This is a genomic window from Nocardioides korecus (assembly GCF_054778395.1).
The window spans coordinates 1-57,192 of sequence record NZ_BAAGZO010000010.1 but is presented as its reverse complement, the minus strand read 5'-3'; the positions used below and the strand labels follow the sequence as shown (position 1 = coordinate 57,192).

Annotated in this window: 53 protein-coding genes, 1 pseudogene and 1 riboswitch (1 of these 55 only partly in view); of the genes and pseudogenes, 19 read left to right on the top strand and 35 right to left on the bottom strand. The window is 70.2% G+C overall.

What is annotated here, in order from left to right; genetic code table 11:
- A protein-coding gene (icmF, locus tag ACYVDA_RS18215) for a fused isobutyryl-CoA mutase/GTPase IcmF (protein WP_460819898.1) crosses the window boundary here: on the top strand, positions 1-1,958 show its 3' portion. 1,270 nt of this gene lie to the left of the window's left edge; only the last 1,958 of its 3,228 coding nucleotides appear in the window; the start codon falls outside the window, past its left edge; its stop codon occupies positions 1,956-1,958.
- A gap of 4 nt (positions 1,959-1,962) precedes the next feature.
- The gene (locus ACYVDA_RS18210) at positions 1,963-2,724 is read left to right on the top strand and encodes a helical backbone metal receptor (protein WP_460819897.1); all 762 of its coding nucleotides are present in this window, start codon (positions 1,963-1,965) and stop codon (positions 2,722-2,724) included.
- Here the strand turns inward: ACYVDA_RS18210 and ACYVDA_RS18205 are convergent.
- The 10 genes from ACYVDA_RS18205 to ACYVDA_RS18160 all read right to left on the bottom strand — a co-directional run bounded on the left by ACYVDA_RS18205 (position 2,721) and on the right by ACYVDA_RS18160 (position 13,808).
- The gene (locus tag ACYVDA_RS18205; protein ID WP_460819896.1) at positions 2,721-3,638 is read right to left on the bottom strand and encodes an MBL fold metallo-hydrolase; all 918 of its coding nucleotides are present in this window, start codon (positions 3,636-3,638) and stop codon (positions 2,721-2,723) included. The two genes, ACYVDA_RS18210 and ACYVDA_RS18205, sit on opposite strands and share 4 nt — an antisense overlap.
- Positions 3,639-3,645: 7 nt before the next feature.
- Entirely contained in the window at positions 3,646-4,422 is a 777-nt protein-coding gene (locus ACYVDA_RS18200; protein ID WP_460819895.1) for a crotonase/enoyl-CoA hydratase family protein, read from the bottom strand.
- Entirely contained in the window at positions 4,419-5,186 is a 768-nt protein-coding gene (locus ACYVDA_RS18195) for a nuclear transport factor 2 family protein (RefSeq protein WP_460819894.1), read from the bottom strand. Before ACYVDA_RS18195 ends, ACYVDA_RS18200 begins: the two co-directional genes overlap by 4 nt.
- On the bottom strand, positions 5,183-6,712 hold the full coding sequence (locus ACYVDA_RS18190) for an AMP-binding protein (RefSeq protein WP_460819893.1): 1,530 nt from the start codon (positions 6,710-6,712) through the stop codon (positions 5,183-5,185). The genes ACYVDA_RS18195 and ACYVDA_RS18190 overlap by 4 nt, the downstream gene beginning before the upstream one ends.
- A gap of 10 nt (positions 6,713-6,722) precedes the next feature.
- Positions 6,723-7,910 carry an acyl-CoA dehydrogenase family protein gene (locus tag ACYVDA_RS18185; RefSeq protein WP_460819892.1) on the bottom strand — a complete coding sequence of 396 codons (1,188 nt, stop codon included), beginning with the start codon at positions 7,908-7,910 and terminating at the stop codon, positions 6,723-6,725.
- On the bottom strand, positions 7,910-9,055 hold the full coding sequence (locus ACYVDA_RS18180) for a thiolase family protein (protein ID WP_460819891.1): 1,146 nt from the start codon (positions 9,053-9,055) through the stop codon (positions 7,910-7,912). Before ACYVDA_RS18180 ends, ACYVDA_RS18185 begins: the two co-directional genes overlap by 1 nt.
- Before the next feature lie 97 nt (positions 9,056-9,152).
- A complete protein-coding gene (locus ACYVDA_RS18175; protein WP_460819890.1) occupies positions 9,153-10,004 on the bottom strand; it encodes a 3-hydroxyacyl-CoA dehydrogenase family protein in 852 nt (283 codons plus the stop codon).
- Positions 10,001-11,017 carry an ABC transporter permease gene (locus tag ACYVDA_RS18170; protein ID WP_460819889.1) on the bottom strand — a complete coding sequence of 339 codons (1,017 nt, stop codon included), beginning with the start codon at positions 11,015-11,017 and terminating at the stop codon, positions 10,001-10,003. The genes ACYVDA_RS18175 and ACYVDA_RS18170 overlap by 4 nt, the downstream gene beginning before the upstream one ends.
- Positions 11,014-12,645 (bottom strand): sugar ABC transporter ATP-binding protein, encoded by a 1,632-nt coding sequence (locus ACYVDA_RS18165; protein ID WP_460819888.1) that lies wholly within the window; start codon positions 12,643-12,645, stop codon positions 11,014-11,016. Before ACYVDA_RS18165 ends, ACYVDA_RS18170 begins: the two co-directional genes overlap by 4 nt.
- Positions 12,642-13,808, bottom strand: coding sequence for a sugar ABC transporter substrate-binding protein (locus ACYVDA_RS18160; protein WP_460819887.1), 1,167 nt, complete (start codon positions 13,806-13,808; stop codon positions 12,642-12,644). Before ACYVDA_RS18160 ends, ACYVDA_RS18165 begins: the two co-directional genes overlap by 4 nt.
- Positions 13,809-13,998: 190 nt before the next feature.
- Here ACYVDA_RS18160 and ACYVDA_RS18155 point away from each other — a divergent pair, with 190 nt between their 5' ends.
- Both ACYVDA_RS18155 and ACYVDA_RS18150 read left to right on the top strand, forming a co-directional pair.
- Positions 13,999-14,685, top strand: a complete 687-nt coding sequence (locus ACYVDA_RS18155; RefSeq protein ID WP_460819886.1) for a TetR/AcrR family transcriptional regulator — start codon at positions 13,999-14,001, stop codon at positions 14,683-14,685.
- Entirely contained in the window at positions 14,682-15,629 is a 948-nt protein-coding gene (locus ACYVDA_RS18150) for an alpha/beta hydrolase (protein ID WP_460819884.1), read from the top strand. The genes ACYVDA_RS18155 and ACYVDA_RS18150 overlap by 4 nt, the downstream gene beginning before the upstream one ends.
- Before the next feature lie 18 nt (positions 15,630-15,647).
- Here the strand turns inward: ACYVDA_RS18150 and ACYVDA_RS18145 are convergent, their stop codons facing one another.
- Entirely contained in the window at positions 15,648-17,279 is a 1,632-nt protein-coding gene (locus ACYVDA_RS18145; RefSeq protein WP_460819883.1) for a flavin-containing monooxygenase, read from the bottom strand.
- Between the two features lie 98 nt (positions 17,280-17,377).
- On the opposite strand from ACYVDA_RS18145, the gene fabG reads away from it, so the two are divergent.
- Both fabG and ACYVDA_RS18135 read left to right on the top strand, forming a co-directional pair.
- Entirely contained in the window at positions 17,378-18,160 is a 783-nt protein-coding gene (gene fabG / locus ACYVDA_RS18140) for a 3-oxoacyl-ACP reductase FabG (protein WP_460819882.1), read from the top strand.
- Entirely contained in the window at positions 18,144-19,697 is a 1,554-nt protein-coding gene (locus ACYVDA_RS18135) for an AMP-binding protein (RefSeq protein ID WP_460819881.1), read from the top strand. The genes fabG and ACYVDA_RS18135 overlap by 17 nt, the downstream gene beginning before the upstream one ends.
- Positions 19,698-19,785: 88 nt before the next feature.
- Here the strand turns inward: ACYVDA_RS18135 and ACYVDA_RS18130 are convergent, their stop codons facing one another.
- The 10 genes from ACYVDA_RS18130 to ACYVDA_RS18085 form a co-directional block, all read right to left on the bottom strand.
- Positions 19,786-20,922 carry an NDMA-dependent alcohol dehydrogenase gene (locus tag ACYVDA_RS18130; protein ID WP_460819880.1) on the bottom strand — a complete coding sequence of 379 codons (1,137 nt, stop codon included), beginning with the start codon at positions 20,920-20,922 and terminating at the stop codon, positions 19,786-19,788.
- A gap of 61 nt (positions 20,923-20,983) precedes the next feature.
- A complete protein-coding gene (locus ACYVDA_RS18125; protein ID WP_460819879.1) occupies positions 20,984-22,465 on the bottom strand; it encodes an aldehyde dehydrogenase family protein in 1,482 nt (493 codons plus the stop codon).
- 204 nt (positions 22,466-22,669) lie between these two features.
- Positions 22,670-23,350, bottom strand: coding sequence for a TetR/AcrR family transcriptional regulator (locus ACYVDA_RS18120; protein ID WP_460819878.1), 681 nt, complete (start codon positions 23,348-23,350; stop codon positions 22,670-22,672).
- Between the two features lie 25 nt (positions 23,351-23,375).
- On the bottom strand, positions 23,376-24,329 hold the full coding sequence (locus ACYVDA_RS18115; protein WP_460819877.1) for an MBL fold metallo-hydrolase: 954 nt from the start codon (positions 24,327-24,329) through the stop codon (positions 23,376-23,378).
- A gap of 10 nt (positions 24,330-24,339) precedes the next feature.
- A complete protein-coding gene (locus ACYVDA_RS18110; RefSeq protein WP_460819876.1) occupies positions 24,340-25,530 on the bottom strand; it encodes a lipid-transfer protein in 1,191 nt (396 codons plus the stop codon).
- The gene (locus ACYVDA_RS18105; protein WP_460819875.1) at positions 25,527-25,985 is read right to left on the bottom strand and encodes a Zn-ribbon domain-containing OB-fold protein; all 459 of its coding nucleotides are present in this window, start codon (positions 25,983-25,985) and stop codon (positions 25,527-25,529) included. The genes ACYVDA_RS18110 and ACYVDA_RS18105 overlap by 4 nt, the downstream gene beginning before the upstream one ends.
- A complete protein-coding gene (locus ACYVDA_RS18100) occupies positions 25,982-26,527 on the bottom strand; it encodes a MaoC family dehydratase (RefSeq protein WP_460819874.1) in 546 nt (181 codons plus the stop codon). The genes ACYVDA_RS18105 and ACYVDA_RS18100 overlap by 4 nt, the downstream gene beginning before the upstream one ends.
- Complete coding sequence (locus ACYVDA_RS18095) at positions 26,520-26,978, bottom strand: MaoC family dehydratase (protein ID WP_460819873.1); 459 nt, start codon at positions 26,976-26,978, stop codon at positions 26,520-26,522. The genes ACYVDA_RS18100 and ACYVDA_RS18095 overlap by 8 nt, the downstream gene beginning before the upstream one ends.
- A gap of 29 nt (positions 26,979-27,007) precedes the next feature.
- Positions 27,008-28,726: an AMP-binding protein gene (locus ACYVDA_RS18090; RefSeq protein WP_460819871.1), complete on the bottom strand. Its 1,719-nt coding sequence runs from the start codon at positions 28,724-28,726 to the stop codon at positions 27,008-27,010.
- A gap of 111 nt (positions 28,727-28,837) precedes the next feature.
- A complete protein-coding gene (locus ACYVDA_RS18085) occupies positions 28,838-29,032 on the bottom strand; it encodes a hypothetical protein (RefSeq protein ID WP_460819870.1) in 195 nt (64 codons plus the stop codon).
- A gap of 189 nt (positions 29,033-29,221) precedes the next feature.
- Here ACYVDA_RS18085 and ACYVDA_RS18080 point away from each other — a divergent pair, with 189 nt between their 5' ends.
- The 3 genes from ACYVDA_RS18080 to ACYVDA_RS18070 all read left to right on the top strand — a co-directional run bounded on the left by ACYVDA_RS18080 (position 29,222) and on the right by ACYVDA_RS18070 (position 31,409).
- Positions 29,222-29,542 carry an IS3 family transposase gene (locus ACYVDA_RS18080; RefSeq protein ID WP_460819978.1) on the top strand — a complete coding sequence of 107 codons (321 nt, stop codon included), beginning with the start codon at positions 29,222-29,224 and terminating at the stop codon, positions 29,540-29,542.
- A gap of 57 nt (positions 29,543-29,599) precedes the next feature.
- A complete protein-coding gene (locus ACYVDA_RS18075; protein WP_460819869.1) occupies positions 29,600-29,785 on the top strand; it encodes a hypothetical protein in 186 nt (61 codons plus the stop codon).
- Between the two features lie 943 nt (positions 29,786-30,728).
- Positions 30,729-31,409 (top strand): phosphatase PAP2 family protein, encoded by a 681-nt coding sequence (locus ACYVDA_RS18070; protein WP_460819868.1) that lies wholly within the window; start codon positions 30,729-30,731, stop codon positions 31,407-31,409.
- Between the two features lie 814 nt (positions 31,410-32,223).
- On the opposite strand, the gene ACYVDA_RS18065 is transcribed toward ACYVDA_RS18070, so the two are convergent.
- Positions 32,224-32,382: a hypothetical protein gene (locus ACYVDA_RS18065; RefSeq protein ID WP_460819867.1), complete on the bottom strand. Its 159-nt coding sequence runs from the start codon at positions 32,380-32,382 to the stop codon at positions 32,224-32,226.
- A 95-nt stretch (positions 32,383-32,477) separates the two neighbouring features.
- On the opposite strand from ACYVDA_RS18065, the gene ACYVDA_RS18060 reads away from it, so the two are divergent.
- Complete coding sequence (locus ACYVDA_RS18060) at positions 32,478-33,155, top strand: response regulator transcription factor (protein ID WP_460819977.1); 678 nt, start codon at positions 32,478-32,480, stop codon at positions 33,153-33,155.
- Between the two features lie 17 nt (positions 33,156-33,172).
- Positions 33,173-34,528 carry a sensor histidine kinase gene (locus tag ACYVDA_RS18055; RefSeq protein ID WP_460819866.1) on the top strand — a complete coding sequence of 452 codons (1,356 nt, stop codon included), beginning with the start codon at positions 33,173-33,175 and terminating at the stop codon, positions 34,526-34,528.
- Positions 34,529-35,653: 1,125 nt separating this feature from the next.
- Here ACYVDA_RS18055 and ACYVDA_RS18050 read toward each other — a convergent pair.
- The gene (locus tag ACYVDA_RS18050; protein WP_460819865.1) at positions 35,654-36,280 is read right to left on the bottom strand and encodes a calcium-binding protein; all 627 of its coding nucleotides are present in this window, start codon (positions 36,278-36,280) and stop codon (positions 35,654-35,656) included.
- 579 nt (positions 36,281-36,859) lie between these two features.
- On the opposite strand from ACYVDA_RS18050, the gene ACYVDA_RS18045 reads away from it, so the two are divergent.
- The 3 genes from ACYVDA_RS18045 (at position 36,860) to ACYVDA_RS18035 (ending at position 42,169) form a co-directional block, all read left to right on the top strand.
- On the top strand, positions 36,860-38,023 hold the full coding sequence (locus tag ACYVDA_RS18045) for an AbrB family transcriptional regulator (protein ID WP_460819864.1): 1,164 nt from the start codon (positions 36,860-36,862) through the stop codon (positions 38,021-38,023).
- A gap of 182 nt (positions 38,024-38,205) precedes the next feature.
- Entirely contained in the window at positions 38,206-38,523 is a 318-nt protein-coding gene (locus tag ACYVDA_RS18040; protein WP_460819863.1) for a helix-turn-helix transcriptional regulator, read from the top strand.
- Between the two features lie 1,756 nt (positions 38,524-40,279).
- Positions 40,280-42,169 carry a bifunctional polysaccharide deacetylase/glycosyltransferase family 2 protein gene (locus ACYVDA_RS18035; RefSeq protein WP_460819861.1) on the top strand — a complete coding sequence of 630 codons (1,890 nt, stop codon included), beginning with the start codon at positions 40,280-40,282 and terminating at the stop codon, positions 42,167-42,169.
- A 309-nt stretch (positions 42,170-42,478) separates the two neighbouring features.
- On the opposite strand, the gene ACYVDA_RS18030 is transcribed toward ACYVDA_RS18035, so the two are convergent.
- Positions 42,479-43,687 (bottom strand): S53 family peptidase, encoded by a 1,209-nt coding sequence (locus ACYVDA_RS18030; protein WP_460819860.1) that lies wholly within the window; start codon positions 43,685-43,687, stop codon positions 42,479-42,481.
- 597 nt (positions 43,688-44,284) lie between these two features.
- Here ACYVDA_RS18030 and ACYVDA_RS18025 point away from each other — a divergent pair.
- Positions 44,285-44,671 carry a hypothetical protein gene (locus ACYVDA_RS18025; RefSeq protein WP_460819859.1) on the top strand — a complete coding sequence of 129 codons (387 nt, stop codon included), beginning with the start codon at positions 44,285-44,287 and terminating at the stop codon, positions 44,669-44,671.
- 158 nt (positions 44,672-44,829) lie between these two features.
- Here ACYVDA_RS18025 and thiD read toward each other — a convergent pair whose 3' ends face one another.
- From thiD to ACYVDA_RS17985, 8 genes and pseudogenes are all read right to left on the bottom strand, one after another.
- Entirely contained in the window at positions 44,830-45,633 is an 804-nt protein-coding gene (thiD, locus tag ACYVDA_RS18020) for a bifunctional hydroxymethylpyrimidine kinase/phosphomethylpyrimidine kinase (protein WP_460819858.1), read from the bottom strand.
- Positions 45,630-46,292, bottom strand: coding sequence for a thiamine phosphate synthase (gene thiE, locus ACYVDA_RS18015; RefSeq protein ID WP_460819857.1), 663 nt, complete (start codon positions 46,290-46,292; stop codon positions 45,630-45,632). The genes thiD and thiE overlap by 4 nt, the downstream gene beginning before the upstream one ends.
- Positions 46,289-47,083: a hydroxyethylthiazole kinase gene (thiM, locus tag ACYVDA_RS18010; protein WP_460819856.1), complete on the bottom strand. Its 795-nt coding sequence runs from the start codon at positions 47,081-47,083 to the stop codon at positions 46,289-46,291. Before thiM ends, thiE begins: the two co-directional genes overlap by 4 nt.
- Positions 47,080-47,712 (bottom strand): thiaminase II, encoded by a 633-nt coding sequence (gene tenA, locus ACYVDA_RS18005; protein ID WP_460819976.1) that lies wholly within the window; start codon positions 47,710-47,712, stop codon positions 47,080-47,082. The genes thiM and tenA overlap by 4 nt, the downstream gene beginning before the upstream one ends.
- A 65-nt stretch (positions 47,713-47,777) precedes the next feature.
- Positions 47,778-49,040 carry a purine-cytosine permease family protein gene (locus ACYVDA_RS18000; protein WP_460819855.1) on the bottom strand — a complete coding sequence of 421 codons (1,263 nt, stop codon included), beginning with the start codon at positions 49,038-49,040 and terminating at the stop codon, positions 47,778-47,780.
- A gap of 129 nt (positions 49,041-49,169) precedes the next feature.
- A riboswitch (TPP riboswitch) is annotated at positions 49,170-49,258 on the bottom strand.
- Positions 49,259-49,579: 321 nt separating this feature from the next.
- Positions 49,580-50,755, bottom strand: a pseudogene (locus tag ACYVDA_RS17995) (IS3 family transposase).
- A 50-nt stretch (positions 50,756-50,805) separates the two neighbouring features.
- Positions 50,806-50,928, bottom strand: coding sequence for a hypothetical protein (locus ACYVDA_RS17990; protein WP_460819854.1), 123 nt, complete (start codon positions 50,926-50,928; stop codon positions 50,806-50,808).
- A 142-nt stretch (positions 50,929-51,070) separates the two neighbouring features.
- Positions 51,071-51,376, bottom strand: coding sequence for a hypothetical protein (locus ACYVDA_RS17985; protein WP_460819853.1), 306 nt, complete (start codon positions 51,374-51,376; stop codon positions 51,071-51,073).
- A 153-nt stretch (positions 51,377-51,529) separates the two neighbouring features.
- Between ACYVDA_RS17985 and ACYVDA_RS17980 the strand changes: the two genes are divergently transcribed.
- Together ACYVDA_RS17980 and ACYVDA_RS17975 are read left to right on the top strand one after the other, a co-directional pair.
- On the top strand, positions 51,530-51,949 hold the full coding sequence (locus tag ACYVDA_RS17980) for a hypothetical protein (protein ID WP_460819852.1): 420 nt from the start codon (positions 51,530-51,532) through the stop codon (positions 51,947-51,949).
- 648 nt (positions 51,950-52,597) lie between these two features.
- On the top strand, positions 52,598-53,233 hold the full coding sequence (locus ACYVDA_RS17975; protein WP_460819851.1) for a maleylpyruvate isomerase family mycothiol-dependent enzyme: 636 nt from the start codon (positions 52,598-52,600) through the stop codon (positions 53,231-53,233).
- 145 nt (positions 53,234-53,378) lie between these two features.
- Here ACYVDA_RS17975 and ACYVDA_RS17970 read toward each other — a convergent pair whose 3' ends face one another.
- The 3 genes from ACYVDA_RS17970 to ACYVDA_RS17960 are packed head-to-tail and all read right to left on the bottom strand — an operon-like array spanning position 53,379 to position 56,019.
- Complete coding sequence (locus ACYVDA_RS17970) at positions 53,379-54,218, bottom strand: sulfite exporter TauE/SafE family protein (RefSeq protein WP_460819850.1); 840 nt, start codon at positions 54,216-54,218, stop codon at positions 53,379-53,381.
- Positions 54,215-55,630 carry an MBL fold metallo-hydrolase gene (locus ACYVDA_RS17965; protein ID WP_460819849.1) on the bottom strand — a complete coding sequence of 472 codons (1,416 nt, stop codon included), beginning with the start codon at positions 55,628-55,630 and terminating at the stop codon, positions 54,215-54,217. The genes ACYVDA_RS17970 and ACYVDA_RS17965 overlap by 4 nt, the downstream gene beginning before the upstream one ends.
- A gap of 59 nt (positions 55,631-55,689) precedes the next feature.
- Positions 55,690-56,019: a rhodanese-like domain-containing protein gene (locus ACYVDA_RS17960; RefSeq protein WP_460819848.1), complete on the bottom strand. Its 330-nt coding sequence runs from the start codon at positions 56,017-56,019 to the stop codon at positions 55,690-55,692.
- Between the two features lie 299 nt (positions 56,020-56,318).
- On the opposite strand from ACYVDA_RS17960, the gene ACYVDA_RS17955 reads away from it, so the two are divergent.
- A complete protein-coding gene (locus ACYVDA_RS17955; RefSeq protein WP_460819846.1) occupies positions 56,319-56,810 on the top strand; it encodes a hypothetical protein in 492 nt (163 codons plus the stop codon).
- Positions 56,811-56,954: 144 nt separating this feature from the next.
- Positions 56,955-57,192 (top strand): permease (locus tag ACYVDA_RS17950; protein ID WP_460819845.1); only part of this gene is annotated, 238 nt, incomplete at its 3' end.

Sequence of the window (57,192 nt, the reverse complement as noted above, 5' to 3'; positions counted from 1 at the left end):
TCCCCACCGAGCGGGTCCGCTACCTGGCCGAGATCACCGAGACCGTCCGCGGCTACCACGCCCGCACAGAGGAGCACGCCGCCGCGGCCAGCCGGCTGCAGCGTCTCGACCTGGTCCGGAACGAGCTGGAGCAGGCGGGCCAGCCCACCGACGGCGTCGAGGCCCTCCTCGAACTCGCCCGCAAGGCGCTGCCCCACGAGATCGTCGACCAGCTCGAGGCGTGGCCGGCCGTGGTCAAGTCCTACTCCGGCGACGAGCAGGTCGTGCGGGTCCGCGACAAGGAGCTGCACACCAAGCTCACCCGTGAGTCCCTGTCGGGCAACAAGATCCCGCGCGTCTCGCTCCCCCGCTTCACCGATCACGGCGAGCTAGTGCGCTTCTGGCGCCGCGAGAACCTGCCCGGGTTCTTCCCCTACACCGCCGGCGTCTTCTCCTTCAAGCGCGACGGCGAGGACCCCGCCCGGATGTTCGCCGGCGAGGGCGACCCCGCCCGCACCAACCGTCGCTTCAAGATCCTCAGCAACGACGGCGAGGCCACCCGCCTCTCGACCGCGTTCGACTCGGTCACGCTCTACGGCCGCGACCCCGACCCCCGCCCCGACGTCTACGGCAAGGTCGGCACCTCGGGCGTCTCGGTGGCCACGCTCGACGACATGAAGGTGCTGTACGGCGGCTTCGACCTGGTCTCGCCGTCGACCAGCGTGTCGATGACGATCAACGGCCCCGCGCCGACCGTGCTGGCGTTCTTCCTCAACACCGTGATCGACCAGCAGGTCGAGAAGTTCCGCGAGCGCGAGGACCGCGACCCGGACCAGGCCGAGCACCACGAGCTCGCGGCGTACGCCCTGGCGAACGTGCGGGGCACCGTGCAGGCCGACATCCTCAAGGAGGACCAGGGCCAGAACACCTGCCTGTTCTCCACGGAGTTCTCCCTGCGGATGATGGCCGACATCCAGGAGTGGTTCATCGAGAAGCAGGTGCGCAACTTCTACTCGGTGTCAATCTCCGGCTACCACATCGCCGAGGCCGGGGCGAACCCGATCAGCCAGCTGGCCTTCACCTTGGCCAACGGCTTCACCTACGTCGAGGCCTACCTCGCGCGCGGCATGGAGATCGACGACTTCGCGCCGAACCTGTCCTTCTTCTTCTCCAACGGCATGGACCCGGAGTACACCGTGCTGGGCCGTGTCGCCCGCCGGATCTGGGCGGTCACGATGAAGGAGAAGTACGGCGCAGGAGACCGGTCACAGAAGATGAAGTACCACGTCCAGACCAGCGGCCGGTCCCTGCACGCCCAGGAGATGGACTTCAACGACATCCGCACCACGCTGCAGGCGCTGATCGCGATCTACGACAACGCCAACAGCCTGCACACCAACGCCTACGACGAGGCCGTCACGACCCCCACCGAGGAGTCCGTGCGACGGGCCCTGGCGATCCAGCTGATCATCAACCGCGAGTGGGGCCTGGCGATGAACGAGAACCCCCTCCAGGGCTCGTTCATCATCGATGAGCTGACCGACCTGGTGGAGAAGGCGGTGCTGGCCGAGTTCGACAGCATCAACGAGCGCGGCGGCGTGCTGGGCGCGATGGAGACCGGCTACCAGCGGGGCCGGATCCAGGACGAGTCCATGCTCTACGAGCACCGCAAGCACGACGGCTCGCTGCCGATCGTCGGGGTGAACACCTTTGTCAAGCCCGACTCCGACGTGACGCCGCCCGAGGTGGAGCTCGCCCGCGCGACCGAGGCCGAGAAGGAGTCGCAACTCAGGCGCGTCCAGGAGTTCCAGGCCGGCCACGCGAGCGAGGCCACTGAGGCGCTCACCCGGCTCAAGGACGCGGCCACGTCGGGCCAGAACGTGTTCGCCGTGCTGATGGAGGCCGCCCGCGTCTGCTCGCTGCAGCAGGTCACCGAGGCGTTCTTCGAGGTCGGCGGGCAGTACCGCCGCAACGTCTGACGTGGTGGTCCTCGACGACCTGGGCGTGGCCCTCCCGGCCGCGGGCCACGCGGGACCGGTGCGGCGGGTGGTCTCGCTGGTGCCCTCGATCACCGAGGCGCTGGCCAGCGCCCGGCCCGAGGCCCTGGTCGGCGCCACCGACTGGTGCACCCACCCGGCCGACCTCGACGTACGCCGGGTCAGAGGCACCAAGAACCCCGACGTGGCCGCGGTCGTGGCCCTCTCCCCCGACCTGGTGGTGGCCAACAAGGAGGAGAACCGCGAGCTCGACGTGCGCCGCCTCCGCGACGCCGGCTTGCGTGTCTGGGTGACCGGCATCGAGACGGTCCCCCAGGCGCTGACCAGCCTAGACCGGCTGTTCGCCGAGGCCCTGCAGTGGGCCCCGCCCGGCTGGCTGGCCGAGGCGCGCGACCTGTGGTCCGGCCCCCTGCCGCCGGTCAGCCGTCGGGTCATCATCCCGGTCTGGCGCGACCCCTGGATGGTCGTCGGCACCAGCACCTTCACCGGCGACCTGGCCCGCCGGCTCGGCCTGGAGAACGTGTACGCCGACCATGCCGACCGCTACCCCCACGTCGACCTGACTGACGTCGACGCAGCCGGTGCGGACGTCGTCCTGCTGCCCGACGAGCCCTACCCGTTCACCGCCGACGACGGTCCCGAGGCGTTCCCGCGCACCCCCACCGAGCTGGTGAGCGGGCGGTTGCTCACCTGGTACGGGCCCTCCCTGGTCGAGGCCCACCGCAGCCTCGCACGAGGAACTGCCTAGGCGTGGCAGGTCAGGGGACGCCCGCCGTTGAGGGCCACCATGTCCTCGAAGGCCGCGCCCAGGTCGATGCGGGCGCCCGGCTCGCACCCCGCGAGCTCGGCGTAGGCCCGGTGCAGGTTGCCCACGACCCGCTCGGCGTCGAGCCACCCGGCGTACTCCCCCAGGTCGGCGCCCCTCGCGGTCTCCAACGGCGTGCATCCGGCCGCGCGGCCCTGGACAGCGAGGTCTTGCACGAGCCGCAGGTAGCCGCGCACGTCACCGATCATCGACGCTCCCCCGACAGGGCCGTGGCCGGGGACGACCACCTCCGGGGACAGAGCCTCGAGGTCGTCGAGCACGGCCAGCGCACCGGACACCGACCCGTGCGACATCAGCGGGGTGACGCCGTTGAAGAGCAGGTCACCGGCGAACAGCACCCGCTCCTGCGGCAGCCAGACGATCGAGTCGGCCACTGTGTGGGCCGGGCGCCCGACGTAGCGGACGTCGCACCGCATCTGGTCGACGTAGACCCGCAGCTCGCTCTCGTAGGTCAGGAAGGGCGGGGCGAGCTCGACGTGGCCCCAGTCGACCGGCTCCCAATAGGCAGGCGCGGGCGGGCGACCCCAGGCGAGCAGGGCGTCCCGCACCTTCTGGTGCCCGACGATGGTCGCACCGGGGAGCAGGTAGTTGCCGTAGGTGTGGTCGCCGTGGTGGTGGGTGTTGACCAGCGTGCGGACGGGTCGGTCGGTGACGTCGGAGATGGCGCGGAGGTACGCCGACGTGCGGTCGGCCGTCGCGCAGGTGTCGACGCTGACCACGCCGCTGCGGCCGACCATGAAGCCGGTGTTGTTGACGAACCAGCCGCCGTCGGCCTGCACGTGGGCGAACACGCGCTCGGCCACCTCGACGACGTGCGTCTCCCCCGCCACCGCCACCGGGGGCTCAGTCCGACCAGACCGGCGGGCGCTTCTCCGCAAAGGCGGCCGCCCCCTCGCGCGCGTCGGGCGAGGCCACGACCAGCTCGAGCAGCTCGTCCTGGCGCGCCACGTCGGCGACCGACAGCTCCCCGCCGCGGTTGACCAGCTCTTTGGTCGCACGCAGGGCGAGCGGGGCGTGCACGGCGATCTCGGCGGCAAGCTCGAGCGCGGCGTCGAGGGCGGAGCCGTGGGGGGTGAGCCGGCTGATCAGGCCCCAGCGGTCGGCGACCTGGGCGGAGAGGCGACGGCCGGTCAGGGCGTACTCCAGGGCGACCGCCCTCGGGACCCGGGCCGGCAGCCGCAGCAGGCCGCCCGCTCCGGCGATCAGCCCACGGGCCACCTCGGGGAAGCCGAAGGTCGCGTCCTCGGCGGCCACGACGAGGTCGCAGGCCAGGACCAGCTCGAACCCGCCGGCCAGCGCGGCCCCCTCGACCGCCGCGATCAGCGGCGTGCGGGGAGGGGTACGCGTGAAGCCCAGCCCGTGGCCGGGCACCTCGGGCCGCTGCCCGGTCGCCAGGAACGCCTTGAGGTCCATGCCGGCGCAGAAGTGGCCACCGCCGCCGGTGAGCACTCCGACCGCGATCCCGGGCGCGTCGTCGAGGCCGTGCACGGCCTCCCAGAGCAAGGTGGCCGTCGCCAGGTCGAGGGCGTTGCGCACCTCGGGCCGGTCCAGGGTAATCACGCGCACAGCGCCGCGGTCCTCGATGCGCACGGTCGGGCCGCGGACACCGTCGTCGGTCATGCCCGAGCCCGCTTGAGCGCCGACAGCGCGGCGAGACGGTCCGAGATCACGGTGCCCCCGACGACGCGGCCGCCTGCGACGGCGACCAGTCCGGCGACGTCGACGGTGCCGGCGGTGCCGGAGCCGTCGCGGGCGACGCCGTGCACCCGGCCGTGGAAGGCCACCCGGTCGCCGGCGGACATCACCAGGTCCACCTCGCCACGGTCGCTGCTCAACGCGGGGCCGGCATCGTCCAGGTGCTCGTCGTCCCAGGTGACTCCCTCGACCGGCGGCAGGCCCGCCGAGAGCCACCGGCGTACGACGTCCTCGGCGGCCGGGTCGGGCTCCGCGGGCGTGGTGTCCCACGGGGCCAGGGCAGGGGCGCCCACCGGGTCGGGGACGCCGGAGGAGAGCTGGCGCCGACGTGCGGCGTAGTCCTCCTCGGCCCACGTGCGGACCAGGTGCGTCCCGTCTCCTTCGAAGAGCACCACGCCGGTCCAGGCGGCGGCCCTCCCCTCGTGTTTGAGCGACGCGCCGTGCTCGCTGAACCGGATCGCCGCCTGGGTGCCGTTGGTCAGCACCTCGTGCACGGTCAGCACCAGGCCGGGGAACTGCGCGAGCTGGCCCACCGTCGCGTCGACGTACGCCGCCCGGGTGGTGAGGTCGAAGGTGCCGATGCGCAGGGCGTACTCCGGGACCATCAGGTCCTCGGTCGCCGCCGCGTCGTGGCCGTTGATCCAGTCGACCGCCCAGCGCCGCACCAGGGGCAGGATGGTGTCGGTCACGCGAGAGCACCGCCGTGGGTCATCCGCAGCTCCTTCTTCAGGATCTTGCCGGAGGCGTTGCGCGGCAGCAGCTCCACACTCTCCACCGCCTTCGGGCATTTGTAGTGGGCCAGTCGTTGACGGGCGAAGGCGATCAGCTCGGCCTCGTCGAAGGGCACCTGGGGGTCGACCACGACGAGCGCCTTGACGCTCTCCCCCCACCGCTCGGACGGTACGCCGATCACGGCGACCTCCACGACAGCCGGGTGGTGGGCCAGGATGTTCTCGACCTCGGCGGGATAGACGTTCTCCCCACCGGTGATCACCATGTCCTTCATCCGGTCGTGCAGGTACAGGAAGCCCTCGTCGTCGGCGTACGCCGCGTCGCCGGTGCGCAGCCAGCCGTCGGCCACGAGCGCCTCGGCGCTGACCTCCGGCTGGTGCCAGTAGCCGGGCGTGACCTGGCCGGACCGCACCCAGATCTCCCCCACCGTGCCGGCCTCGACCGGCTCCAAGGTGACGGGGTCGCGCAGCTCGACCTCGGCCGCCCACGGCAGCGCTTGGCCGATCGAGCGCAGCAGGTGCGCCCGCGGCCCGCCGGGGTCGTGGTGCTCCGCGTTCAGCGCGACCACGGTGCCGGAGGTCTCGGTCATGCCGTAGACCCCGAGGAACTCGCAATGCAGGGCTGCGATCGCCGACTGCAGCAACGCCTCGGACATCGGCGCGCCACCGTAGGCCACGACGGCCAGGCTGGACAGGTCGGCGTCGGCCAGGGCCGGCGAGCGCACGAGGTTCTGGATCACCGCCGGCACCATGAAGGCGTGCGTCACCCGGTGCTCCTCGATCGCCCGGATCAGGGTGGCCGGCTCGGAGTCGGGCACGAGCACGGTCGTGCCGCCCTGGCTGAGCGCGGTGGTGCCGTAGCCGACCCCGCCGATGTGGAACAGCGGCGAGGGCACCAGGTTCACCGTCGAGGCGTCCATGCCGTAGAGCAGCCGCCCGCTGGTCTGGGTGAACGACAGGTTCTCGTTGGTGATCAGCGTGCCCTTGGGCAGGCCGGTCGTGCCCGAGCTGTAGAGCTGCAGCAGCACGCTCGCCCCGGTGGTGACCGTCTCCACGGGGGTGGCGTCGGCGGCCGCCATCAGGGCGTCCAGCTCCTCCCCCGTCGACAGCACGCGTACGCCGAGCCCCTCGGCCGTCGGCGCGACGGCCGACAGCAGCTCTGGCCCGCAGACCAGCAGCGCGAGCTCGGCGTCGGCCACGATCGCGGCCAGCTCGCCGGGCGCCAGACGCCAGTTCAGCCCCACCAGCACGGCGTCCTGCAGGCTGCAGGCCAGCGCCAGCTCGAAGAACGCCGGTGAGTTCTTACCCAGGAAGCCGACCCGCTGCTGGCCGCTGACGCCCAGGTCGGCGAGCACGTGGGCGAGGCGGGTGCCGCGCTCCTCGAGCTGGGCGAAGGTCAGCCGGGTGTCGTCCAGGACGAGCGCGGTGGCCTCCGGCGTACGCCGGGCGAGGTCGGTGAGGACCCCCGCGAAGGTGAAGGTCATGTCTGCGACCTCAGTAGCTCTTCGGCAGCTTGAGGCTGTGCTGCGCGACGTAGTTGAGCACCATCTCGCGGCTGACCGGGGCCGTCTTGAGCATCCGGGCGGTGAACCACAGGTCGGACAGGCCGTACTCGTTGGACAGCCCGTTGCCGCCGTGGGTCTGCATTGCCTGGTCGAGGGCGAACAGGCAGGCGTCGGCCGCGGCCAGCTTGGCGATGTTGGCCGCCTCGGCACAGGTGCGGTCGTCCCCTGCGTCGAAGAGCTCCGCGGCGCGGAAGTTCATCAGCCGGGCCTGCTGCAGGTCGATGTAGGCCTTGGCCAGCGGGTGTGACAGTCCCTGGTGGGCACCGATCGGTTGGCTCCACACGATCCGCTCGTTGCCGTAGACCGAGGCGCGTTGCAGCGCGTAGAGCCCCATGCCCGAGGCGATCGCGGCCGCGGCGACGCGCTCGGGGTTGAGCCCGGCGAACACCTGCTGCAGCCCCTTGCCCTGCTCGCCGATCAGCGAGTCGGCCTCGACGTGGACGTCGTCGTAGAAGGTGACGAACTGGCGCTCGGGCGCCCGCAGCGCCGAGTCGATCGGGGTGTAGGAGAAGCCGGGCGCGTCGGTCGGGATGATGAACAGCGACAGTGTCCGGTTGCCCTCGGGGCCGGTCTCGGCGTCGCGCGCCACCACCATCACGGCGTCGGCCTCGTCGACGCCGGAGGTCCAGTACTTCTGACCCTTCAGCGTCCAGCCGCCACCGGCGGCCGGGGTGGCCGTGGTGGAGATGTTGTGGGTGTTGGTGCCGGCGTCGGGCTCGGTGATCGCGAACACCATCTTCTTGGTGCCGCTGCAGATGCCCTCGACCCAACGCTCCTTGAGGGTCTCCGAGCCGTGCCGGGCGATGATCGAAGCGGTGATCGAGGAGATCACGATCATCTGCATCGGGCACCCGTGGGCGGCCGTCTCCTCGATGACCACCGCGAGGTCGGCCAGGCCGCCACCCCCACCGCCGTACTCCTCGGGCATGTTGACGCCGAGGAAGCCGTTCTTGCCCAGATCGGCGTAAAGCTCGTCGGGGAAGCCACCTCGCTTTGCAGCGTCCTGGAAGTAGGCACGGCCATACTTGCCCACCAGCGACGACACGCTCTCGCGCAGGGCGCGACGCTCCTCGGTCTCAGGGATGAGCAGCGAGTGGCTCAGCTTCAAGTCAGCCATCAGAGCAGCTCGAGGATCGTCGCGTTGGACAGTCCGCCGCCCTCGCACATGGTCTGCAGGCCGTAGCGGGTGCCGGTCTGGCGCATGTGGTGGACCATCGTGGTCATCAGGCGGGCGCCACTGGCCCCCAGCGGGTGCCCGATCGAGATCGCGCCGCCGTTCGGGTTGATCAGGGCGCTGTCGGCGCCGATCTCGGCCTGCCAGGCCAGCGGCACCGAGGCGAAGGCCTCGCTGACCTCGAAGACCCCGATGTCAGAGACCGACAGGCCGGAACGGTCCAGGGCCTTCTTGGTCGCCGGGATCAGCGCGGTCAGGCTGATAATCGGGTCGTCACCGGCCACCACGGCCGTGTGGATCCTGGCGATGGGGGTCATCCCGAGCTCCGCAGCCTTCTCGCTGGTCGTCACGAGCAGAACCGCGGCGCCGTCGTTGATGGAGGAGCTGTTGGCCGCGGTGAGCAGGCCGTCTTCGGCGAAGACCGGGCGCAGGCCAGCCAGCTTCTCCAGCGAGCCGCCGGGACGGATGCCCTCGTCGTGCTCGACGGTGAGGCCGTCGGTGTTCTCGATGGCCACGATCTCGTCGGCGAACCGGCCGTCCTTCTGCGCACGGGCGGCGCGCTCGTGGGAGGAGAGCGCGAACTCGTCGAGCCGGGTGCGAGTGAAGCCCCAGCGTCGGGCGATCTCCTCGGCGCCCAGACCCATGTGCGGGCGGCGGCCGTCGTACCTCGCCGCGAAGCGCTCGCCGAAGGGGTCCTTGTCGAGCACCGAGGCACCCATCGGCACCCGGCTCATCACCTCGACCCCGCCGGCGACGACGACGTCGGCCTGGCCGGAGACGACCATGGCCGCCGCCGTGTGAACGGCCTGCTGGGAGGACCCGCACTGTCGGTCCATCGTGGTGCCGGGCACCGACTCGGGCCATCCGGCCGCGATCACGGCGTTGCGGGCCACGTTGTAGGTCTGCTCGGCCACCTGGTGCACGCACCCCCAGTGCACGTCGTCCACGACGGCCGGGTCCAGCCCGGTGCGGGCCACGAGCGCGGTCAGCAGGTCGGCGGACAGGTCCACTGGGTGCTGGCCGGACAACGCACCTCCCCGCTTGCCCACGGGGGTCCGGATGGCTTCAACGATGACGGCGTCGCGCACGGTCACTCCTGGGATGAGGGGGTGGTCACAGCAAGGTTAGGACAGCAATGTCAACAGACACGTTGACGAAGGTCAAGGGGACGGTGGGGCGACCTCATCAGGACTCGGGCCACTCGAAGAAGCCGTGCCCGGACTTCTTGCCCAGGCGGCCCTGCTCAACCAGGTTGGCGAGCAGCTGCGGGGCGGCGAACCGCTCCCCCAGGCTGACCTCGAGCTGCCGGCTGATGTCGAGGCGCACATCGAGCCCCACGATGTCGCTCAGCGTCAGCGGGCCGACGGGGTGGCGGTAGGCGAGGCGTACGGCGCGGTCGATGTCCTCAGCGGAGGCGACCCCCTCCTCGACCATGCGCATGGACTCCATCGCCAGGATCAGGTCGAGCCGGCTCGTGGCGAACCCCGGGGAGTCGTTGACCACCGCGCTCTGCTTGCCGATGGTCGCGACCAGCTCGAGCGCAGACGCCAGGGTCTCCTCGGAGGTGGCGGACCCCCGCACGACCTCGACCAGCGCGAGCGACCACACCGGGTTGAAGAAGTGCAGGCCGAGGAACGCCTCCGGGCGCTCCAGCGGGGCGGCCAGCGCGTCGATCGACATCGAGGAGGTGTTGGAGGCCAGCAGCCTCGGCGCTCGCGCCTCGATCGTGGCCAGCACCGCATGCTTGACGTCGGCCCGCTCCGGCACGCTCTCCACGACCACGTCCAGACCGGTCGGCAGGGCGTCCAGGCCGCCGACCACGGTCAGGGCGGACCGCGCCGCTGCGGCGGAGGCCTCGTCGAGCTTGCCGCGCTGGATGCCGTTGGCGAGGGCGTCCTCGATCTCGGTCAGCAGCGCGTCGGCCCGGCCGGGGTCGGGCTCGACGACGGTGGTCTCCACAGCGGCGACGGCCATCACGTAGGCGATGCCGACCCCCATGGTGCCGCCACCGACGACGGCTCCGCGCAGCTGGGTCACGAACGGTCAGAGCTCGCGACCAGCACCGAGCTGGCGGGCTCGCGGAGTAGCTTGCGACGGGCCTTCTCCTCCGCGGCGCGCTGGCGTCCGAGAGCGACCGCAACAGCGGCGATCAGCGCCCCGCCGCTGAACATCGGGTCGAGCCACTGGGCGTTGGTGGCGAGCTGCAGACCCTTGACCCCGGTCGCTAGCACGAAGATCGACAGCACGGTGCCCCACACGTTGAAGCGCCCCGGGATGATCTGGGTCGAGCCGAGGAAGACCGCCGCGAAGGCGGGCAAGAGCAGCGAGGCGCCGTACGTCAGCGAGGGGCCGGCGAGCGAGGCGTAGATCGCGCCGGTCAGGCCCGCGATCGTGCCGGAGGCCAGCAGCGCCAGGAACGTGTAACGGTCGACCCGGGCCCCGGACAGCCGCGCAGCCTCGGGGCTGCTGCCGATGGCGTAGAGGTAGCGGCCCGCGGGAGTGTGCCGCAGCACCCACCACATCAGCACGGCCAGGCCGATCATGTAGAAGACCACGATCTGGAAGCCAAAGATCGTGGACTGTGTGAAGGCTGTCCACGACGCGTTGATTGGCGGAAGCGGCTGGAGGTTGTTGGTGATGATGATCTGGAAGGCCACGATCACCGACGACGAGCCGAGGGTGGCGATGAACGAGCTGACCTTGAGCCGCACCACCACGAAGCCGTTGATCGCGCCGATCACCGCGCCGAGCACGGTGCAGATTGCGACCGCGAGTGGCCAGGCGACGCCGTCGTTGACCATCATCACCGCCGAGACGGTGCTGATGTTGGCGGTGGCGCCGACCGAGAGGTCGAAGGCTCCGCAGGTGAGGGGCACGACGACGGCCAGCGCCAGCATGGCCGCGATCGAGCGGTCGGCGGCGATGGAGTACACGGTGGCCATCGTCGGGAAGTAGGTCGGTTGCCACACGGTGAAGACGATGATCAGGACGGCCCACAGGTAGAGGCCGCTGAAGCGTTCGAGGCCGAGGCCCCGCGGGAGGCGGATCATGATAGGTCTCCTTCGTGGGCGGTGGACGCGGCAGCGGAGGCATCGTCGGGGGTGGGATCGGCGACCGCGTGGATCCCGAGCGAGGCGCGGGTCAGGGCGTGCGGGGTGATCTGGTCGCCGACGAGCTCGGCAGCGACCTCGCCGAGGCGCATCACCACGACCCGGTCGCACACCGCGACCAGCTCCTCGGTGTCGCTGGAGCTGACCAGGACCGCGGCACCCTCGACGGCAGCCGCGAAGAGGGCCGCGTGCAGCTCGGCCTTGGCGCCGACGTCGACGCCCTGAGTGGGCTCGTCGAGCAGGAACAGCACGGGGGTGCGCTCGAACCACTTGCCGTAGACGATCTTCTGCTGGTTGCCACCGCTGAAGGTCGACATGGCCTGGTCGACCCCGGTGCGGGGGCGCACGTCGAGGCGCTCGAACCAGGTGGTGGCCAGCTCCACCTCACGGCCCTTGCGCAGGTGCGGCCATCGCCAGAGCCTGCGCAGGCTGCCGAAGGCGATGTTCTCCCGGGCAGGCAGGTCGACGAAGCAGCCCTCGGTCTTGCGCTCGGCCGGCACGTAGGCGACGCCGGCGGCCATCGCCAGGTCGGGGCGACCCGGGCGCAGGACCTCGCCCTGCACCGTGACGGTGCCGCGGTCCCGCCCGCGGGCGCCGAAGACGGTGCCGACGAGCGACTCGCGGCCCGACCCCGTGATGCCGGCGATCCCGACGATCTCACCGGGGCGCACGGTCAGGTCGACTTCGTGCACCGAGTGCGAGGAGACCCTGGTCAGCTGCAGGACGGGCTCGGCGTGGGGGTCGACCCGAGACGCCGGACGCTCCTGGTTCTCCAGGTCCGTGCCGAGCAGGTGGTGCAGCAGCGACTCACGCGTCAGGTCGGCGATCGGCTGCGTCGTCACGCGCTGGCCGTCGCGCAGCACCGTGGCGGTGGTCGCGACGTCGAAGACCTCGTCGAGCCGGTGGGTCACGTAGAGGACGCCGATGCCGCGGGCCGAGACCCGGCGCACGATCGCCAGCAGCGATTCGACCTCACCCTCGGGCAGTCGGGCAGTGGGTTCGTCGAGGACGAGCAGGTGCACCGGGCTCGAGGGGTCCTCGAGCAGGGCGCGCGCCACGGCGATGCCGGTCTTCTCCGCCGGCGAGAGGCCGGCGACCATCCGGTCGGGGTCGAGGTCGACCCCCACCCCCTCGAGCGCCGCCCGGGCCCGCTTGCGTGCGGCCCGGTCGCTGATCGTGCCGAACCGGGTCGGGAAGCCGGCACCGAAGGCCAGGTTGTCGCTGATCGAGCAGCCCTCGACCAAGCCGAGTTCCTGGTGGACGAACCGGGCTCCCAGGGCGTACGACGACGCCGGTTGGCCGGGCACCAGCTCCACACCGGCGATCTGGATGCTGGCGCCCGGGTCGGGCTTGTGGAAGCCCGACAAGGTCTTGATCAGGGTCGACTTGCCCGACCCGTTCTCCCCGAGCAGGGCATGGACCTCCCCCGCGGCGATCCGCAGGTCGACCTCGCGCAGCGCGTGCCCACCCACGAACGTCTTGGTGAGTCCGCCGATCTGCAGCGACGGCGCGGCGTGGACGGTCTCCGCGATGGCCGCAGGTGCCGCGGAGGAGGCCCCGATGCTCACTTGCCCCACAGCGCCTTGAACTGGTCGCGGTAGTCCTTGGGGTAGCCCAGGCCTGCCGCGGACGGCGTACCGACGTTGTCCTTCACGGTGATCATCTGGACGCGACCACCGTCACCGGCGGGCACGTTGGTCTTGGTCATCGTGCGGGCGATGATGTCGACCGCGGTCCAGCCGTACTGGTCCTCCGCGGTGGCGCTGACCGCCGCGAGGCTGCCGCTGACGATGCCCTGCAGGCTGTTGATGTCCGGCGAGCCGCCGACGATCTTGACCCCGGTGATGCCGGCCGCCTTCATCGCGCTGGGCAGGCCGGCGGCGAGGAACGCGGTGTCGGTCGACACGATGTACTTGATCTTCGGGTCCTTCTGCAGCTCGGAGATCACCGAGGGCACGATGCCGTTGGTGGCCAGCTGGGCCGGGGCGTTGTCGAGCGTGGCCATGGTGCAGGCGCTGCAGCTCTTGGGGAACTCCTTCTTGAATCCGTCGCCGTAGGCCTTCAGCACCGCGAAGGCCGGCACGTCCTGGACGAGCACGTGGGCGGTGGCGGCCGAGTCGGCGGTGACCCAATCGGCCATGGCCGCACCGGAGGCGGAGTAGTCGAGCTGGCTGGCCGAGCCCTGAGTGACCGGGCCACCTGGCTTGGTGTCGCCGACCGCGACGGGGGTGATGATGACGCCGGCTTTCTGAAAGTCCGGCACCAGCGGGTCCCACAGCGCCTGGCTGAAACCGATGGGCGCCACCGCGAACGGGTTGTAGGTCAACGCCTCCTTCATCGCCGAGGTCAGCGTTGCGCCGTCGGTAGTCTTGTAGGCCAACTCCTTGGTCTTCCAACCGATGGCCTTGGCGGCCTCGAGCGTGCCGTTGGCGATCGTCGTGCACTGGGGAAGCTCGCAGGTGATCACCACCAGCGGCTTGTCCGAGGCGAAGTTGCCGGAGATCCTGCCGGTCTGGTTGATCTTAGTCGGCGGCTGCAGCAGCGGCTCGACCTTCTTCTTCGCCGCGGCGACCTCACCCTCGGCTGCGGAGCCGGCCTTGGCGGTCGCGGCACCCGACGGCGAGCTGCTGGAGCTGGAGGGGCTGGTGCAGGCGGTCAGCGGGAGCAGCAGCAGCGCCCCGGCCGTCAGCAGGGTTCCAGCGCGGCGTTGGTGTGCCTGGCGGTGTCTCATTCGTGGTCCCTTCACGAGCCCCGAGCGCGTGCGGGGCGCCCTGGCGGCGCCCCCTGTGGTCGGCATCACACCACCTCTACAGGGGGGTGTCAACTACTGTGTTGACAGAATCTACGTACGCGTTGACAACGCTCCTCCCATCCTCAACGGATCTGTTGACGACGGCATCCACGACGCCTAGGTTCGGCACGTGGACGGACCGTCGGAGCAGCCAGCGTCGGAGCCCGATCCCGATGACAGCGGCATCGGTCGCCGGCGTGTCGCGGCGCGGGACGGCGGGAAGCGCGGCTACAGCCTGCGCCGGGTCGAGATCGTCAGGGCCGCGGCCGAGGTCTTCAAGGCCCGGGGCTACCAGGGCACCTCGCTGGCCGACATCGCCGAGGCGGTGGGCACCGAGCGGGCGAGCCTCTACTACTACGTCAGCAGCAAGGAGGAGCTCCTCGACGAGGTCGTGACCGACGTCGTCAAGGACAACCTCGTCGTCGCTGAGTCCATCCGCGACGGCTCCGGCCGCGCCCCGGAGAAGCTCCGCGAGCTGGTCACCCGACTGATGGCGTCCTACGCCGACCACTACCCGTTCCTCTACGTCTACCTCCAGGAGAACCTCGCGCACGTCGCGGACTCGCGGCGTGCGTGGGCCACCGAGATGCGCAAGGTCAACCGGCGCTGGGAGGAGGCTGTGACCGCGATCGTGCAGCAGGGCATGGACGAGGGGTCGCTACGCCTCTCCCCCGACGCCCGCGTCACGGCGTACGGGCTGATCGGGATGGTCAGCTGGACCAGCCGGTGGTTCAACCCCTCGCGCTCCACCGTCGACGCCGCCGAGATCGGCGAGACCTACGCCCGCCTGCTGCTCGACGGGCTGGAAGTGCGGTGACAACCCCGGTCCCCCACCCCGACGTCGCGGCGCTGGTGGCCCAGTTCGCCGAGCTCGGGGTCCCGACCTACGACCAGGTCGGCGTGCTGCACGCCCGGGCGCTCTGCGACGGCGTGACCCGCCTCCAGCGACCGCCCACCGAGGTGGCCGACGTGCACGACGTGCTGCTGCCCGGCGACGCCGGCCTGCTGCCCGCCCGGGTCTACCACCCTCACCCCGGCGAGGCGCGCACCGTCGTGCTCTACCTGCACGGCGGCGGCTGGACGCTCGGCGGCATCAAGCCGGCCGACCGGCCGTGCCGGGCGCTGGCGGCGGCCAGCGGCTGCGTCGTGGTGTCGCTGGACTACCGCCGCGCCCCCGAGACCAAGTTCCCCGGCCCACTGCTGGACTGCCTCGCCGCGGCGCGGGCTCTGGCCACCGACCCGGGCCTGGTCGGCGGGGCCTGGGGCGGGCTGGTGCTGCTGGGCGACAGCGCCGGCGGCAACCTCGCCGCCGCGACCGCGCTGGAACTGCGGGCCGACCCTGCGGACGTCCGGGCCCAGGTGCTGCTCTATCCCAGCCTGCTGCCCGCCCGTGGCACGCCGTACGCCTCCTACGTGCGGCAGGCCGACGGTCCGCTGATGAGCGCGCGGGAGATGGTCTGGTTCTGGGACCACTACCTGCGCACCGCCGACGACGCCCGCGACCCCCGGGCGGCACCGCTGCTCGCCGAGGACCTCACCGGGCTGCCACCGACGACGATCGTGACCGCCGAGCTCGACCCGCTGCGCGACGAGGCCCTGGCGTACGCCGAGCGGCTGGCGACCAGCGGAGTTCCGGTGACGACCACGACGTACGCCGGCGCCGCCCACGGTTTCTGGTGGATGGACGCGGTGATGACCCAGGCCGCCGAGTTGACCGCCCAGCTGGCCCGCGTAGTGGCCGAGAGCCCCTCCCGGACCTGAGCCCGGGCCAGGCGGAGGCTAGGCGGAGGCCCGGTCGCGGGCCGGGGTGAGCTCGAAACCGGAGTAGCCCTCGGCGACGACCTTCTCGAGGATGCGGCGGTAGCCGCGCACCCCGCCGGAGTAGGGCATGAAGACGTGCGGCTTGCCCGCCACCTCGTCGCCCATGTAGTAGCTCGAGGCCTTCGGGTAGAGCGTCTCCTGGGCGCGCTCGTTCACGTGCGCGACCCAGGCCTGCTCGGCCTCCTCGGTGGCCTCGGCGACCTCCAGGCCGGAGGCGTGCAGGTGCTCGAGCAGCGCGGCGATCCAGTCGACGTGCTGCTCGGTGGAGAGCAGTACGTTGCTGAGCAGCGACGGGCTGCCGGGGCCGGCGATGACGAAGAGGTTGGGGAACCCGTGGACGGCGAGGCCGAGCTGGGTGACCGGGCCGGCTGACCACTTCTCGCGCAGCGTCACGCCGTCGCGACCGGTGATCTCTGGGCGCAGCAGGGACCCGGTCAGGGCGTCGAAGCCGGTGGCGAAGACGACGACGTCCAGCTCGTGCTCGACGCCCCCGACGGTGCGGATGCCGGTCGGCGTCATCGCCTCGAGCGGGTCCTCGCGGATGTCGGCGAGGGTGACGTCGTCGCGGTTGAAGGTCTCGAAGTAGCCGCTGTCGACCGAGGGCCGCTTGGCCGCGAACGGGAAGTCGTGCGGGAGCAGCTTTTCGCGCAGCGCCGGGTCGTTGATCTTGGCGGCGATCTTCTCGCGGATGAAGTCGGCCGCGGTGTCGTTGGCCGCCTGGTCGCGCAGGATGTCGTAGTAGACCAGGGCGAAGCCGAAGCCGGCCGAGGTCCAGAACTCCTCGTAGCGCGCGCGCCGCTCCTCCTCGCTCACCTCCAGGGCCGAGGTGCGGCTGATCGGCACCGCACCCAGGCCGCTGGGCGAGTTGCGCGAGGCCTCCCGGCGCTCGGCGTACGTCGCCTTGACCTCGGCGTCGCGCTCGTCGGTGATCGGGCCGTTGGTCGCTGGCACGCTGAAGTTCGGGGTGCGCTGGAAGACGGTCAGGTGCGCGGCCTCCTCGGCCACGATCGGGATCAGCTGCATCCCCGACGACCCGGTGCCGATCACGCCCACGCGCTTGCCGGCCAAGTCAGCGCCCTCGCGGGGCCACTTCGCGGTCAGCAGCACCTCGCCGGTGAACTGCTCTTGGCCGGGCAGCGAGGGCACCTTCGTCGTCGACAGCTGGCCGGTGGCCATCACCAGGTAGCGGGCGGTCCACGTCGCGCCGGCGGCGGTGCGTACCTCCCAGCGGGTCTCGCCCTCGCGCCAGGTGGCCGCGACGACCTCCTGGCCGAGGTGCACGTCGCGGCGGAGGTCGAAGCGGTCGGCCACGTGGTGGATGTAGCGCAGGATCTCGGGCTGGGTGGCGTAGCGCTCGCTCCAGCGCCACTCCTGCTCCAGCTCGGGGGAGAACGAGTAGGAGTAGTCGTAGCTCTCGACGTCGCAGCGGGCACCGGGGTAGCGGTTCCACTGCCACACGCCACCGATGTCGTCGCCCGCCTCGAGCACGGCGACCTGCAGACCCTGCCCACGGAACGTGTGCAGCGCGCGGAGCCCGGCGAACCCTGCCCCGACCACGACGACGTCGACCTCGACAGCCCTGTCCACCACGTTGGTCTCCTCGATCGTCGCTGCGGCACGTGCGGCCGGTCGGCCCGACCCCGACGTTAGTCATCGCTCCAGGCAGAGTCAACATGTATGTTGACAGCATGGAAACGCACACGGCTGCACCCCCGCCCCCCACCCGACGCGTCGCGATCGTGACGGGCGGCGCCCGCGGCATCGGGGCCGCCATCGCGCTGCGCCTGGCCCAGGACGGCCATGATCTCGCTCTCGTCGACCTCGACGAGGCGGCCTGCGCCGAGACCGTCGCGGCCGTCGAGGCGACCGGCGCCCGTGCCCTTGTAATGGGCGCCGACGTCAGCGACGAGGCCGCCGTGGTGGCCGCCGTCGCTCGGATCGTCGACCAGCTCGGCCCGCCTGCCGTGCTGGTAAACAACGCCGGGGTGCTCCGCAACGGCCTCGCGTTCAAGATGACGCTGGAGGACTGGGACACCGTCGTGGACGTCAACCTGCGCTCGGCCTTCCTGATGAGCCGCGAGGTCCAGCGCCACATGACCCCGCACAGCTGGGGCCGGATCGTCAACCTCTCCTCGATCGCGGCGCTCGGCACCGTCGGGCAGGCGAACTACTCCGCCGCCAAGGCCGGCCTGCAGGGGCTGACCAAGACGCTGGCGCTCGAGCTGGGCAGGTACGGCATCACCGTGAACGCGGTCGCCCCCGGCTTCACCGTCACCGAGATGACCCGGGCGCTGGCCGAGCGGGCCGGCATGGCCTTCGAGGACCTCGTCGCCGAGCGGGTCGCCGAGATCCCCGTCGACCGCGCGGGCCGCCCCGAGGACGTCGCGAACGCCGTCGCCTTCTTCGCCGACGAGCGCTCGGGCTTTGTCAGCGGGCAGGTGCTCTACGTGGCGGGTGGTCCCCACGGCTGAGGGCCTGGCTGACCTGCTTCTGCGGGCCGCCGCGGCGCACCCCGACAGTCCGGCCGTGGTCGAGGGTGGCACTACGTTGACATACCGCGACCTGCTCGACCGTGCCGAGGTCTTCGCCGGCACCCTGGTCGCCCTGGGCGTCAGGCCCGGCGACCGGGTGACCGCCCAGCTGCCGACGTGGTGGGAGACGCCGGTCGTCCTGTTCGGCTGCGCGCTGGCCGGCGCTGTCTGCAACCCGGTCGTGCCGATCTACCGCGAGCACGAGGTCGGCTTCATCGTCGGTCAGGCCCGACCGCGGGTGCTGGTCGTGCCCGGCACCGTGCGCGGCCACGACCACCTCGCAATGGCCCGCGGGGTGGCCGCCGCGGCGGAGGCCGGGGGCGAGGAGCCGCCCGCACTGGTCGTCGTGCGCCCGGACGGGGCGGTGCCCGAGGGCGTCACCGACTTCGCGGCCCCTGCTCCGCCCGGGCGGGTCGTCCTCCCCGCTCCCGCCGGCGGCGACGAGGTCGCGGTGCTGCTCTACACCTCGGGCTCGACGGCCGAACCCAAGGGCGTCCTGCACAGCCACCGCACGCTGCTCCACGAGGCCCGTCAGGTCGCCGGGGTCTGCCGGCTCGGTCCCGAGGACCGGGTCTTCATGGCCTCGCCGCTGACGCACGTCACCGGCCTGGCCTTCGGAGCCGTGCTGCCCGTGGACCTGGCCCTGACCTCGGTGCTGCTCGACCGGTGGGAGCCCGCCCGTGCTGTCGACCTGGTCGAGGCGCACGGCTGCACCTTCACCGTCAGCGCGACCACGTTCCTGCTCGGCCTCACCCGCGAGCACGAGGCCCGCGGGACGACGTCGTCGCTGCGGGTCTTCGTCTGCGGCGGTGCCGAGATCGGCCCCGAGCTGGTGCGTCGCTCCACCCGGGTCCTGGGCGCGCGGGTGGTCCGCTGCTACGGCTCCACGGAGATGCCCACCTTCAGCATCGGCGACCCGTACGGCGACCCCGACGACGCGGCCGAGACCGACGGCGCGCCGGTGCCGCTGTCGTCGTGGCGCACCCACGACGAGACCGGCGAGCTGCTGGTCGCCGGCGCCGAGCTGTTCCTGGGCTACCTCGACGCCCGGCTGGACGCCGACGCCTTCACCGAGGACGGCTTCTTCCGCACCGGCGACGTCGTGACGATCGACGACCGCGGAGCCCGGGTGGTCGGCCGCACGAAGGACATCATCATCCGTGGCGGGGAGAACCTCTCCGCGATCGAGATCGAGGACCACCTGGCCCAGCACCCCGACGTCCTCGACGTCGCGGTCGTGGCGGTGCCCGACGAGGTCCTGGGTGAGCGGGCGTGCGCCTACGTCGTGCCGGCCGCCGAAGCGGTGCCCGATCTGGACGGGCTGCGGGACTTCCTCACCCGCCGAGGGCTAGCCGTGCAGAAGACGCCCGAGCGGCTCGAGCTCGTCGAGGCGCTGCCCCGGACCCCGAGCGGCAAGGTGCAGAAGTTCAAGCTCCGCGAGGCGGCGGCCGGCTCGCCAGGCACACCGCGTTCCTGAGGCGGACCCGGCTGACGTGGTGGCGGCCCGCCCCGTCCCCGACGTGGGGGAGGAAGCGGGCCGCTGCTGTGGGCTGATGCCCCGAGGCTCAGTAGTCGGAGTCGCCGTACATCACGACGCCGCGGATGTTCTTGCCCGCGTTCATGTCGGCGTACCCCTGGTTGATGTCCTCCAGGGCGTACGTCGTGGTGATCAGCTCGTCGAGCTTGAGCTCGCCCTCCTGGTACAGGCGGAGCAGGTTGGGGATGTCGAAGCGGGGGTTGCCGCTGCCGAAGATCGCGCCCTGGAGCCGCTTCTCGAGCAGGGTGAGCTCGAAGAGGCTGAGCTTCACGTCGTTCTCGATCATCGAGCCCATGCCGGTGACGACGCCGGTGCCGCCCTTGCCGACCAGGCTCAGCATCTGCTGGATGTGCTCGCCCTCGATGCGGCCCACGGCGATGACGGCCTTCTCGGCCATCCGGCCCCGGGTCAGGTCGACCATCGGCTCCATCGCCTCGGCCATGGAGGAGAAGGTGTGCGTGGCGCCGAGCTCCATCGCCTTCTCGCGCTTCATCTCGACCGGGTCGATCGCGATCACGTGCTTGGCGCCCGCCATGCGGGCCCCCTGCACGGCGTTCATGCCGATGCCGCCGGTGCCGATGATGACGACGGTCTCGCCGGCGCGGACGTCGGCGGCGTACACCGAGGAGCCCCAGCCGGTGGTGACGCCGCAGCCCACGAGGGCGGCCTTGTCGAGGGGGATGTCGTCGTCGATCTTGATGGCCGAGGCCTCATGCACGGTGACGTACGGCGAGAACGTGCCGAGCAGGCACATCGGGGTCGCGCCCTGCCCGCGCACCTGGATCCGGTTGGTGCCGTCGGAGATCGCCTGGCCGGTGAGCAGGAAGGCGCCGAGGTCGCACAGGTTCTGGTGGCCGGTCGCGCACGAGGGGCACTGGCCGCACGAGGGGATGAACCCGAGGACGACGTGGTCGCCCTCCTTCAGGTGGTTGACGCCGGGGCCGACCTTGGTGACGATGCCGGCGCCCTCGTGGCCGCCGATGAACGGGTAGGCACCGGGCTCGACCATCGGGATGTCACCGATGCGGTTGTGCTCGTCGGAGTGGCACAGCCCCGAGGCGGCCAGGCGCACCTGCACCTCGTTGGCCACCGGGTCGCCGAGCTCCACCTCCTCGACCGACCAGTCCTCGTTGGCGCCCCAGAGCACTGCTGCTTTCGTCTTCACTGTCTACGTCCTCGTGATCGTGTGTGGTGTGGTGCGGGTCGTCCGAGAGGGTGGTGCTGGATCAGCGCTGGATCGCCTTGGTCTCGAGGAACTCCTCGATGCCGGCGGCACCGGCCTCGCGGCCCAGGCCGGACTGCTTGTAACCACCGAACGGGGCGGCGGGGTTGAACGCGCCGCCGTTGACCTCGATCTGGCCGGCGCGCAGCTGCTTGGCCACGCGCATCGCACGCTCGCTGTCGCCGGACCACACCGCGCCGGCCAGGCCGTAGTCGGTGTCGTTGGCGATCGAGACGGCCTCGGCCTCGTCTGCGTACGGCAGGATCGAGAGCACGGGGCCGAAGATCTCCTCGCGGGCGATCGTCATGTCGTTGGTGACGTCGCTGAAGATGGTCGGCGTGACGAAGTAGCCCGACTCGTGGTCGTTCTCCAGGCCGCCGATGACCAGGCGGGCGCCCTCGTCGATGCCCTTCTGGATGTAGCCGCGGACCTTCTCGTGCTGGGTGGCGTTGACCAGCGGGCCGAGAACCGAGCCCTCCTGCTCCCAGGTGCCGGTGACGTAGGTCGCCGCGACCCGCTTGGCGATCTCCTCGACCTCCGACAGCTTCTCGGCGGGAACGAGCATCCGGGTCAGGGCCGTGCAGGCCTGGCCGCAGTTGAGGTAGGCGTTGGCGATGCCGCCGGTAATGGCGGTCTCGAGGTCGGCGTCGTCGAGGATCACGTTGGCCGACTTGCCGCCGAGCTCGAGGGCGACCCGCTTGACGGTGCCGGCGGCGGTGGCGGCAATCTGCTTGCCGGCGCGCGTGGAGCCGGTGAACGAGATCATGTCGACATCGGGGTGGGCGACCAGGGCCTCGCCGATGTCGGGGCCGTTGCCGCTGACCAGGTTGAAGACGCCGGCGGGGAGGCCGATCTCGTCGAAGATCTCGGTGAGCGCGAACACCAGCAGCGGGGTGACCTCGGTGGGCTTGACCACGACGGTGCAGCCGGCGGCGAAGGCGGCCGCGACCTTGAGCGCCACCTGGTGCAGGGGGAAGTTCCAGGGGGTGATGCAGCCGACGACGCCGACGGGCTCGCGGACGATCAGCGAGTTGCCGACCTCGGTGCCCTCGAAGTCGAAGGAGGTGGCCAGGTCGGCGTAGTAGCCGAAGTTAAAGATCGGCAGGCCGAGCTGCACGGCCTTGACCGCCTCGAGCGGGGCGCCGATGTCGCGCGACCCGAGCTCGGCGAGGTCGTCCATGCGGGCGACCAGCGCCTCGGAGGTCTTCGAGAGGTACGCCGCACGCTCGGCAGCGGGCAGCGCGGACCAGGCGGGGAAGGCGGCCCGGGCAGCGGCGACGGCCTTGTCCACGTCGGAGGTGGAGCCAGCGGCCACCTCGGCGATGACCTGCTCGGTCGTGGGGCTGCGGACCTCGATGCGGCCGTCACCCTCGGAGGGGACCCAGGCGCCGTCGACGTAGATCGACGTGGCGTCGACGACCTCGCCGGACCGGAGGCCGGACAGCATCGCTTCGAGGGTGGGGACGGTGACGGTGCTCTGCGACATGCGGGCGTCCTTCGGGTTGGGCCAGGAGGCGGGTGGGGGCCGCGCCACCGTGGTGACGTGGCGCTCATCACAGCACCCCCTCTCCGCGTCCGTCAACCCTGGTGTTGACGATCTTCGGAGTATTCAGCCAGGGATCGCCTCTCGGTCTGCAGGCAGCCCGGAGGGACCCCTCGGTCGTGGTGACCGGGGGCATCCGCGCGGCGCTCAGGAAGGGCTGGTCAGCCCGTCGAGCAGCATGTCGGCGTAGGTGCGGCCAATGACGGCCGCGTCGGCCCGGCTCTTGGCGGGGTCGAACCAGCGGTTGGTCCAGCCGACCGCGCCGATGATGCCGTAGGCCACCACCCACGCCGGGCCGACCTCGCGCAGCGAGCCGTCGTCGTACCCCTGCTGGACGAGCGAGACCACGACGTCCTCGTAGCGGTGGTTGATGCTGCGCATCTCCGCCGCCCAGCCGGCCCGGCTCTCCTTGACGTGGCTGAGGTCCTCCTGGATGAAGACGTACAGGAACGGGTAGTAGGCAGCGTAGGAGAGCATCAGCTCCTCCACCACCAGCCGCAGCTTGTCGCCCGGACGTCCCTCGCCGTCGCGGATCTCCTCGGCCCGGGTGATGTTAATCGTCACCGCCTCGGTGACGGCCTCCTCGAACAGCTCGTCCTTGCTGGAGACGTAGTAGTAGAGGTTGGCGCGGTCGGTGCCGAGCTCCTCGGCGATGTCGGCCAGCCGGGTGCCCTTGTAGCCCTTGCGCTTGAAGACCCGCGCGGCCGCGTCGATGATCTCGCGCCGGCGCTCGAGGTAGGCGGGATTCGCCGTCTCGTTCTTCGCCGTCGCCCGACGCTTCCCGATGCCGCTGGTCGCCACCACTGCCTGCTCTCGCCCGTCGTCCACGTGCCTGACGCCCGAGAATCTACCGTCAGGCGTAGCAGCTCAGGGGCCGCCCGCCGTTGTAGGCGACCATGTCGGCGAGCGCGGTCGGGGCGTCGATGGTCACGCCCAGCTCGACGGGCTCGTCGGCGTCGGGGATCTCGGCGTAGGCCCGGTGCAGGTTGCCGACGAGGCGCTCGGGGTCGAGGAGCGCGGCGAACTCCCCCAGGTCGGTCTCGCGGGCCGCCTCCAGCGGCGTCAGCCCGGCCTCGCGACCCCGGCGAGCGACGTCCTGCACGAACCGGAGGTAGGACCCGACCGTGCCCAGCACCTCGGGCCCGCACACGGCGCCGTGGCCCGGCACGATCGTCTCGGCGCCCAGCGCCTCCAGGGTGTCGACGGCGACCAGGGCGCCGGCGATGGAGCCCTGCAGCAGGAACGGTGTGCCGCCGTTGAAGACCAGGTCGCCGCTGAACAGCAAGCGCCGCTCGGGCACCCACACGATCGAGTCGTTGGTGGTGTGCGCCGGCGTGCCGATATGGCTGACCTGGCACTCGAGGTCGTCGACGTAGAGCTTCACCCCGTCGGTGTAGGTCAGGAACGGCGGTGCCAGTTCGACGTCGCCCCAGTCGACGTGGTCCCAGTACGGCGTGTTGCGGGGCGGGCCCCAGTCCATCAGCGCCTGGCGCACGCCGTCGTGCCCCACGATCGTGGCGCCGGTGAACTGGTGGTTGCCGAAGGTGTGGTCGCCGTGGTGGTGGGTGTTGACCAGCGTGCGCACCGGCCGGTCGCTGACCTGCGCGATGGCCCGCCGGTAGGCGGCCGTGCGGTCGGCGGTGGAGCAGGAGTCGACGCTGACGATACCGGTGCGCCCGACCAGGAACCCGGTGTTGTTGATCCACCAGCTGCCGTCGGGCTGGACGTAGGCCCAGATCCCGTCACTGACCTCGGTGGCCGCCTCGGGCGGCGGCATCCTCCGGTCGGAGTGCGCGTGGCTGCTCATGGTCGCCTCGTCAGGCCTTCAGCACCACGGACGCACCGTTGGCCCCCAGGCCGAGCACAGCCGACTGGCCGACCCTGGCGCCGGGCACCTGGCGGCCCTGGGCCTCCTGGCGCAGCTGCCAGACCAGCTCGCAGACCTGCAGGACGCCCTGGGCGGTGGTGGCCTCGCCGAAGGAGAGGAAGCCGCCGCTCGGGTTGACCGGGAACGCCCCCTCGACACCGAAGTCGCCCTTCTCGATCAAGCGGTCGGACTCCCCCGGCTCGAGGAACCCGAGCTGCTCGGGCCAGGCGAGGACGTGCCAGGCCGAGTTGTCCGCCATCTCCAGCACGTCGACGTCCTTCGGACCGATGCCGGCCGTCTCCTGGGCGGCGCTGACGGCGCCGGCGACCTCGCTGGTGTGCGGCACCGACTCCCCCACGCTCATCGACACGGTGGGGATCCGGACCGCGGGGTCACCGAACTGTCCGGTGGCGACGGCCGAGCCGGCCACCTGCACCAACGGGCCGCCTCGGCGACGGGCCTGCTCCTCGGTGCCCAGGACGATCGCTGCGGCACCGTCGCTGACGGCACAGATCTCCAGCAGGTGGAGCGGATCGCTGACCGTGGGCGAGGCCAGCACGTCGGCCACCGTGATCGGCTTGCGGTAACGCGCGAGCGGGTTGGCCGTGGCGTGCTGGTGCATCACCACCGAGGCGAGTGCGAGGGTCTCGGCGGAGGTGCCGAAGTCGTGCATCCGGCGACGCGCCTCCAGGGCCCAGTACGCCGGGTTGGTCGCGCCGACCGCGACCCACCGCAGGAAGTCGGTGTCGGTGATGTCGTCGGGGATGCCGGGCGGCCGCGGGATGAACCCCTTCGGCATCCGCTCGGCGCCGAACGCGGCGATGACGTCGCACTCGCCGCTGGCCACCATCGAGGCCGCGGTGTGGATCGCGATGCCGCCTGCCGCGCACCCGCCGCCGACGTTGACGGCCGGGATGCCGGTCTCGGCGACCGACTGGAGCAGCTCGTTGGCGTGCAGGCCCCACCCCAGGCCGCCCTCGAACCGGGAGCTGGCCGCGACCAGGCCGCGCAGGTCGCGCCAAGCGAGGCCCGCGTCGCCGAGGGCGGCCGACATGGCCTCGATGGCCAGCTGGAGCTGGGGCTTGTCGGGGAATTTGCCCCACGGGTGGGCCCCGACGCCGAGCACATAAACAGGCCTCATCGGGCGGTCCCTTCGTCGCGCGCGTCGTCGGGCCCGTCGACGGGGGCGTACTTGTACGTCAGCACGGCGTCGCCTGCCTCGTCGTCGTACAACCGCTCGGCAACCAGGCGCAGCGGCGTGCCGATCTCAAGGGCGTCCAGCTCGAGGCCCGTGAGCATGGCCATCACCTTCAGACCCTCGTCGACCTCCACCAATCCGATGGCGTACGGCGCCCACGGCGACATCCGGAACAGCGCCGGGGGCTGGTAGTGCTGCACGGTGTAGCTGTGCAGGCAACCCCGCCGACCGAGCAGCACCCGGGTCACCGCGGTGGCGTCGCACGCGGGGTTGCGGCAGCCCAGGGCCTGGGGGAAGTAGTGCGAGCCGCAGGTCTCGCAGCGTGACCCGACGAGGGCGACGTCGTCACCGGCGACCTCGAACAGGCTATCGGCGACGTGGGTCGTTGAGGCGGTCACAGCGAGAGGATGTCGCGGGTCTCGGTGAGGTAGAGGGTGCCGCTGTCCACGTCGGTCACGGTGACCTGGTGGCGCACGTAGCGGCGCTGCCGCTTCACGAACTTCTCGGTCGCCCGGGTGGTGATCCGGACGGTGCTGCCGACCGGGATCGGTGCGATGATCTGACTGTCGTGGAAAGTGTGGATCGACCCGATGGCGAACGGCTTGGTGTGGTCGAACTGCACCGAGAGCACGAAGTGCGAGACCAGCATCGGCGGGACGATCGCGCCACCGAAGGGAGACTCCCCCGCGGTGGTCCACGTGTTCATGGTCCACCCCTCGTACCACGGGTTGAAGTCCTCGACCGCGTCGGCGTACAGCACCACGAGCTCGGCGGTCAGCGGAAGGTCGCGGGTCAGCTCGTCGCCCACCTCGACCATGTCCCAGTAGGTCTGCGACTTCTCGTTCAGCGCGTCGACGAAGGCGCGCGTCTGCTCGACTTGCACCGAGGTCATCGGACGCAGCGCGTCGGTGGCGACGGCGGGAGCGGCGGTCTCAGACATCGACGTCCGCCTCCATGGTGCCGACCGTGGTCGTCCGTCCGTCCTGGTTCTCGGCCCAGATGTCGATGGTGAACCGGAAGCCGTCGCCCTTCGGGGTCTTGTCGCTGACCCGGCCGTGGGTGGTGACTACGTCGCCGGCGTACGTCGAGGCGACGTACTTGCAGACCATCCGCGCGTCGCGGAAGTAGGCGGCCCCGAGGTAGTTGACGCACATCTCCGAGAGGTAGGCCGTGGTCATCTCGCCGGTCTGGATGGGGGCCCGCAGACCGGTCTCCGCGGCGTAGACGGGATCCCAGTGGTTGGGGTTGAACCGCCCCCACAGCCGCGAGCCCATCAGCTGGATGTGCGCCTGCTTCTTGACACCGACGAGCTCGAAGCCCACTTCGGTGTCACGCGTGATCCGGTCGTGGACCGGGGGTGCCCCGGCGGGCGGGGACTGAGTGCTCTGCATGGTGGGACCTTTCGTCGGGCTCGTGAGCGTCAGCTGTTCAGCCGGTTGAGGGCCAGTTGGGTGAGGAGGAACTTGCGCGGGCGGCCGCTGGCGGTGAGCGGGATCTCGTCAGCGTCGATGAACAGCACGTGCTTGGGCACCTTGAAGCGAGCCAGGCGCCCGGCGAGCGTGCCCAGGACCTCGTCGGCCTCGAGCGCCGTACCGGGGCGGCGCACGACGAATGCGACGCCGACCTCGCCCATCCGGGTGTCGGGCACGGGCACCACTAGGGCCTGAGCCACGGCCGGATGGCGCAGCAACACGTCCTCGACGTCGCTCGGGACGACCTGCTCGCCGCCGCACCGGTAGCAGTCCTTGAGCCGGCCGACGAGGTGGACGTAGTCCTCCTCGTCGATCATGCCGAGGTCCCCGGTGCGCAGCCACCCGTCGTCGGTGAACGCCGCGGCCGTGGCCCCCGGCTTCTCCCAGTAGCCAGGTGTCACCCCGAGGCCGCGGGCCTGCAGCTCACCGGCCACACCCCGACCGAGGTCGCGCCCGGTATCGGGGTCGACGGCTCGGTAGACCACCAGGCGTCCGGCGAGCGCGGGGTCACCGGCCACGCCGACGTCGCGCAGCCGGCCGTTGGTCGTGCGGCGCTTCTCGGGGCCGTCGTCAGGCCGGGTGACGGTCGATGAGGCCGTGGTCTCAGACATACCGTAGCCGGTCGTGACCTCATCGCAGCCGAGCTCCTCGTCGATGCGGTCCCACAGCCCCGGTGGCGTGGCAGTGCCCGAGGACAGCAGCGAGGCCAGCGACCCGAGGTCGGCCCCCCGCTCCCGCTGAGCGTCCATCACGGCCTGGGTCATCAACGGGATCGCGAGCATGTCGGTGGCCCGGTGGCGCTCGATCGCCTCGAGCGAGGCCGCGGGCGAGAAGACGAGGTGCGGGATGATCGCGCCCCCCACGAGCAGGGCCGGGAGCAGGCCCTCGACGTAGCCGAAGACGTGGTACATCGGCATCGCGAAGTGGATGCGGCGGCCGTCCTCGAAGCCCCGCCCGTAGGCCGCGCCGTACGCCGTGCGCAGCAGCATGTCGTGCGTCAGCTGCACCCCCTTCGGCCCGCCGGTCGTGCCGGAGGTGTAGAGGATGTCGGCCGTCGAGCCGGGGTCGACCTCGGGCAGCTCGACGTCCTCGGGAGCGTCGGTCTCAAGCCGGGCCAGGGTGAACGACTCGGCCCGGTCGGTGCTGCCCCCGTTCTCGAAGACCACGACCTGCCGCAGGTCGGGCAGCGCCGCGCCCCCGCCGTCGGTGGCCCAGCCGGGAGCGATCTCGTCCAGCATCGCGAGGTAGTCGAGGTCGCGGTGCCGCGCCATCACGACCAGCACCGAGGTGCGCGACTGGGCCAGGACGTAGGCCAGCTCGTCACCGCGGTTGAGGAAGTTGATCGGCACCGCAGTCGCGCCGGTGCGCGAGATCGCCAGCTTGCAGGCCACGAACTCGGGGTAGTTCGCCATGTCGAGGCCCACCCGGTCACCCGGGCGCACCCCGCGCCCCACCAGGCCGCGGGCCAGGCGCAACGACCACTGCCGGACGTCCTCGTAGGTGTAGGTGCGCTCGTCGGTGATGACGTAGGGCCGCGCGCCCCAGAGCTCCGCCGCGGCGTCGAACGCGCCGTGCAGCGTCGTGGGCACCCAGGCGGGGTGGCGCGCCTCGAGTGCGGCCCGACGCTCGGCGAGTGGAGCGAGACGGGGTCCGCCGGCGTACGTCATGACGACCCTCCCGACACATTGGTCCAGACCGGGGCGGTGAGTCGCCCTTGTCCTCGCCGGAGGCTAGCCGCGGCGCTACGCGTGTGTCAACGATCATGTTGACAACCGTCGTCACTCTCCGCTCGGCTGCAGGCGCTCCTCGAACCACGAGGTCGCGCCGGCGACGACCTCGGTGCGATTGGTCTCGTTGAACATCTCGTGCCGGGCGTCAGGGTGGGCCACGACGGTCACATCGGTGAGGCCGGCCTCGGTGTAGCGGCGCACCGCCTCGTCGACCGGCGCCATGCCCCCGTCGACGGGGTCCATCGAGCCGACGACGATCTAGACCGGCAGGTCGTGGTGCATACCGGCGACCATGATCGAGTCGGCCAGCTGGCGGGCCGCCAGGAACATCGCCCGCCCGCCGGCGACGTCGAGGCCAGCCGCGGCGAGGGTCGGCAATGTAGGCGTCGACCTGCGCCTCGTCGCGACTGAGCGAGTCGAAGTCGGTGCCGGATCTGGCGGACCCGGGACCTGCTGCGCTCGGCGAGCTTTGACTACGTCGAGGGCTTCTACAACACCAGCCGGATCAAAGCCCCGCTCGGATACCGTTCACCCGCACAGTTCAAACAAGAGTCAATCGCCCAAGACAGCGTGTCCACCAGACCGGGGCAAGTCCACACCCCGGCGAGGGCGCCTTGGGTCGCGACGGCATCCCGTTCCGGGCCGACGACCGGGTACCGGACCACCAGTAGGCCTTGGACGAGGTGTACGCCGGGAACCGGCTGGACCGCAGCCACATCGCCCGACGCGCGAACCTGCTGTGGGGCACCCTGACGGAGGCTAAAGCCGCCAACAGCGACCTCGTTCTACTTCCCGAACATCACCCCCCAGATGGACTTCTCCAACCAGTCACGCCAGAGCGACAAGCTGCCCGTCCCCACCGGGTCTGCGGCCGAATCGTGGGGACTCCTCGAGAACGCGGTCTTGGCCTTCGAGGGGCTCGACGACCGGCGCATCAGCATCCTCGGCGGCTCGGTGCTGGCGAAGGACGACCGGGTCTGCTGCACCAATCGGTGACACCTCGGCCTGGGCCACTAGGTCGACGACGGCAAGAATGGTCAGCCCCTGTGCGATTGGGCGACGTCCAAGATCCCGGGCATGGCGAGAGCTGGCACAGGACCCCGAGCCTGCACGCCGTTCGAGTTTACGACTCGCATGCCCTCGTGCTTCGGCGAAAATGTCCGGGCGTCCCTGCGTTCATAATGACCCCGGGTCAAGTGCGAAGACTTGGTTTTGCAGACCCCCACACACAGGGCGAAATCAGACAATCACCGATCCAGTTGTGGTCCCAAATTGGTCCCACACCCAACGTCGCTGCCATCTGCCGAGTGGCAGAGCAAGCGCCGAGTCACCTTCGCTGACCTGCACCAACTAGTCCCGGCGCAGCGAGCAGCTGAGTCGGACCGCTGCCCAAGACCCCTTGACCCGGCGGGCCCAAGTCAAGTTAGACATTTCGGGCCGCCCGGTGGGCATCCTGGAGACGGACAGGCCCCTGACCTGCGGAAACAGGTCAGGGGCTCTCGGTCGGGCTGACAGGATTTGAACCTGCGACCCCTTGACCCCCAGGTCGGCGGGACATCACCGGCAGCGCAGATCCGGGTCTCCACGCACGGTCCAGGTCGCCCTAGACACGTCTGGTCTCGCCTATCCCGCTTGGTCTCGGTCCCATGTTGGTCCCACGTTCGCGCCGTGGGGCCAGCGCACCCGGTTGCTGGGGATAGCAGCGGTCGACAGTGGTCATCCACGGTGCACCCCGAAACGTGTCGACGCGGCTCAGGTGTCACCGATTTGGCAGCAGACCCAATCGCAATGGACCGGGTCTCGGCGGGTAAGGCGGGCGACGGTCTACCTTCACGGTGTCTTAACGCTGGCCTCCCTACGGTGAGGCTCTCGCCGCACCCGGCGGGTCCACACCACGCTCGTCCGGCACGTGCTGGACAGGTGACGAGGAGGCGCAAAGATGACGCACGGCACAGCCCAGGTTGTCTGGGCAGGACTCAACGACCACTGGTTCCGGCTTGTCAACGCAGTCACCCGCGACACCCCGTGGCTCCACGCTCCAGCAACATCGTTCGCCAAGTACGGGGTGATCCTGTTCGCAGGGCTCCTCGCGGCCTCGTGGCTGCTGGCCCGACGCGACGGCCCACTCCCCCGCGTCGCCGCCGCGTTGTGGGCCCCGATCGGAGCCCTGATCGCCCTCGGCCTCAACCAGATCGTGGGGGCTGCGGTCGCCGAGCCCCGCCCGTACGCCGTTCTGTCCCACGTCGAGGTCCTGGTGAGCCGCACGACGGACTTCTCCTTCCCCAGCGACCACGCCGTCATGGCCGGGGCTGCGGCGGCCGGCGTGATGTTGGCCCACCGGCGCCTGGGCGTCGCGACCACCGCGCTCGCGCTGCTGATGGCGGCCACCCGTGTCTACGTCGGGGCACACTTCCCGCTCGACGTGGTGGCCGGCTTGCTCCTGGGTGCCGCCGTGACCGCCGGCACCTGGCTGATCATCCGACCTCTGGTCGTCCCGGCCGTAGAGATGATGGCGCGCACGCCGCTGCGACCGCTCGTGGCCGGGGCACCGGTCCCCACGCGACCGGACACGGCTCCTGCCCAACACCGATCGGGCGAACACGCGGGTTCCCTGCGATGACCGGCCTGCTCGACCAGTTCCTCCTGACGCCGACCTGGGTGTTGCCCGCGGTGGTGCTCGCCCTACCGGCTCCATAGACCTCGGCGTTCCTGGGGTTCGTCTTCCCGGGTGAGACCGCGCTCCTGCTGGGCGCGGTCGCGGTCGGGATGGGCCACCTGCCCTAGCTGGCGGTGATCGCGGCGGGCATCGCATCACCGGGGCGGTCCCGGGCGACGCGGCCCGGGTACTGGGTCGGTCGCCGGTCGGGCGCCGGGTCCTGGACTCGACCCTGGGTCGCATCGTGCCCTCGCATTACCTCGCGCGTGCCGAGGACCCGTTGCGTCACCGAGGTGTCACTGCGGTGCTCCTGGGGCGGTTCACCGCTGCTCTGCACGTCAATGGTGCCCGGTCTCGCCGGCATGTCCGGGATGGCCCCGAAGCGGTTCCTGGCTGCCAGCGTGACCGGCGGTGCGGTCTTGGCGACCCTCGTGGCCGCGATCGGGCTCGTCGCCGGGGACAGCTGGCACACCGTGGAGGGATGCGAAGTTCCGGCGCCCCCCTCCGCCCGCGGCCGACAACGGAGGTGCCCTGTGGAAACGTGCCGGCCATGCGGCAGTGCGCAAAGGCCGGACTTACGTCCGACGACGCCAGAGCGCGGGCCGCCGACGCCCGGCGGATTAACGGAGGGGCCACCGGCGTTTCTCTGGGCGCCTGCGGGTTGGCATCGACGCTGCTTTCTCGAAGTTTGGGGAGCTGTCCGCGACGGGCAGTACGACACTGAGTGAGTCGCGTGCAGGTTCGCCGCCCAGGACCCGCGTCAACGTCTCGCCTCACTTCAGAGCCACCCTCGGTGGCTACTGTCGAGGGCGGTGAAAGTGAGCGTGATCTCGGGTGCGGCGAGGCGGCGGCGGTACAGCCAGCCCACCAGCAGCAGCATCGAGACGACGTCGGCGCCGAGACGGCCGGCGACGTGGAGGAGGTCGGAGGCGCTCACGCCCAGAAAGGTTGGAAACCTGAGGTGTCAGGAAGGTGAACTACCGCGTCACGCAGACGACAGGTCCTCCCCTTAGCGTGGGGGACGTGCACGTGATGGTGGTCGACGACGAGGTCCGGATGGTGGAGCTGGTGACCAGCTTTCTCACCGAGGCCGGCTTCACCACAACCGCCTGCCACGACGGGCACGCCGCCCTCGAGGCGGCGGCCGCGGGTGGGGCCGACGTGATGGTCCTCGACCTGAACCTGCCCGGCGTCCCGGGCCTGGAGGTCTGCCGCACCCTGCGCGCACGCGGCGACGACCTGCCGGTGCTGATGCTGACCGCCCGAGGTGCGGTCGCCGAACGGGTGGCCGGGTTCGAGGCCGGTGCCGACGACTACGTGGTCAAGCCGTTCGCCCTGGAGGAGCTGGTGGCCCGCGTGCGGGCGATCGGGCGACGTCGCGAGGCTGCGGCGGGGGCCGAGCCGCACCGCCTGGGGGTCGGGGACGTGGTGCTTGACCCCGACGAGCAGCGGGTGTGGGTGCGCGGTGTCGAGACCCCGTTGACCCGGCGTGAGTTCGCGATCCTGGCCGAGCTGCTCCAGGTGCCCGGTCACGTGGTCTCGCGTCAGCGCCTCTTCGACGCGGTCTGGGACGGCGAGACCGACATCCGCAGCAACGCGATCGAGGTCCACATGTCGCGCCTGCGAGCCCGGTTGGAGGGCTCGCGCGACGTGGTCATCACGACCCTGCGAGGCTCCGGCTACCGCATCGAGACGCGGCCGGCCGGGTGAAACCCTGGGGGCGGCTGGTGGGTGACCGGCCGATCGTCGCCCGACTGGTGCTCAAGGTCGCCCTGGCGATGGCGGCCGTCCTGGTGCTGACCTCGGGGTTCGTGTTCTGGCGGGTGCAGTTCGCGCTGGACCGGCAGCTCGACCAGGACCTCGCCGCGTGGCGCGGGATCGCAGTCCCGGCCGTCCGGGCGGGGTCCATGCCGCCCCGGGACACCCCGGGGCAGACCGTCCAGGTCTACGAGACCACCGGCCGTCTCGTCGGCGGCAACCGGGACCTGCGGCCCCTGCTGACCCCGGCGCAGGTGCGCGAGGCCCGGGCCGAGGGTGGGTCGCGCCTGGACCTCGGGCGGCTGCTGCCCGCGCCGGCCCACCGCGACTTCCGGGTCCAGGTCGACCCAGTGTCGACCCCGGACGGCCCCCGGGTGGTGGTCTCCGCGATCAGCCGCAGCAAGCACGACGAGGCCCTGCGCGAGCTGCTGCTCCAGCTCCTCATCGCCGACCTCGCGACCCTGGCAGGCGCCTCCCTGGTCGGCTACCGGACCGCCCGCTCGGCCCTCGACCCCGTGGAGCGCTACCGCCGCGCCGCCTCGCGCGCCGGCGCCGAGGAGGTCGGACGCCTGCCCGTCGCCACCGACCGCGACGACGAGCTCACTCGTCTCGGCCACACCTTCAACGACCTGCTCACCCGGATCGAGGCCGGCGCGGACCGGGAGCGGCAGTTCCTGGCTGACGCCTCCCACGAGCTCCGCACCCCGCTGGCCCTGATGAGCACCGAGCTTCAGTGGATCCGCCACCGGCCCCGCAGCGCCGAGCAGACCGCGACGGTCCTGGCCTCGCTGCAACGCCAGGTCGATCGGTTGGTCGGTCTGTCCGACACCCTGCTCGAGCTGGAGGAGCTGCGCGCCGGCGGTGGGCTCAACCCCGAGCCGGTGGCCCTGCGCGAACTGGTCGAGGACGCCGTACGCGATAGCCTGCCGCCCGGCACCGAGGTCGACTGCGCCGATGTCCCCGACATCGTGGTCCAGCTCGACCGCCGTTGGTGCTCAATCGCGCTCGGCAACCTGCTGGTCAACGCTCTGCGCCACGGCGCAGCCCCGATCACCGTCTCTGCGACCTACGACGCCCCGCGGCTCCGGGTGCTCGTCCGCGACTCCGGGGCAGGATTTCCTGACGCCTTCCGCGAGTCTGCCTTCAACCGGTTCAGCCGCGCCGAGCAGAGCCGGACCACCCCCGGTTCGGGGCTGGGCCTGCATCTGGCGCGCAGCATCGCGCTCAGCCACGGCGGGGGCGCGGAAATTCTCGCCGGGCCCGGGGGCGCGGTCGCACTCGACCTGACCACACCGCAGCCACCGACACGACCTCCAGACTTCTAAGGGCCAGCACTCAGCCGCGTCACTGCCGGCACCTGCGAGCCAGAACGGATGCTGATCGGAGCTGAAGACCCGCGCCGAGCCCGACGCGCCCTGAGGGTCTCGCTGGGTGCCGAACGGCTACTGGTCGCAGTCACGGTCGCACCCCCGCGCCTCGGTAAGTGCCACAGGCGTGTGGGGTTCCCACCCGTCTCGGCGCTGCCGATCACGCGCGTCGCGCCGCCCCCTGTTCCACGAAGTCGATGACCCCTCGCTCAAGATGGACCCGATGGCACCCACACCCGGCTGCCCCACCACGTTGACGCCGGTCTCACCGGGACAGAGGGGAAGCTGAACCCCTCGGGCCCGCACCACGTCCTGCACCCGGTGCAGCGCTAACGGCCGTACTCTCATGCCCCGCCGGGAGGTTGACGGATGGAGATGAACTGGCGATCGAGCCAGCAAACCGCATCCGCTCGTCACCGCTCTGCCAGCGTGGCAGCCGGATCAGGGGGCTGGGCGGGTCGCCGTCGGGGTCGTGACGCTGATGGTCGTGGCGTCTGCGTCATCCGCTCGCGGCTGGTGACCCGCGGTCACGTGAGGTGAAACGTGCGCGGTAGGCCCGCGGCCCACTCGGGTACGGGGGGGCTTGGTGAGGGAGTTCTCCCACCGCGCCATCACCAACGGGAAGGCGAACATCACCAGGATGCTCACCGTCACCAGCGCGAGGCCCTGATCCAGGTCGTTGCCGATCAACACGCCACTCCTTCGGGGTTCAGTCTCCAGCACCCCGTGAGTACCCCAATGCCTGAGCGGAACCCGGTGGAGCGACGCCCAGGCTAACCGCGGAAACCGGACACTGGGCATGAATCGGGCTCAGGTGTGCAGTGTTCCCACTCGCCGGGTCATGAGTTTGGCGGAGATTGAGAGTGCGCTCCTGGCCCTCCGACGACGGCCGACGGACGGCCGCCCCATCGCCCCGGAACCCAGGGCCCACCCGACGCCGCAGAGAGCGTCTCCGCCCCATCACCAGCAGGCGCTGCACGACGACATCCGCGGGTCAGCACCAGCGCACACGGTGCCGCCGTCGCGCGGACGACGGACGCACGGGTGCAGACAGACCAGCCTGCACCCGCGCGCCCCCATCGTTCAGTCGTCGGATGCGCCGTCGGCGTTCACGACGTCGTTGCCCTGGCCGCCGTCCTCCACGTCGTCGCCAGCACCGCCGTTGAGCTCGTCGTTCCCATCATCACCGTGCTCGACGTCGTTCCCCTCGCCACCGTTGATCACGTCGTCACCGGCGCCACCGTTGAGCTCGTCGTTCCCGGCGTCACCGTTCTCCACGTCGTTGCCGGTACCGCCGTTCTCCACGTCGTCACCGGCACCCCCGTCGATGTGGTCCTGGCCTGCATCACCGTTCTCCACGTCGTCGCCGGTGCCGCCGATCTCGGTGTCGTCGCCGGTCCCGCCGACCTCGGTGTCGTTGCCGGCACCCCCGTCGAGGCGGTCGTTGCCAGCCCCGCCGACGAGGCGGTCGTTGCCGGCGCCGCCGCAGATGACGTCGTTCCCGCCGCCGCCGTAGACGGTGTCGTTCCCACCGAGGGCCACGATCACGTCGCGGTGCGACGTCCCGTGGATGACGTCACGGTGACCGGTCCCCACGATGGTGGCGCGGAAGCCGTCACAGGAGTACGACGCGGCAGACGCCGCAGCCGGGTGGTTGACCATCAAGAACGTGATTGGCGCGATGGCAACAGCGAGGGCACGACGGTACATGGGGACGCTCCAGCTTCAGGGGGAGGGCGGGATCTCAGACGCGGCGGCACGATGCCTCACGCGCTGACGCAGATACTGATATGCGTAGATGAAGTGGAACATTTGGGACGCTAAGACGCACTAGCTATCGCCAAAAATTTCTCAGACTGGTCACGAGCTCCCCTCAGGTCTCTGTCACTACCGAGAAGAGGTCCACCGCGGCCCCCACCGCCCGCGGCTCGGCGATCCTGACAGCCAAGATCCACGCAAGACCGCGCGGGGCCGCGAGGCCGAAGCGTGGGTCTCATTGACGGACGAAGTCCACGGCATGCAGGTCCCGGCGCCCACGCCAGGTGCGGCGCCGCGGCCGACTTACCACCGCCGCTGGCCAATGGACCGGCCCATGCCCGACTTGGCACTTCGCCCAAAGGCCCCAGCGGGTGCGTCCAGGCTCGACGTCATCTCCGCCTAAGCTTTGGGCTCCCGACATGCCCTCCACCACTCGTGGCGATGTGGCGCTTCCGTTCACCTGGGTGCCGACCGAAGGCCCCGAGGGGTCCGTCATCCTCACGTCATGCACGGTCCGTTCCACTTCTGACCATGTCCCTCAACGAAACCACGGCCGTCGAGGCAGAAGAGACCAGCAGCGCATCCGCGGGCATCGAGAAACCTGCCCGGCGCCGACACGTGGTCGCCCAGACCCTGCTGTGGGTCGCTCTGATCGCCTTCGCCTGGGTCGCTGGAAAGTACGGCGAACAGTTCAACCTGCCAGCACCTCACGTGATGGTCTCTGTCGTGATCGGCCTTGTCGCCGCCAGCACCGGCCTGATGCAGCGCGCGGTCCCCCGGCATCTCCACACTGCTGCTCAAGCCGTGACCGGCGTCATCATCGGCACCTTCCTCAACGTCCAGGCACTCGGCGCGGCGGGCGCGTCGCTGCTGCCGCTCCTCGCCGTCACCCTGGCCACCTTGGTCCTCAGCCTCGCTGGCGGCCTGCTGTTCGCGAAGTGGACGGGCGTGGACCAGACGACCGCGTCCCTGGGCATGGTCGCCGGAGGATCGGCTGCCATCGTCAGCGCGGCCGAGGACCTCGGCGCTGACTCGCGCACCGTCGCCTTCATGCAATACCTGCGTCTGACCCTCGTGGTGCTCACCATGCCGCTCCTGGTCCGGTTCATCTTCGCCCCCGGCCTGGGTCAGTTCCACGGCCTCGGCGCCAAGGAGGTGGAAGTCCCGTTCTCAGTGATCGGCATGTTCTTCCTCGTCTTAGCCGCCCCGGCCGGGTACCTGCTCGGCAAGCTGCTGCGCATGCCCGCTCCGGCGCTCCTAGGCCCCGTGCTCCTCGCAGCCATCGCGACCGTCGCGGGCCTCGGCGTCTACCCACCCGAGATCTTCCGCGAGGTGGCCTTCAACATCATCGGCCTCGAGGTCGGCCTCCGGCTCAACCGCGCCGCACTACGCGCCATGGGACGGATGCTCCCCAAAGTTCTCCTCTTCGTGGTCGCCATCACCGGCGTCTGCGCACTGCTGGGCTACCTCGTCACCCTGGTCACCAACATCTCGCCCGCCAACGCCTACCTCGCCACCACCCCCGGAGGCATCAACGCCGTCCTGGCGATCGCCTCCACAGTCCATGCCGACGTCGCCCTGGTCTTCACCGTCCAGACCCTGCGACTCTTCGCCATGGTGCTCCTGGCACCAGCCGCGCTGAAGTGGTGGCTGCGCCGTCACCCTGGACGAAGTGGGCGACGCACAGAGCGCTGATATCGCGGCCGCTCCGGGAGCAACCCGCCCGCACGCTCAGCCCTGTTCGCGACCACCTCTCCACACCAACCGACTTCGAGGTGGCACCGGGCGAGAGTGCAGGTCAGGCTCAGATTGTGTCCACGCCGACTAAAGCTGGTGACCTGGCACTAGTGGAATCCATCCACACCCGAGGAGCGACGATGACCACAAGCACCTACGACGGACTCAGCAGCGTCGACTCTGACGCGGACTCTTTGCTGGGGGTCCAGGAAGCCGCGAGCTACCTCTGCATCACGAAGGCGACGCTGTACACCTGGCGCAGCCGGCGCCGGGGTTATGGACCACTTGCAGTAAAGGTCGGTGGGGGCGTGCGCTACGAGAAGTTCGAGCTCGACCGGTGGATTGCTGCGCATACGGAGACCGCGGTGGACGACCCGATGGTCGAGGAGTCGCGACGCGGGCGGGACCCGAGCCCGGTCGCTGGTCGTGCCCTAACGGCCGGCGCACGCCGCGAGTAGGTCTCGCCATGGCGCGTGGTCGACCGCCCACTCCCCTGCACACCTGGGGAGCCATTGGCGTCACGCAACCCCGGCCGGGGGCGTTTAGGGTGCGTTCGAGGGTGCGGGACGACGACGGCATCACGCGCCAGGTCACCGCCATGGGCACGACCAAGGCACTGGATTCACCACAAGCGCGTCGTAGCGCACCGCGAGGTCCAGCATGGCGCCCAGGACGACCTTGACCGTGCGCTGACGGCTCGGGCCTTCCCCGCCTAGGCCAGTAATGAACCGCTCTACCCGGCTGGTCGACAGTTCTGCGAGCCTGAGCTCTCCAAGCGCCGGCAGCACGGCCCGCCGTAGCAGTCGCTGGGTGGACCCCAAGCTGGCCGCCGATCCGTGCGAGTGCGCTTCGCATCCAGGGCCATCCGAGTCGCCCGCTCACGCAGCTCACCGCTGTACTTCCGAGGTGCCGCCACGACTCTCATCCTTCACTGGATCGAGAGCCTCCTTCAGACCCGAGGCGCTTCAAACGCATCGGGCACCGAGGGATCGCCAAAGGGTCATTCACGAGCCGCTCGCACTCGTAGCATTCCACCCAAGCTGTCTCCTCCATCCCCCTGGTCAGGGGACAAGCCCCGTGACCGCTCGGTCCCGATTGCCCGGGACCGGGCGGTCGCCACCCATCCGGAGGTCTCATTCACACCACATGTAGCCGTCCGACTGAGCGCGGAGCGGTCTGAGCGGCCTCCTCCTCCTCTTGTCAGACACCAGGGACTGGTCCAACTGGGGTGCGCACGCCGGGTTTGGGTCGGGTTGTCGACACCCCAGCAGGCTGCCTCGAAAGAGTCACGAGCATCGAAGTCGTCCCTTTGATGGCGAATATTCAGGCTCATTCAGGGATAGTGACCTCATGGAGAGTGGGGTGCGAGCGCAGATGTCTGGTGACGCTCCCGCCCCGACGGCTGTCTTCGTCGATCCCAGTGGACGACGCCACCGGGCCGTCCGCAGGGTTGGGGTCAGCATGGCGATGCTGGCTGTGGCCTACGGCATCTTGCTCATTGTCCTGGCCGTCACAGGTGCCGCCATCGACGCACCCGGTCTACCGTTTGTTCGACACCTACCGAAGTTGCTGACTGGGCAATACCCGAACCCAGCGAGCACCCCGGCGGCCACCGCGAAGACGCCGCATCCATCGACGGCCACATCGATTGTTACCAGTGTGCCCTCGCGGCCCCCGCTGCGGACCCGAGCAGTTGCTCCTCCCCAGGCACCTCGTGGTGTCGGGACGTTCACGGCCACACCACGACCCGCGAATCCGCAACCCGCGATGGCCCGGGCGCCAGCCACTGAACCCCCGCAGTCTCCGATGCACGGGAAATCCCAGAACACAGCTGCCTCGGTCGCGCCCTCCCCTAGAGGCCGTGGCTCAGCTCACACGGCCAGCCCGGGCTCTCACCCCACCACCAAGACGCGGGGCAAGAGCGCCACAGCCCCCGGGGCTCAGCACCGGCCCTCGCACCCGTGATGACCTCCAGACCCGGTCGCCTCGGCGCGCGAGGTCAAGCCGCGGGTCCATTGGCTACTGCTCGGGGTCTCGCTCCTGGCGTTGCTGCTAGCACTCCTGGTGCAGGGCTACACCCATCACCTCTTCGGGGTATCGCGGGACGCGCGCCCGGCCGGCCCCTCTGACCGGGTGCCCGCCTCGATCACCCAGGGCCGACCCGTCATCGACGACCGCGGCGCGAGGCCCCGCACAGCCGGTCCCACTACGCACGTGATCGCGCTGACGTTCGACGACGGCCCCGACCCACAGTGGACACCGAAGATTCTTGCGGTCTTGAGAGCACACCACGTTCCGGCGACGTTCTTCGTCGTCGGAACCCAGGTGATCGCCAACCCCGACCTCGCCCGGCGCACAGTCGATGCGGGCAACGAGATCGGAATCCACACCCTCACCCACGCCGACCTGAGCAAGCTCCCACCGTGGTGGCAGACCCTCGAACTCACCAATGCGCAACGTGTCGTCGCCGGCATCACAGGACAACAGACCTCCTTGCTAAGACCCCCGTACAGCTCGGAGAATGACGCCGTCGACAACGGCATGCTGGCCGTCATCCACAACGCCGCCCACGACGGATACCTGATCGGGCTGACCACCCTGGACAGCCAGGACTGGACCCGTCCCGGCGTCGCCCGCATCATCAAGAACTCCACACCGCGCACTAGCGCAGGGCAGATTTTGTTGATGCACGATGCAGGCGGGGACCGCAGCCAGACAGTCGCAGCCCTCGCCCGGCTCATCCCGCGCCTGCAAGCCCAGGGATACCAATTCAAAACCCTCAGCCAAGCCATCGGCCTCCCCGGGCTACAGCAGGCGGCGCCAGCCTCCGAGCACCTCGAAGGCGCCGCACTCGCAGCTGAGATCCGGTTCAGCGGATGGGTCGTCTCGACCATGGACGCCGTCCTCTTCGGGGCCGGCGTCCTAGCCCTGTTGCGTGCGCTCCTGGTGATGGGGGCCGCGCGTCGCCACACCCGCCGGCGACCCACCTACCGCCCGTTCACCGAGCCGGTGACGGTCGTGATGCCGGCCTACAACGAGGTCGCCGGCATCGAAGCGGCGGTGCGCTCAGTCGTGGTCGCCACCCACCCGGTCGAGGTAATCGTCGTCGACGACGGTTCCACCGACAACACCGCCGACCTCGTCGAAGCCATGGCCATTGCCAACGTGCGCGTGATCCGCCAACCCAACGGCGGTAAGCCGGTCGCCCTCAACACCGGGATCGCCGCAGCCACCCACGACATCGTGGTGATGGTCGACGGAGACACCGTGTTCAATCCCGACACCGTCCACTCATTGGTGCAACCGTTCTCAGACCCAACCGTCGGCGCGGTATCCGGAAACGCCAAGGTGAACAACCGCGGCGGACTGCTGGGACGCTGGCAGCACATCGAGTACGTCTTGGGCTTCAACCTCGACCGCCGACTCTTCGACATCGCCCAATGCATGCCAACCGTGCCCGGCGCCATCGGCGGGTTCCGCGGCTCCGCCCTGAAGGACCTGGGCGGCCTGAGCATCGACACACTCGCCGAGGACACCGACCTCACCATGGCCCTGTGCCGAGCGGGCTGGCGCGTCGTCTACCAGGAGGACGCCATCGCATGGACCGAGGCTCCCGCCACCCTCGGTGCCCTGTGGAAGCAACGCTACCGGTGGTCCTACGGCACCTTCCAGGCCATGTGGAAGCACCGCGGCGCGCTCACCCAACGTGGCCAGGCAGGCAAACTGGGTCGGCGGGGCCTGACCTACCTCTTCCTCTTCCAGATCCTGCTGCCACTTCTCGCACCGTCTGTCGACGTCTTCGCCTTGTACGGCCTCCTCTTCCTCGACCCGTTACGAGTCATCGGCGTCTGGCTGGCATTCGTCGCCCTGCAATTCATCATGGGCCTCTACGCCTTCAGGCTCGACCACGAGCGACTCACACCCCTGTGGACCATGCCACTCCAACAGTTCGTGTACCGACAACTCATGTACCTCGTCGTCATCCAGTCCCTCTTCACTGCATTGGCCGGCCTGCCCCTGCGCTGGCAACGCATGGAGAGGTACGGCTCCCTCACCGGACCTGAACAGGCCCCTGTTCGCTCCGGGGCTCCTTCACGAACGTGACCTTGCAACTTGAGTGCTGACCGGCCGGCGGAGGGCCGCACACCGTGCTGCCGTGCCTTGCCTACCGGACTGGGCCGGCCCAGGCGCACCTACCCAGGCTCCTTTTGCAACCGGCACCGCCTGAGCCTCGACACGACCGGCAGAAGACCGCTTCGGCGCCGCGGTCGACCTAGCCCTACCGCCGGCGGCGAGGTCGAGCCGCGGTCATCGAGAACCGAGCGCGATCGTGTGGACGCCCAGGGTCACGGGCGAGAATCGCCAGGCCCAGAGACGAACCGGCTAGGTGCGGCGTGGCGTGGCGCACAGCTCCTAGAAGCCGCCGGTGCCGTTCGGGGTGCCGAGTCCGGTCGGTCCGTCCCAGCCCGTACGCGCGGTGCACCACTGGGTCGTCGGGCAGGTGCCGTTGGTTCCGCTGGTGACGTCGAAGAGACTGCTGGCGTGGGCGTAGGGGATCGCGTTGGCGTAGCCAGTGGTGTCTCCCGATAGGGCGTAGACAGCGGCGATGATCGGCGCCGCCTCGCTGGTGCCACCAAACTGGCCCCACGTCGAAGCGTTCGCTGACGATGGGTAGTAGACCGCCAAGCCTCCGTTGCCCGGGTCGGAGGCCGCCGCCACGTCGGCCATCGCACGCTTGGCACAACCGGTGTCAAACGTCGACGCGGCGGGGAGCGCAGTGTTGTTTGTTGAACAGCCCGAACCGGCGCCGCTCCACACCGTCTCTGACCACCCGCGCGAGTTCGACGCACTTACCAGCGAGGTTCCGCCGACGGCGGTCGTGTACGCCGAGGACGCCGGGTAGGAGCCACCCTGGTAGCCGTTGTCACCCGTGGAGGCAGTGACGGCGATGCCGGGGTGGTTGTAGTAGGACCCGTAGGTGGAGTCCGCGGCGTCACCGGTGGAGCCGTAGCTGTTGGAGATCGCCACCACACCAGGCAACTTGGATGCGGTGACCACGGCGGCGCCGAGGTTTGCGAAGGAAGCGGTCTTGGCTTGGAGGACAACGATCTTGCAGTCGGGGCAGGTGGCCGAGACGGCGTCAACATCAAGAGCCTGCTCCTGTGCCCAGCCCACGTCCATCCGCGGCAAGTTCGTGCGGCCGTTCTGGTCGAGGATCCGTAAGCACCCGCTGGCCTGGGTACACGCCGGAAGGCCAAATTGGCTGCGGTAGACCTTCAGATCGTTCTCGAGGTTCGTATATCCGTAGGCATCGACGATGGCCACGGTGCGACCCCCGGACTTAAGCCCGGTGAGCTTGTAGGCGTTCGCCAGCTCGACCGGGTCGAGCCCTGCAGCCGGCGGAGTGCTCGCGGCCGGGGCGACGCCCTGCGCGTCGACCAGTTTCAATGCGTGGCAGGTCGCCTCCCCCTTCGCGACGACGGCCTTGCAGACACGCGCGGGGTGCAGCTTGGCGGGCGCCGCGGAGGCCGCCGGAAGGGCCGTCGTAAGTGCCGCGCTGACGAGAAACGCGGCTGACACCGCGGCAACGATCCGAGACCTGACCATGTCGTTCTCCCTCAAGGCGCGCCAGGCTCCCGAGGCCGCCCAGCGAAGTGCACCCAATGTGGACCCACCAGTCCAGAAAGTAAATGGCCCTGACCAGCCATAGATCAACGCGCCCCGGCGGTTCCCAACGGCTGGCCTGAAAGAGGTTGTGACGCCGACTTGTCAATTGGTCGTGGGGCGGGTCACCTGCTCCGTTCGGCCGCACCATCTCGGCGACACGTCCCCGCAAGCGCCGGTCTGCCATCTCCCTCCCCTCGACGCCGACCCAGTCGTACGATATGTACGTTCTATCCGTTCTTTACCGGGCAGGCCCCTCGGTTGCCCGTCGAAGTCGCCCACCACACCCATCAAGGACGCCCCATGCACGCATCTACCGGCACCACGACCCTCCAACGCCTCGCTGCGACCTCGGCTCTCGTTCTCGCGGGCCTCGGCGGAGGCCTGGCGTTAACCCCTGCCCAGGCCGACACGACCCCGCCATCCACGAGCGCCCCCTCGCCCACGACGAGCGCGAGCACCTGTGACGCCAACGCCCTGCAGCAGGCTGCCACGGCGGCCCAGTCTGCGGCCCGCACGGCCCAGCTGGCGTACACCCGTAGCACCAAGACCTCGATGCAGACACTGGCGGCGCAGCTGAAGACGGCGGCGTCCACCCGTGCCGCACACGCCGCCGACCAGGCCAAGGTCGCTGCACAGACCGCCGCACAGACCCACGGCAAGGGCGCGGCCGCCGCCCACGCTGCTGCCAAGGCTGCGGCTGCGGTCGCCAAGTCCGAACAGCGCGCCGCCAACCAGCTTCGCCACGCCAGCCGCTCCGCCCTCGCAGCCGCGGTCAAGGCTGACCGAGCTCAGCTCAAGACCGCGTGGGACGCCGCCAAGCAAGCAGCCCACGCCGCCCAGACCGCGTTGGACAACTGCACCGCCGACACCGCACCTACCCCTACTGACACCCCAAGCACCAGCCCGGCGGGCGCACCCACCGCCACGCCGACGGCGTAAGGGTGACCCTGCCACCCGGGCTGCTCGGGAGCCCGGGTAGGCACCACGCCACTGGTCACCGGCGTGTGCGGAACACCGACGCGTGGCAGACGACCGGTCCGAACGTGACGCTGATCGGGCAGTCTCAGGGATCGGGCAGTCTCAGGGATCGGGCAGTCTCAGGCCCACCAGGCGTGGAAGTGGTGCACCGGCCCGTGGCCATGCCCGACCTGGAGGCCGTCCGCGGCTCGAAGCGCGGCCGTGAGGTAGTCCTTGGCGCCCCGTACGGCGTCCTCCCACGACCCGGCTCTGGGGCGCAGGGCGGCCACCGCGGAGGAGAGTGTGCAGCCGGTGCCGTGGGTGTTGCGCGTCGCTACCCGGTCGGCGACCAGGCGGTGACGGGCACCGTCGACCTGCAGCAAATCGACACTGTGCTCTCCCGCAAGGTGCCCACCCTTGAGTAGCACCCCAGGACCCAAGGCAGCGAGCCGTTCGAGCTGCCCGGCCATCTCTGCCTCGTCGCCTGCCTCGATCTCACCGAGGAGGTCGGCGGCCTCGGGCAGGTTGGGGGTCACCAGATGACACTCCGGCAGCAGCTCCTCGCGCAGCGCAGCGACGGCGTCCGCCGCGAGCAGACGGTCACCGCTGGTGGCCACCATGACCGGGTCCAAGACGACATACGCCGGTCGACGCTCGCGCAGCACCTCGGCGACGGCGCGTGTCACGTCGGCCGTGCCGAGCATGCCGATCTTGACGGCGTCGACGTCGACGTCGTCGAGCAGCACGTCGAGCTGGCGGCGCACGTCCTTGCCCGAGAGCTGGTGAACCGCCGCGACCCCCTGGGTGCTCTGGGCGACCACGGCGGTGATCACCGCGGTCCCGAAGGCCCCGAGCGCGGAGAAGGTCTTGAGGTCTGCGGAGATCCCCGCTCCCCCGCTGGGGTCGGTCCCTGCGATGCTCAAGACGACGGGTGGTCGGGTCATCGGGCGGCCCCCGAGCGCAGAGCGGAAGCCGCGGCCGTCGGGTCCGTCGCCGCGCACACCGCTGAGACCACGGCCAGTCCGGCCACCCCCGTGGCGCGCACCGCCGCGGCGTTGGCCGACTTGATCCCGCCGATCGCTACGCACGGCAGGTCGGTCGACGCCGCCAGCGCCCCGGCCAGGTCCACGCCCAGAGGGTCGGCTGCCTCGGGCTTGGTGGGGGTCGCCCACACCGGTCCGAGGCCCAGGTAGTCGACCACCGGGCCCTGGGAGTTGAGCGCCTCTGCCTGCGCCACCTGGGTGGTGGTGGAGACCGACAGACCGATCAGCGCCTGGGATCCCAGCAGCCGTCGGGCCACGTCGGGCGGGAGGTCGCCCTGGCCGAGGTGTACTCCGTCGGCCCCGACTGCGAACGCGACATCGACCCGGTCGTTGACCACGAGCGGCACACCGGTCCCGGCTAAAACCTCCTGCACCTCGCGTGTCAGGGCGCAGAGATCACGCGTGTTCAGGCCGGGCTCACGAACCTGCACCAGGGTCACACCCCCACGCACCGCCAGGCGCACGGTCTCAGCGACCCCGCGATCGCCGCACGAGGTCGAGTCGGTGACCAGGTACAGGTCGAGCAGGCCCGTCGTAGCCGCCCGGGACCAGCCGCTCACCGCAGCACCATGCGCTCGACCAGGACTGGTCCCTCCAGGGTGTAGAGGGCGTCGATGAGCCCCACCGCGAAGGACCCCGGGGCGCTGGCCGACTCGGCCGCCACGTCGGCGGCCACGGTGAGGATGCCGGTCGCGGCGACTGCGGCCTCCAGAGGGGCCGCGCCCACACCTGCGCAGGCGGCGACCAGCGCACCCAGCAGGCATCCGGCGCCGGTGACACGGGTCAGCAGCGGCGACCCGTTGTGCACCTCGACGACGACGTCGCCGTCGGTGAGGAAGTCGACCTCGCCGCTGACCGCCACCGCCCCGCCCGTACGCCGGGCCAGCCCGCGCGCCGCGTCCACGGCCGCCTCGGCCGACACCGTGCTGTCCACGCCGCGCCCTGATCCCGCGGCCCCGGCGAGCGCAAGCACCTCCGAGGCGTTGCCGCGCACCACGGCCGGGCGGTGCTCGAGCAACGCGGCGGCCAGCGTCGTGCGGAATGCCAGCGCCCCCACGGCGACGGGGTCGAGCACCCAAGGGGTCCCGGACTCCCGGGCGGCGGCCGCGGCCAGCGGCATGGCCTCGGCCCGTTCGCGCGACAACGTGCCCAGGTTGACCAACAGCCCATCGGCAATGCGCGCGAAGTCGGCCGACTCCTCGGCGTTCTCCACCATCGCCGGTGACGCCCCGACTGCGAGCAGGCCGTTGGCCGTCACGTTGGTCACCACCACGTTGGTCATGCAGTGCACCAGCGGCGCACGCTCACGCAGCCGCTGGAGCACCTCCACGACGGTCTCCACGTTCGTCACACCGGCCACCTCTCCTGCCGCAGTGCGGCATCCCAGAACATCCACTCATAGCGGGCACTACGCTCCGCCTCGACGTGGGCCGCGGCCCTCTGGTCGTGCGTGAGGCCGGTCCCGATGCGGTCCACCAGGTCGAGCACCTCAACGACCACACCGGCGAACTCCTCGCCGGCGTAGGTCTCAATCCACCGCTGATAGCGGGGCTCGCTGGACCCGCGCCCAACCAGGGCCTGGCCAACCCGGGCATAGATCCAGTAGCACGGCACCACCGCGGCCAGGCCCTCAGCGAACGAACCACCATGGACGGCGCCGAGCAGGTGCCGGGTGTAGGCGTGGGTCGTCGGTCCGACGGGCATCGCGGCCAGCGCCGCAGCGTCGAGGCCCACCTCGGCCAGCAGACCCTGGTGCAGGCTCAGCTCGACCTCGGCGGTGCCGACGGCGTGGCGCGCCAACATCGCCGCGTCGAGTCCCGACGGGGCCCGGCCCGCAAGCGCGGCCAGCGCCCGACCGTAGTCACGGAGGTAGTGCGCGTCCTGGGCCACGTAGTAGGTGAAGCACCCAGTCGGCAGCGACCCGTCGACCAAGCCCGTCAGGAACGGGTGCTCGAACACGGCGGCGTACGCGGGCTTCATCGCAGTCCACAGCTGCCCCGACCATCCGTCCCGGTCAGCTGGGTCAAGGGGGCCGGTCACCAGACTCACCGGCGCCGGGCCAACCGCAGGCCCGCGTGGACCAGAGCCGTGACCACAGCAGCAACAACAAACGAGCTCAGTGACGCGCTCATCCACACCTGCGGTGAGAACCCGACCCAGCCAGCCAACGCGTTCCACCAGTGCGCCCACAGCTGCACCTGGCCGGGGTTGAGGACCTGGTAGACCACGAATCCTGCCAGCCAAGGCAACAACATCACCCACCGCGTGGGGGCGCTCTCTGAAAGGTCCCACGGTCGACCGCGCAGGCACACCCGGTCAGCCACAAGCACCGCGAACAACGGCACGAACACCGACCCAATCAACGACAAGAAGCTCGCGTAGTCGTAGATGTTCACGACCAGGGCGAGCACCGTGGTCAGCGCCCCGACAACGACCGAGATCGCACGCCGGTCCCAGCGCGGGCGGAGGTTCTGGGTGGAGACCGTCGTGGAGTAGACGTTCGCGAAGGACTGGTCGAGCTCACGGACCGTCACCACCACGAACGCCAGCACACCCAGCGGCACGGCCAGGAAGGTCGCGAAGACATCACCACCGCGCGTCAGGACACTGACCACCGCCACCAGCCCCAGGCCATAACAGGCCACCTGCATCACCGTGTAACCCACGAACGCCCCGGTCGCCGCCGCACGCGGCGTGCGCGAGTGACGCGAGTAATCCGCAGCCATCGGCACCCACGACACGGCCACAGCCAAGGTGGTATCGATACCGAGGCTCAGCCCGCCCCACCCGCCACCGCCAGCATGCACCGGGTGCGCGAGCAGCTGACCCATCAAGTACGACAACGCCACGACCACACCCACCGTCACGTAGCGTCGAAGCAGCCGCACCGAACCAAGCGGACGAGTCGCCAAGACCGTGGTCGACACCCCGATCAGCAGCACACACCCCCACCGCGGCACACCCGGCACCACCTGGCCCAGGGCGGTGGCGATGGTGACGATCTCGAAGGTGCCCCAGCCCACCATCTGCACCACGTTGAGCACCGTCGGCACGAACGACGCCCGGGCGCCGAAGACGCCTCGCAGCAGCACCATGGAGGGGGCACCGGTGCGGGCGCCAAGCACCGCGGTAGACGCGATCGCGGCGGCCCCCAGGGCGGTGCCGACCACCACGGCGACCAGAGCAGCGACAAAGGAAAGCCTCGCAGTGCCCGGACCGCCCGGCTGCAGTACCGCCACCGCCCCGGTGAACCCCAGCAAGCTGACCCCGAGGTTGCCCCACAGGCCCAGCTGGTCCCAGGTACCCAACGTCCGGGGAGCGTCCTGGGTCAGGGTGTGCGGAACCTCGACCGCCCCGGAAGGAAGCGACGGGCGAGGACCAGGTCCCTCAAAAGGTGGGTGGTCTGGACGGGTGCGTACATCGCTCATCGGCCTCTGCTTCCTCCGCCGGCATTACCCGGCTCAGGTTCAAGCGGTCGGCGACCTGCTACGTCGCCCTCTCAGCCCGATCCCGTCGAGCTCCCGCGTCTTGGCGCCTCCGACGATAGCGCGGCCCGATACGGCGAGCACTCTCGCCCCGACCTCGGCGGCGACCCATCCAGCAGCGCCGAGGCGCGAGGGCCCGAGGTCGCACTGGCCAAGCTGCGAGGTGCGCCCACCCGCGTCACCCTCGTGTTCGCGGTAGCGGAGTCCCTACTCCTGCTCACCGTGGCGGTGACTTCGGCCCCGTTCTTGAGGTCGGTCGTGGCGCCCGAGGCGATGAGCCCGCCAGCTCGGCCGCACCGACAAGGCCGTCCTCGCCCGCATCCACCGCGACCGGGTCTGCTGCACGGACAGGTGACAGGTTTTTAGGCGGCCTGGACGGCCAGCTTGGTCATGATTGTCTCGAACTCGACGGGGGTCAATCGTCCGAGTGAGTCCTGCCGACGACGTCGGTGGTAGGTCTTTCGATCCAGGTCACGATGGCCATACGGAGCTCTTCCCGGGTGGCCCAGACTTGCCGGTCAAGGACGTTCTTCTGCAGCAGGCTGAAGAACGATTCCATTGCCGCGTTGTCGCCCGCGGCACCGACTCTGCCCATTGATCCGACGAGCTGATGCCGGTTCAACGCTCGTTGGGCCTTGCGTGAGCGGAACTGCGATCCGCGGTCTGAATGGACCACGCATCCGGCCACGTCCTCGCCGGCTCGACTGCGCATGGCGACGGCGTTGTGTATGGCCGCGACCGCCAGCCGGGACTTCATCCGTGAGTCGATGGAGTAGCCCACGATCCTGTTCGAGTGCACGTCCTTGATCGCGCAGAGGTACAGCTTCCTTCCGCGGTCCAGTGCTCGGTGATGTCGGTCAACCAGAGCTTGTTGCAGGCGTCGGCGACGAAGCTGCGCTGGACCAGGTCGTCGTGGACCGGCGGGCCGGCCTTCTTGCCCTTGCCGCGCTTCTTCTTCCCGAACACCGACCACCACTCGTTCTCCGAACAGATCCGCCACGCGGTCCGATCGGCCATCGGTTGCCCAGCATCACGTGCCTCATCGAGCAGGAATCGGTAGCCGAACTCGGGGTCGTCGCGGTGGGCGTCGAACAGCGCGTTGGCACGGTAGGCCTCAGCGAGCTCGGCGTCGGTGACCGGAAGCGCCAGCCAGCGGTAGTAAGGCTGGCGGGCGATGTCGAGCACCCGGCACGTCACCGTGACAGGGATCCCGTCGGCGGCCAACTCGCGGACGAGCGGGTACATCATTTTCCCGGCAGATTCGCCTGCGAGAGATACGCCGCGGCCCGCCGCAGCACCTCGACTTCTTGCTCGAGGAGCTTGATCCGCTTGTTCGCCTCACGCAACGCATCGGACTCGTTGGCCGCCCGCCCAGCCGCCGAGGGACTCGATGACTTCTTGTCATCGATCGTGAGCCAGCGTTTGAGGCACGACGGTGAGACACCGAAGTCCTTCGCGACCTTGGCCACCGACGCATCGGAGTCTCGGTAGACCCGGATCACGTCCTCGCGGAACTCCTTGGGGAACGCCTTCGGCATGGTGCACATCCTTCCAGCGCCGACACACATCGACGCAGATCAGATGTCACCTATCCGTGCAGCAGACCCTGGTTCCAAGTCTGGGCGGTGGCGACCGCGGGCACGCCGACGGCGAGCGAGAGGCCCGCGGCCAGCGCGGACAGGGTGGTCAGGACGCGGGTGTGACGACGCATGAAGTTGGGTTCCCCCCCAAGAGAGGCCCCTGAGCTAGGGCCGAGACCGCGAGGATAAGGGTTCGCGACCGCCCTCTGGGGCGACATGGCTCATGTTGTTGTCAGGCAGCAACCGCCTGCGCTGGCAGGGTCCCGACGCCGGTCAGTCGCGTTGGTCGAGCCGGTCAACCTCGTCGGCGAGCTCGTCGCGCATCAGGAGGAGCCGTTCACGGCCACGGGTTGTGAAGTGGCGCAGTTGAGCGTCCAGCAGCACCTGCGCCCCGTACTCATCGACACCGAGGAGCGCCCTCAGGCCGCCGGCGGCGTCCTCGGTACTGCCGGCGGCACCGATGACGTCCATCACCGCGGCCCGGTTGTCGGCGGCGGCCACTAACGCGTTCAGCATGACGAGCCGTTCTGCCGTGGCGGCGCGCTCCGCGGCCCTGTCACCGGGTCGGTCGTGATCCATGTCGCCGAGTCTCCAGTGGACCGATGCCGGTGAGCAACCGGGTCGACCAGGCGGGAGGGCCGTGCCACCTGTCGGATTCGGTGGAGCGACGGTCGACGCCTCAGGCGCGGAAGTCCGATGCGGGTCCCACGTCGGCTGGCACCATGTGCAGCCATGGAGACACCCACGGGCGCAGGAGTCACGCCGGCGAATGAGAACGCGGCGGCGGCCCGCGCAGACACGCGGTTGACCAAGCTGCAGGTCCTGATAGGCCTAGTCGCACTGTCGGGGGCGGCGGGGCTGGTCGGGCTATTCGTGCCGGCCCCCGCGATGTACGAAAGCGACGGCTGGGCCAGCAACAGGTGGGTCCTGGCCAGCTTCGCTGGCCTAATCTGTGCCGCCGCTGCGGCTGTCCTCGGCCGTCGACGTGACGCCGTTGTGGCCGTGGGGGCCGCCGTGGTCCTCCTGGCGTTCGCAGCGGACTCCAACGCCCAAGGGCCGTTCATCGCACTGCCGGCCTTCCTGGCGTGCCTGCTGGTGGTCGCAACCGGCGCATGGGCCTTGTGGACCGTCGCACTGGAACGGGCAAGCTAGCCAGTGCTAGCGGACTACAACGTGTGCGGGTCGGTCATCCGCATGTACTGGGACTACGGCGTGAGGTTCCTTTTGTGGGACGCCCACACGCTGTTGCCGCAAGACCCCGGATGGCTCAAGGGCTCGCTCGGTTTGAGCGGGCCTCTGACCGCCGGGGATCTCCATGGTGGTCGGTGAGCGCACCCACACGCGACTCGTATTGCAGAACCTCGACTATCGCCCGCGCTCGCCTCGCCTCGCCTCGCCGACCCCACAGGGCGACGTAGTCAACGGGACCGCGTTGGTCACGTCGCCTGACCACCACCGGGGCCTGCTGACGAACTGGTGACAGTGCCAGATCGCCCAGCACGAGAAGCTCTTGACCCCCAGGTCGGCGGGCCTGAGCCCTTGCGCGCTCGACGGGTTCCACCACGCTCGCGCCGTCCCCTCCATCGCGGTCCGTCCTGTCTGTCCTACCGGGTCTTGGTCCGTAGTTGGTCCGTCCTTGCCCCGTGACGCGTTCACTGGACCTCGTTCGACAGGTCGTGCTGGACTCGAGACGGCCTCACGAGGCACGGTGGCACGGCCGACCAGGTCATGCCAGGTCGGTGACGGGAGCTGATCGCGGGCCATTGACCACGATCCCGGATGTCGAGGAGGCCGAGGCCCATGGGCTCGAGCGACATGATGAGGATGGCGCGGCAGGAACGGGGTGAGCTGCTGGGCCTCCTGCGCACCCTGACTGTCGAGCAATGGTCAGCGCCGTCCCTTTGCGATGGGTGGAGCGTGCGTCACGTGGCCGTGCACGTGGTCAGCTACGAGGAGCTGTCACTCCCAGCCCTGGCCTTGTTGTTCCTGCGCGGCGGCCTGCAGCCCGACAAGGTCAACGACGTCGCGCTTCGCACATGTGCCGGGCTGACTCCTGCGGAGGTGATCGACCTGTACGAGCGCCACCAGCACCCGCGTGGGCTCACCTCAGCCCTGGGCGGTCGCATCGCCCTGACCGACGGCACCATCCATCACCAGGACATCCGGCGTGCGTTGCACCTGCCTCGGAGCATCCCCGCCGAGCGCCTCGTCGCAGTGCTCGAGTTCTCGCTGAAGGCACCGACCCTGCCGTCCCGCAAGCACCGCCGCGGACTTCGGGTGCAGGCCACCGACTGCGACTTCGCCGTCGGGACCGGCCCCGATCTCACCGGACCGGGCGAGGCACTCCTGATGGCCCTGGCCGGGCGCCACGAGGCCCTCGAGGAACTCTCCGGGCCGGGACTGCCCCTACTCCACCGACGCCTGATCGAGGCCTGAACCGACCCCTGGGTCAGTCGACCACCCGTCGAAGTCTCGTCTCACACCGGCACCGGACGACCAGTTGTCGGCGTCGGCTGGACCGGGTCTACGGCGTGGCACCCGGGCCACCGTGTCTGCGAGCCGCTGGATCGCACAGCCGTGGCTAGTGAAGTGCGGGAACCGCCTGGGCGACTGTGTATGCCGCGACTGCGATGAGCAGCAGGGTGAACGCGGACTGGAGGCGGTCGGTCTCGACGCGGGCAGCGATGCGGGCTCCGAGCCAGCCGCCGATGACGGCGGCGACCGTGAGGAGTCCGACGAGGGTCCAGTCGGGGTGGACGGCGGTGCCGGCGCGCACGACAAGCGCGGCCGCAGAGGTGATGGAGATGACGACCAGCGAGGTGCCAGCAGCCAGTTCCATCGGCAGGCCGAGGGCCAAGACCAGCGCCGGGACGACGAGGAACCCGCCGCCGACGCCGAGGAATCCGGTCAGCAGGCCGACCATGGTCGCGGTGATGAGCACCTTGAGCGCCCGGGGGCACGCGCAGGCGAAGTGGGGGCTGAAGGTGATGATCGGGTCGTCGACCTGACCGCCCTTGCGAGGCTCCTCGCCGCGGCCTCGGGCCCGACGGGCCTTGAGCTGGCGGGTCAGCATGACGGCGGCCACCACCACGAGCAGGGCCGCGAACGCAGCCATGAGCACCGGACCGGGGACGAGTCCTGAGGCCTTGGCTCCGACGGCTGCGCCGGCGATCGCCACGACACCGAAGGCAACGCCGCGGCCCAGCAGCAGGTTGCCGGCCCGGTGGGCGGTGACGGCCCCGATGAGCGAGGTCAGCCCGACCACGACCAGGGACCCGGTGGTGGCCTGCCCGGGAGTCTGCCCGAGGGCGTAGACCAGGACCGGGACGGCGAGGACCGACCCGCCGCCACCGAGGGCCCCCAGGCTGAGCCCGATGAGGAGCCCGGCGATGACGGCGACGGCCAGCAGCCCCAGGCTCACGCCGCGGAGGAGGCGTCGGTGCCGACCAGGTGCAGGCCGACCTGCTCGGCGTTGGCGAAGGAGTCGTCGATCGCGACCAACGACCGTTTGGCCGCGGCGAGGAACGAGGCGGCGACCGAGGCGCGGTAGCCGCCGGCGCAGTGGACCCACACCTCACCGGCGGGCACGTCGCCCAGCCGCTTGGGCAGTTCGTGCAGCGGGATGTTGACAGCGCCCTCGATGCGAGCGGTGTCGTGCTCGTCGGCGCGACGCACGTCCAAGATGGTCACCTCACGGTGGTGGCGGACCTGGGCGAGGTCGGCGAACGTCGCGGTATCGAATGCGCCGAGCTCGACCCCGGTGCCGGCGACCCAGTCGGTGGGGCTGCCGGTCGCGGCTGCGGCGGGGCGGTCAATGCCGATGCGGACCAGCTCGCGCTGGGCGGTGGCGACGTCTTCTGGGGTCTCACCGAGCAGGGTGATCGGGGTGCCCCACGCGAGGAGCCAGCCGAGGTAGGTGGCGAACCCGCCGTCGATGCCGAAGTTCAGCGACCCAGGGACGTGGCCGGCGGCGAAGACGGTGCGATTGCGCAGGTCGACGACCCACTCCCCTGCCTCGATCCGGGCGCGCACCTCGGCCGGGTCGGCCTGGGCGGGTGCGGACAGGTCGGGCTCGGACGGACCGGCAGCGTTGGCCGGGGCCATGTGGGCGTAGTAGGCGGGGTACGCCGAGAGACCGGCGAGGAGCTCGCGGACGTAGGTCTCCTCGTCCGAGGTGAGCACGGGGTTGGCGGTCTTCTCCTGGCCGATGGTCGAGGACGTGGCCTCGGACTGGGTGGCGGAGCAGAAGGAGCCGAAACCGTGGGTGGGGAACACCTCGGCGGCATCGGGCAACGTCGCGGCCAGGCGGTGGGCCGAGGCGTGCTGGGCGCGGACCAGCTCGTCGGTGTGCTCGTGGCCCAGCAGGTCGGGTCGGCCGGTCGCACCGAACAGCAGCGAGCCGCCGGTGAAAACCCCGATGCTCGCCCCGCTCTGGGTGTCGGCGAGCTCGTAGGACAGGTGGGTGAAGGTGTGGCCCGGGGTCGCCAGCGCGGTGACGCGCATCCGGCCGCCGACCTCGACGACCTCCTCGTCGCTAATCGGGGTGCGGTCGAAGGAGACCTCGTCGGCTCCGTTGACCAGGTACGCCGCCCCGGTGTGCTGGGCGAGCGCGAGGCCACCGGTGACGTAGTCGTTGTGGATGTGGGTCTCGAAGACGTGGGTCAGGCTCACCCCGTGCTCGTCCAGGAGGGCCAGGACGCGGTCGATGTCACGCTGGGGGTCGACGACGAAGGCGACCTGGCCGTCGTGGACCAGGTAGGAGCGGTCGCCCAGGGTGGGGGTCTCGATCGGGACGATCGTCAGGTCGGTGCGGGGCTTGCTGGTGCTGGTCATGGTGTCCTCCGAGAAGCGGTGTCGGTGGTCGTGAGCTGGCTGATGGGTGAGGGCTGGGGTCAGCTGGGCTGCGAGCCGGTGACGACGTCGCGGCCCGAGCGGATCCAGCCCGAGGTGCCGCCGGCCACGGAGTAGGCCTCGAACCCGGAGGCGATCAGCAGGTCGGTCATGGCGGCGCTGCGGTTGCCCGAGGCGCACACGACGTAGACGGGCGCGGACTTGTCGAGCTCGCCCAGGCGGTTGGCCAGCTGGCTCATCGGGACCGGCCGGGCGCCGGGGACGTGGGCCTCGACGTACTCAGCCGGCTCGCGCACGTCGATGACGGCGGCGCCGGTGGTCATCACCTCGACGAGCTGGTCGACGGTGATCTCGGGGGTTTGGCGGCCCACAGGTGCTCCTTCAGTCTGTAGGGCGATACCTAGGGGGGTATAGGACTGAGAACACAGTAACACCCCGGGGGGTATACTCGCCTCGAGGTCCCGGGAGATCCACGTCACCTTGCGCATATACCCCGTAGGGGTATGCTGCGACCGGTAGCCACCGGTCTCGGCGAGCGTGGGTTCAACGTGGAATGAAGGGAGGGGTGGTGCGCATGGATGACACTGGTGCTCACCGCGTCCACTCATCCCGTGCGACGCGAAGGTCGCAGCGCGCCCAGCGGCGCAGCCGCACGCGACGCGCAGTCGCGGTGTGCGCGGTCCTGCTGGGCCTGCTCGCGATGCACGCACTCGGCACCCACGGAGCCATGGGCGGGTCGATGACGGCCCGTCCCGTCGTCGCGGTCGAGTCCCTCCAAGGCGTTCATGCCATTGAGGTGGTAGGCGTGATCCGCGGCGACAACTCGGCGACCGACGCCACCTCACCCGCCCAAACCTCGATCGCGAAGCATGTGGATGCGACGAGGGCGGCCTCGGCAATGCGCGCCACGCCTGCTGCATATGGCCGGTCGGCTGTGATGAGCCACGGCACCCCGATGGGCGCCATGGACGCGATGGCGATGCTGTGCGTCGTTGTGTTGTCGCTGGCCCTGGCATTGCTCGTCCGGGCCGCCCTCGACCGGACCGCCGGGTCGCTGGTCGGCACCACCACCCGCGCTCGGCATCCGCGGCTCGTGTGGGCATTGGGCGGTCTCGACCGACGACCACCAGTCGTGTCGGAGTACTCCGTCCTGAGGTGCTGAGGGGCCGTCCGCCCCGGCCCGCGATCTCCACGCATTGGTGATGACCAGACCGTGCCAGCCGCAGGCAACCACCCGGGTACACGCGCGTCCGCATACACCCGGACCGACCCCAGCCCCCTCGACATCTTCTGAAGGAGACCCCACGTGTTTCTCATCGATGCCCTGAAGACGACCGGCTCGATGACCTGGCAGATCGCCTGGTCCCTGATCTTCGGCTTCACCCTCTCCGCCATAGTTCAAGCCGTCGTGCGCCGCGAGACCGTCTCGAGGATGCTCGGCGACGACCGCCCCGCCACCCTGCTCAAGGCCAGCGGTCTGGGCGCGGCGTCCTCGTCCTGCTCCTACGCCGCCGTCGCGCTGGCCCGCTCGCTGTTCCGCAAGG

Excerpts from the sequence above, each read along its gene's own strand:
- ACYVDA_RS18200 (WP_460819895.1), bottom strand. The coding sequence starts at position 4,422 with ATGACCGACGACGGTGTCCGCGGCCCGACCGTGCGCATCGAGGACCGC.
- ACYVDA_RS18190 (WP_460819893.1), bottom strand. The coding sequence starts at position 6,712 with ATGACCTTCACCTTCGCGGGGGTCCTCACCGACCTCGCCCGGCGTACG.
- ACYVDA_RS18185 (WP_460819892.1), bottom strand. The coding sequence starts at position 7,910 with ATGGCTGACTTGAAGCTGAGCCACTCGCTGCTCATCCCTGAGACCGAG.
- ACYVDA_RS18170 (WP_460819889.1), bottom strand. The coding sequence starts at position 11,017 with ATGATCCGCCTCCCGCGGGGCCTCGGCCTCGAACGCTTCAGCGGCCTC.
- ACYVDA_RS18160 (WP_460819887.1), bottom strand. The coding sequence starts at position 13,808 with ATGAGACACCGCCAGGCACACCAACGCCGCGCTGGAACCCTGCTGACG.
- fabG (WP_460819882.1), top strand. The coding sequence starts at position 17,378 with ATGGAAACGCACACGGCTGCACCCCCGCCCCCCACCCGACGCGTCGCG.
- ACYVDA_RS18125 (WP_460819879.1), bottom strand. The coding sequence starts at position 22,465 with ATGTCGCAGAGCACCGTCACCGTCCCCACCCTCGAAGCGATGCTGTCC.
- ACYVDA_RS18115 (WP_460819877.1), bottom strand. The coding sequence starts at position 24,329 with ATGAGCAGCCACGCGCACTCCGACCGGAGGATGCCGCCGCCCGAGGCG.
- ACYVDA_RS18110 (WP_460819876.1), bottom strand. The coding sequence starts at position 25,530 with ATGAGGCCTGTTTATGTGCTCGGCGTCGGGGCCCACCCGTGGGGCAAA.
- ACYVDA_RS18100 (WP_460819874.1), bottom strand. The coding sequence starts at position 26,527 with ATGTCTGAGACCGCCGCTCCCGCCGTCGCCACCGACGCGCTGCGTCCG.
- ACYVDA_RS18095 (WP_460819873.1), bottom strand. The coding sequence starts at position 26,978 with ATGCAGAGCACTCAGTCCCCGCCCGCCGGGGCACCCCCGGTCCACGAC.
- ACYVDA_RS18090 (WP_460819871.1), bottom strand. The coding sequence starts at position 28,726 with ATGACGTACGCCGGCGGACCCCGTCTCGCTCCACTCGCCGAGCGTCGG.
- ACYVDA_RS18085 (WP_460819870.1), bottom strand. The coding sequence starts at position 29,032 with ATGGACCCCGTCGACGGGGGCATGGCGCCGGTCGACGAGGCGGTGCGC.
- ACYVDA_RS18075 (WP_460819869.1), top strand. The coding sequence starts at position 29,600 with ATGGACTTCTCCAACCAGTCACGCCAGAGCGACAAGCTGCCCGTCCCC.
- ACYVDA_RS18070 (WP_460819868.1), top strand. The coding sequence starts at position 30,729 with ATGACGCACGGCACAGCCCAGGTTGTCTGGGCAGGACTCAACGACCAC.
- ACYVDA_RS18060 (WP_460819977.1), top strand. The coding sequence starts at position 32,478 with ATGGTGGTCGACGACGAGGTCCGGATGGTGGAGCTGGTGACCAGCTTT.
- ACYVDA_RS18050 (WP_460819865.1), bottom strand. The coding sequence starts at position 36,280 with ATGTACCGTCGTGCCCTCGCTGTTGCCATCGCGCCAATCACGTTCTTG.
- ACYVDA_RS18045 (WP_460819864.1), top strand. The coding sequence starts at position 36,860 with ATGTCCCTCAACGAAACCACGGCCGTCGAGGCAGAAGAGACCAGCAGC.
- ACYVDA_RS18040 (WP_460819863.1), top strand. The coding sequence starts at position 38,206 with ATGACCACAAGCACCTACGACGGACTCAGCAGCGTCGACTCTGACGCG.
- ACYVDA_RS18025 (WP_460819859.1), top strand. The coding sequence starts at position 44,285 with ATGCAGACACTGGCGGCGCAGCTGAAGACGGCGGCGTCCACCCGTGCC.
- thiD (WP_460819858.1), bottom strand. The coding sequence starts at position 45,633 with ATGACCCGACCACCCGTCGTCTTGAGCATCGCAGGGACCGACCCCAGC.
- tenA (WP_460819976.1), bottom strand. The coding sequence starts at position 47,712 with ATGAAGCCCGCGTACGCCGCCGTGTTCGAGCACCCGTTCCTGACGGGC.
- ACYVDA_RS17990 (WP_460819854.1), bottom strand. The coding sequence starts at position 50,928 with ATGCGTCGTCACACCCGCGTCCTGACCACCCTGTCCGCGCTGGCCGCG.
- ACYVDA_RS17985 (WP_460819853.1), bottom strand. The coding sequence starts at position 51,376 with ATGGATCACGACCGACCCGGTGACAGGGCCGCGGAGCGCGCCGCCACG.
- ACYVDA_RS17980 (WP_460819852.1), top strand. The coding sequence starts at position 51,530 with ATGGAGACACCCACGGGCGCAGGAGTCACGCCGGCGAATGAGAACGCG.
- ACYVDA_RS17975 (WP_460819851.1), top strand. The coding sequence starts at position 52,598 with ATGGGCTCGAGCGACATGATGAGGATGGCGCGGCAGGAACGGGGTGAG.
- ACYVDA_RS17965 (WP_460819849.1), bottom strand. The coding sequence starts at position 55,630 with ATGACCAGCACCAGCAAGCCCCGCACCGACCTGACGATCGTCCCGATC.